Annotated in this window: 49 protein-coding genes and 1 pseudogene (2 of these 50 cut by a window edge); 33 read left to right on the top strand and 17 right to left on the bottom strand. The window is 72.2% G+C overall.

The genetic code is table 11. From position 1 onward, the window contains the following. Window positions 1–133, top strand: the 3' portion of a protein-coding gene (locus tag AB0N27_RS11020) for a Rieske 2Fe-2S domain-containing protein (protein ID WP_364366769.1). It extends 1,457 nt beyond the left edge of the window; only the last 133 of its 1,590 coding nucleotides appear in the window; its start codon lies beyond the left edge, outside the window; its stop codon occupies window positions 131–133. A 31-nt stretch (window positions 134–164) separates the two neighbouring features. Here AB0N27_RS11020 and AB0N27_RS11015 read toward each other — a convergent pair whose 3' ends face one another. Together AB0N27_RS11015 and AB0N27_RS11010 are read right to left on the bottom strand one after the other, a co-directional pair. Next, window positions 165–1,757: an NAD(P)/FAD-dependent oxidoreductase gene (locus tag AB0N27_RS11015; RefSeq protein ID WP_364366766.1), complete on the bottom strand. Its 1,593-nt coding sequence runs from the start codon at window positions 1,755–1,757 to the stop codon at window positions 165–167. An 89-nt stretch (window positions 1,758–1,846) separates the two neighbouring features. After that, window positions 1,847–2,686 (bottom strand): YhjD/YihY/BrkB family envelope integrity protein, encoded by an 840-nt coding sequence (locus AB0N27_RS11010; protein WP_364366763.1) that lies wholly within the window; start codon window positions 2,684–2,686, stop codon window positions 1,847–1,849. 51 nt (window positions 2,687–2,737) lie between these two features. Between AB0N27_RS11010 and AB0N27_RS11005 the strand changes: the two genes are divergently transcribed. From AB0N27_RS11005 to ispG, 6 genes are all read left to right on the top strand, one after another. Further along, window positions 2,738–3,289, top strand: coding sequence for a GNAT family N-acetyltransferase (locus tag AB0N27_RS11005; RefSeq protein WP_364366760.1), 552 nt, complete (start codon window positions 2,738–2,740; stop codon window positions 3,287–3,289). A gap of 340 nt (window positions 3,290–3,629) precedes the next feature. Continuing rightward, the gene (locus tag AB0N27_RS11000; RefSeq protein ID WP_364366757.1) at window positions 3,630–7,280 is read left to right on the top strand and encodes a CARDB domain-containing protein; all 3,651 of its coding nucleotides are present in this window, start codon (window positions 3,630–3,632) and stop codon (window positions 7,278–7,280) included. A 515-nt stretch (window positions 7,281–7,795) separates the two neighbouring features. Next, the gene (locus AB0N27_RS10995; RefSeq protein ID WP_364366754.1) at window positions 7,796–8,440 is read left to right on the top strand and encodes a Uma2 family endonuclease; all 645 of its coding nucleotides are present in this window, start codon (window positions 7,796–7,798) and stop codon (window positions 8,438–8,440) included. 43 nt (window positions 8,441–8,483) lie between these two features. Then, a complete protein-coding gene (gene dxr / locus AB0N27_RS10990) occupies window positions 8,484–9,695 on the top strand; it encodes a 1-deoxy-D-xylulose-5-phosphate reductoisomerase (protein WP_364366751.1) in 1,212 nt (403 codons plus the stop codon). Further along, complete coding sequence (locus AB0N27_RS10985; RefSeq protein WP_364366748.1) at window positions 9,695–10,945, top strand: site-2 protease family protein; 1,251 nt, start codon at window positions 9,695–9,697, stop codon at window positions 10,943–10,945. The genes dxr and AB0N27_RS10985 overlap by 1 nt, the downstream gene beginning before the upstream one ends. Window positions 10,946–10,953: 8 nt before the next feature. After that, window positions 10,954–12,126 (top strand): flavodoxin-dependent (E)-4-hydroxy-3-methylbut-2-enyl-diphosphate synthase, encoded by a 1,173-nt coding sequence (gene ispG, locus AB0N27_RS10980; RefSeq protein WP_130408231.1) that lies wholly within the window; start codon window positions 10,954–10,956, stop codon window positions 12,124–12,126. A 108-nt stretch (window positions 12,127–12,234) separates the two neighbouring features. On the opposite strand, the gene AB0N27_RS10975 is transcribed toward ispG, so the two are convergent. Further along, window positions 12,235–12,828 (bottom strand): PadR family transcriptional regulator, encoded by a 594-nt coding sequence (locus AB0N27_RS10975; protein ID WP_364366744.1) that lies wholly within the window; start codon window positions 12,826–12,828, stop codon window positions 12,235–12,237. Window positions 12,829–12,980: 152 nt separating this feature from the next. Between AB0N27_RS10975 and AB0N27_RS10970 the strand changes: the two genes are divergently transcribed. Then, complete coding sequence (locus AB0N27_RS10970) at window positions 12,981–13,820, top strand: GNAT family N-acetyltransferase (RefSeq protein ID WP_364366741.1); 840 nt, start codon at window positions 12,981–12,983, stop codon at window positions 13,818–13,820. 63 nt (window positions 13,821–13,883) lie between these two features. On the opposite strand, the gene AB0N27_RS10965 is transcribed toward AB0N27_RS10970, so the two are convergent. Continuing rightward, a complete protein-coding gene (locus tag AB0N27_RS10965) occupies window positions 13,884–14,441 on the bottom strand; it encodes a hypothetical protein (protein WP_364366738.1) in 558 nt (185 codons plus the stop codon). A 772-nt stretch (window positions 14,442–15,213) separates the two neighbouring features. Between AB0N27_RS10965 and AB0N27_RS10960 the strand changes: the two are divergent. Together AB0N27_RS10960 and AB0N27_RS10955 are read left to right on the top strand one after the other, a co-directional pair. Beyond that, window positions 15,214–15,555 (top strand): annotated as a pseudogene (locus tag AB0N27_RS10960) (TetR/AcrR family transcriptional regulator); the annotation flags it as partial. A gap of 96 nt (window positions 15,556–15,651) precedes the next feature. Continuing rightward, complete coding sequence (locus AB0N27_RS10955; protein ID WP_364366735.1) at window positions 15,652–19,164, top strand: ABC transporter ATP-binding protein; 3,513 nt, start codon at window positions 15,652–15,654, stop codon at window positions 19,162–19,164. 45 nt (window positions 19,165–19,209) lie between these two features. Here AB0N27_RS10955 and AB0N27_RS10950 read toward each other — a convergent pair whose 3' ends face one another. From AB0N27_RS10950 to AB0N27_RS10935, 4 genes are all read right to left on the bottom strand, one after another. Next, window positions 19,210–20,277, bottom strand: a complete 1,068-nt coding sequence (locus tag AB0N27_RS10950) for an NADH:flavin oxidoreductase/NADH oxidase (protein WP_364366732.1) — start codon at window positions 20,275–20,277, stop codon at window positions 19,210–19,212. A gap of 68 nt (window positions 20,278–20,345) precedes the next feature. Beyond that, window positions 20,346–21,650 carry a dicarboxylate/amino acid:cation symporter gene (locus AB0N27_RS10945; RefSeq protein WP_364370621.1) on the bottom strand — a complete coding sequence of 435 codons (1,305 nt, stop codon included), beginning with the start codon at window positions 21,648–21,650 and terminating at the stop codon, window positions 20,346–20,348. Window positions 21,651–21,818: 168 nt separating this feature from the next. After that, complete coding sequence (locus tag AB0N27_RS10940; RefSeq protein ID WP_364366729.1) at window positions 21,819–22,499, bottom strand: DUF998 domain-containing protein; 681 nt, start codon at window positions 22,497–22,499, stop codon at window positions 21,819–21,821. Beyond that, entirely contained in the window at window positions 22,492–23,457 is a 966-nt protein-coding gene (locus tag AB0N27_RS10935) for a glutathione S-transferase C-terminal domain-containing protein (protein ID WP_364366726.1), read from the bottom strand. Before AB0N27_RS10935 ends, AB0N27_RS10940 begins: the two co-directional genes overlap by 8 nt. Before the next feature lie 108 nt (window positions 23,458–23,565). On the opposite strand from AB0N27_RS10935, the gene pcaF reads away from it, so the two are divergent. The 11 genes from pcaF to AB0N27_RS10880 all read left to right on the top strand — a co-directional run bounded on the left by pcaF (window position 23,566) and on the right by AB0N27_RS10880 (window position 39,261). Beyond that, entirely contained in the window at window positions 23,566–24,771 is a 1,206-nt protein-coding gene (gene pcaF / locus AB0N27_RS10930; RefSeq protein WP_364366723.1) for a 3-oxoadipyl-CoA thiolase, read from the top strand. Between the two features lie 152 nt (window positions 24,772–24,923). Continuing rightward, complete coding sequence (locus AB0N27_RS10925) at window positions 24,924–25,736, top strand: SAM-dependent methyltransferase (RefSeq protein WP_357984872.1); 813 nt, start codon at window positions 24,924–24,926, stop codon at window positions 25,734–25,736. Window positions 25,737–25,740: 4 nt separating this feature from the next. Continuing rightward, a complete protein-coding gene (locus AB0N27_RS10920) occupies window positions 25,741–27,897 on the top strand; it encodes an EAL domain-containing protein (RefSeq protein WP_364366719.1) in 2,157 nt (718 codons plus the stop codon). Between the two features lie 46 nt (window positions 27,898–27,943). Further along, complete coding sequence (locus AB0N27_RS10915) at window positions 27,944–28,444, top strand: DUF456 domain-containing protein (protein ID WP_364366716.1); 501 nt, start codon at window positions 27,944–27,946, stop codon at window positions 28,442–28,444. A gap of 350 nt (window positions 28,445–28,794) precedes the next feature. Beyond that, on the top strand, window positions 28,795–30,381 hold the full coding sequence (locus AB0N27_RS10910) for an amino acid permease (protein ID WP_364366713.1): 1,587 nt from the start codon (window positions 28,795–28,797) through the stop codon (window positions 30,379–30,381). Window positions 30,382–30,497: 116 nt separating this feature from the next. Then, window positions 30,498–31,862, top strand: a complete 1,365-nt coding sequence (locus AB0N27_RS10905; RefSeq protein WP_364366710.1) for a glutamine synthetase family protein — start codon at window positions 30,498–30,500, stop codon at window positions 31,860–31,862. 108 nt (window positions 31,863–31,970) lie between these two features. Beyond that, the gene (locus AB0N27_RS10900; RefSeq protein WP_364366707.1) at window positions 31,971–33,326 is read left to right on the top strand and encodes an aldehyde dehydrogenase family protein; all 1,356 of its coding nucleotides are present in this window, start codon (window positions 31,971–31,973) and stop codon (window positions 33,324–33,326) included. Between the two features lie 5 nt (window positions 33,327–33,331). Further along, window positions 33,332–34,099, top strand: coding sequence for a 3-oxoacyl-ACP reductase (locus AB0N27_RS10895; RefSeq protein ID WP_364366704.1), 768 nt, complete (start codon window positions 33,332–33,334; stop codon window positions 34,097–34,099). Further along, window positions 34,096–34,812, top strand: coding sequence for a gamma-glutamyl-gamma-aminobutyrate hydrolase family protein (locus AB0N27_RS10890; RefSeq protein ID WP_364366701.1), 717 nt, complete (start codon window positions 34,096–34,098; stop codon window positions 34,810–34,812). The genes AB0N27_RS10895 and AB0N27_RS10890 overlap by 4 nt, the downstream gene beginning before the upstream one ends. Before the next feature lie 42 nt (window positions 34,813–34,854). Next, entirely contained in the window at window positions 34,855–35,406 is a 552-nt protein-coding gene (locus AB0N27_RS10885; protein ID WP_364366698.1) for a pyridoxamine 5'-phosphate oxidase family protein, read from the top strand. A gap of 195 nt (window positions 35,407–35,601) precedes the next feature. Continuing rightward, window positions 35,602–39,261 (top strand): SpoIIE family protein phosphatase, encoded by a 3,660-nt coding sequence (locus AB0N27_RS10880; RefSeq protein ID WP_364366695.1) that lies wholly within the window; start codon window positions 35,602–35,604, stop codon window positions 39,259–39,261. Between the two features lie 26 nt (window positions 39,262–39,287). Here AB0N27_RS10880 and AB0N27_RS10875 read toward each other — a convergent pair whose 3' ends face one another. After that, window positions 39,288–39,602 carry an STAS domain-containing protein gene (locus AB0N27_RS10875; RefSeq protein ID WP_364366691.1) on the bottom strand — a complete coding sequence of 105 codons (315 nt, stop codon included), beginning with the start codon at window positions 39,600–39,602 and terminating at the stop codon, window positions 39,288–39,290. Window positions 39,603–39,697: 95 nt separating this feature from the next. Between AB0N27_RS10875 and map the strand changes: the two genes are divergently transcribed. Next, window positions 39,698–40,555 carry a type I methionyl aminopeptidase gene (gene map, locus AB0N27_RS10870; protein ID WP_364366688.1) on the top strand — a complete coding sequence of 286 codons (858 nt, stop codon included), beginning with the start codon at window positions 39,698–39,700 and terminating at the stop codon, window positions 40,553–40,555. Between the two features lie 55 nt (window positions 40,556–40,610). Next, on the top strand, window positions 40,611–41,324 hold the full coding sequence (locus tag AB0N27_RS10865) for a VIT1/CCC1 transporter family protein (protein WP_364366685.1): 714 nt from the start codon (window positions 40,611–40,613) through the stop codon (window positions 41,322–41,324). A gap of 6 nt (window positions 41,325–41,330) precedes the next feature. Here AB0N27_RS10865 and AB0N27_RS10860 read toward each other — a convergent pair whose 3' ends face one another. The 7 genes from AB0N27_RS10860 to AB0N27_RS10830 all read right to left on the bottom strand — a co-directional run bounded on the left by AB0N27_RS10860 (window position 41,331) and on the right by AB0N27_RS10830 (window position 47,918). Continuing rightward, entirely contained in the window at window positions 41,331–42,068 is a 738-nt protein-coding gene (locus AB0N27_RS10860) for a nucleotidyltransferase domain-containing protein (RefSeq protein ID WP_364366682.1), read from the bottom strand. A 150-nt stretch (window positions 42,069–42,218) separates the two neighbouring features. Beyond that, on the bottom strand, window positions 42,219–42,719 hold the full coding sequence (locus AB0N27_RS10855; RefSeq protein ID WP_364366679.1) for a nitroreductase family deazaflavin-dependent oxidoreductase: 501 nt from the start codon (window positions 42,717–42,719) through the stop codon (window positions 42,219–42,221). Between the two features lie 74 nt (window positions 42,720–42,793). Next, window positions 42,794–45,580: an FtsX-like permease family protein gene (locus tag AB0N27_RS10850; protein WP_364366676.1), complete on the bottom strand. Its 2,787-nt coding sequence runs from the start codon at window positions 45,578–45,580 to the stop codon at window positions 42,794–42,796. Further along, a complete protein-coding gene (locus AB0N27_RS10845) occupies window positions 45,577–46,311 on the bottom strand; it encodes an ABC transporter ATP-binding protein (protein WP_364366673.1) in 735 nt (244 codons plus the stop codon). Before AB0N27_RS10845 ends, AB0N27_RS10850 begins: the two co-directional genes overlap by 4 nt. Then, window positions 46,308–46,904 carry a PadR family transcriptional regulator gene (locus tag AB0N27_RS10840; protein ID WP_364366670.1) on the bottom strand — a complete coding sequence of 199 codons (597 nt, stop codon included), beginning with the start codon at window positions 46,902–46,904 and terminating at the stop codon, window positions 46,308–46,310. The genes AB0N27_RS10845 and AB0N27_RS10840 overlap by 4 nt, the downstream gene beginning before the upstream one ends. A 52-nt stretch (window positions 46,905–46,956) precedes the next feature. Continuing rightward, window positions 46,957–47,394 (bottom strand): ferritin-like domain-containing protein, encoded by a 438-nt coding sequence (locus AB0N27_RS10835; RefSeq protein ID WP_364366667.1) that lies wholly within the window; start codon window positions 47,392–47,394, stop codon window positions 46,957–46,959. Continuing rightward, on the bottom strand, window positions 47,391–47,918 hold the full coding sequence (locus AB0N27_RS10830) for a hypothetical protein (RefSeq protein WP_364370618.1): 528 nt from the start codon (window positions 47,916–47,918) through the stop codon (window positions 47,391–47,393). Before AB0N27_RS10830 ends, AB0N27_RS10835 begins: the two co-directional genes overlap by 4 nt. Before the next feature lie 153 nt (window positions 47,919–48,071). Between AB0N27_RS10830 and rimP the strand changes: the two genes are divergently transcribed. The 9 genes from rimP to AB0N27_RS10785 all read left to right on the top strand — a co-directional run bounded on the left by rimP (window position 48,072) and on the right by AB0N27_RS10785 (window position 56,057). Next, a complete protein-coding gene (gene rimP, locus AB0N27_RS10825; protein ID WP_364366664.1) occupies window positions 48,072–48,782 on the top strand; it encodes a ribosome maturation factor RimP in 711 nt (236 codons plus the stop codon). Continuing rightward, window positions 48,779–49,822 (top strand): transcription termination factor NusA, encoded by a 1,044-nt coding sequence (gene nusA, locus AB0N27_RS10820; protein ID WP_357984930.1) that lies wholly within the window; start codon window positions 48,779–48,781, stop codon window positions 49,820–49,822. Before rimP ends, nusA begins: the two co-directional genes overlap by 4 nt. Before the next feature lie 16 nt (window positions 49,823–49,838). Then, window positions 49,839–50,171, top strand: coding sequence for a YlxR family protein (locus AB0N27_RS10815; RefSeq protein ID WP_357984933.1), 333 nt, complete (start codon window positions 49,839–49,841; stop codon window positions 50,169–50,171). A 93-nt stretch (window positions 50,172–50,264) separates the two neighbouring features. Next, window positions 50,265–53,285 carry a translation initiation factor IF-2 gene (gene infB / locus AB0N27_RS10810; RefSeq protein WP_364366659.1) on the top strand — a complete coding sequence of 1,007 codons (3,021 nt, stop codon included), beginning with the start codon at window positions 50,265–50,267 and terminating at the stop codon, window positions 53,283–53,285. A 90-nt stretch (window positions 53,286–53,375) separates the two neighbouring features. Beyond that, the gene (locus AB0N27_RS10805; protein WP_139586911.1) at window positions 53,376–53,672 is read left to right on the top strand and encodes a DUF503 domain-containing protein; all 297 of its coding nucleotides are present in this window, start codon (window positions 53,376–53,378) and stop codon (window positions 53,670–53,672) included. Between the two features lie 125 nt (window positions 53,673–53,797). After that, a complete protein-coding gene (gene rbfA / locus AB0N27_RS10800) occupies window positions 53,798–54,292 on the top strand; it encodes a 30S ribosome-binding factor RbfA (RefSeq protein ID WP_364366656.1) in 495 nt (164 codons plus the stop codon). After that, a complete protein-coding gene (locus tag AB0N27_RS10795; protein WP_364366653.1) occupies window positions 54,289–55,341 on the top strand; it encodes a bifunctional oligoribonuclease/PAP phosphatase NrnA in 1,053 nt (350 codons plus the stop codon). The genes rbfA and AB0N27_RS10795 overlap by 4 nt, the downstream gene beginning before the upstream one ends. Window positions 55,342–55,440: 99 nt before the next feature. Then, entirely contained in the window at window positions 55,441–55,848 is a 408-nt protein-coding gene (locus AB0N27_RS10790) for a hypothetical protein (RefSeq protein WP_139586908.1), read from the top strand. Then, window positions 55,848–56,057, top strand: coding sequence for a DUF6186 family protein (locus AB0N27_RS10785; protein WP_364370615.1), 210 nt, complete (start codon window positions 55,848–55,850; stop codon window positions 56,055–56,057). The genes AB0N27_RS10790 and AB0N27_RS10785 overlap by 1 nt, the downstream gene beginning before the upstream one ends. Before the next feature lie 559 nt (window positions 56,058–56,616). On the opposite strand, the gene AB0N27_RS10780 is transcribed toward AB0N27_RS10785, so the two are convergent. Then, window positions 56,617–57,456, bottom strand: coding sequence for a hypothetical protein (locus AB0N27_RS10780; RefSeq protein WP_364366650.1), 840 nt, complete (start codon window positions 57,454–57,456; stop codon window positions 56,617–56,619). Between the two features lie 194 nt (window positions 57,457–57,650). On the opposite strand from AB0N27_RS10780, the gene AB0N27_RS10775 reads away from it, so the two are divergent. Then, window positions 57,651–57,671, top strand: the start of a protein-coding gene (locus AB0N27_RS10775) for an MATE family efflux transporter (RefSeq protein WP_364366647.1). The gene runs 1,320 nt beyond the window's last position; only the first 21 of its 1,341 coding nucleotides appear in the window; it begins with the start codon at window positions 57,651–57,653; its stop codon lies beyond the right edge, outside the window.

Below are 57,671 nucleotides of genomic sequence, written 5' to 3'. Positions count from 1 at the left end.
GCTCACCTGCCAGCTGCACGGCTGGCGCTTCGACCTGCCGAGCGGCCGCTGCCTCACGAGCGTCGGCCACAAGGTGCGGGCCCACCGGGTGGACGCCGAGACCCCGGCCCCGGCAGGCGAAGCCCTGAGCTGACCCCGCCCGAGCCCGCCCGAGGTGGGGGCGGTCAGGTCAGGTCGGCGAGGATCTTGCGGGCGGCGTTGTGGCCGGCCGCGCCGATGACGCTGCCGGCGGGGTGGCAGCCGGCGCTGCCCGCGTACACGCCGTCGATGCCTGTGGCGTAGGGCATCCGGTCGGTGAACGACACGGTGTTGTCGACGTGGTGGATGTGCCCGCCGGTGATCCCGAAGTGCGCCTCGATGCCCGGTGGGGGGAGCGGCACCGCGTCGGCGATCAGGTCGGCGGTGCCGGGGGCGTACCGCTCGACGATCTCGATGAGCCGGTCGACGTAGCCGGGCAGCTCGGCGTCCCAGGTGGTGCCGGCCAGCTCGTAGGGGACGGACTGGACGAACAGCGCCGACGAGTGGTGCCCGGCGGCGTCGGAGAGCGACGGGTCGACTGTGGTGTGCAGGTACCACTCGATTGTCGGCTCCGCCGGCAGCCGCCCGGCCTGCACGTCCGCCCACATGCCGCGCAGCGCGGTCATCGGCGAGGTGGTGTCCCCGCCGACCAGCGACGCCGAACCGGGCAGCAGGTGGATGGTCGACCCGAACGGGCTCGGCGTGCCGGCCGGCAGGCAGGAGAACCGCGGCAGCCCGCTGAGCGCCAGGTTGAGCTTGAGGGTGGTGCCGGGGCGGCGGACCGCCGCCATCCGTTCGCCGAGTGCCGCCGGCAGCGCGCCGTCGGGCAACAGGTCCATCAGCCGGTACGGGTCACACGCGCCGAGCACCACCCGGGCGGCGACCTGCCGGCCGTCGGCCAGCACCACTCCGCTGGCCGCGCCGCCGTCGAGGGTCACGGCGCTCACCGGCGTACCGGTCAGGATTGTCGCCCCGGCGGCACGCGCGGCCTCGGCGAACGTGCGCGACACGGTGCCCATCCCGCCCTCGGCGATCATCCAGGTGCCGCCCGAGCCGGGCAGCCGGCACATGTTGTGCACGAGGAAGTTGTGCCCGGTGCCGGGGTCGTCCGGGCCGGCGTTGAGCCCGGACAGGCCGTCGGTGACCGCGTACATGCTGACCAGCAGTTCGGACTGGAACTCGAACCGGGCCAGGTAGTCGGCGACCGAACCCTGGACGAGGTCGACGAAGACCTGCCGCAGCGCCGGGCGGACGTACCGCTCGGCGGTCTCCTGGACGGTCGACGGCTCGGCCAGCCAGGCCGGGGCCAGGTCGTCGCGCAGCGCGGCCAGCTCGGCCTGCATGGCGTCGTCGGCGGCCACGTCGGCGGGGGAGAAGAACTCGGCGAGCTGCGCCCGGGTGGCGGCGGTGTCGCTGCCGAAGAGCAGGTACGGCGAGCCGAGCCCGCCCGGCGTGGGCAGGAAGTAGTGCGGGTCGCGGCGCAGCACCGGGATGCGGACGTCGAGGGTGTCGAGCAGTTCCGGGGGCATCAGCCCGAGCAGGTACGAGCCGGTGGAGTGGCGCAGTCCCGGCACCTTCGGGAACGGGTTCTCGGTGCGGGTCGCGCCGCCGAGGACGTCGGCCGCCTCCAGCACGAGGACGTCCAGGCCGGCGCGGGCCAGCAGGACTGCGGAGACCAGGCCGTTGTGCCCGGCACCGACGATCACGACGTCGGCGCGGGCCGGAATCTCACTGCTCATGCCGCGGCAGCCTAGTCCGCGCGGCCGCCCAGGTCAGCCCTTCGCCCGACCGATCCGCCGCTGACCGTTCCCCAGCGACCGCCTCCTGATCAGGGCGTGGCCGGGGCGCGCTGGGCGCGCCAGCGGGAGAGGGCGAGGGTGGCGGAGTAGCCGGCCAGGACGATCACGTGGAACAGGTAGAGCCACAGGAGCACGGCGACGCCCCCGCCGATCTCGTCGAAGCCGCCGAACGGCACCCCCAGGTCCAGGGGGAGGGAGGCGAAGAGCACGAAGCCGTGCAGGAAGCCGGAGAGGTTCGCCGCCGTGAACGACCCGACGGCGAGGGTGGAGAGCCAGTCCGGTGACGCCGGTCCGACCACCCGGAACACCCACACCAGCACCGGCGTGAGCACCAACCACACAGCCAGGAACGACAGCACCACGCCCAGCGCGCCTACCCAGCCGCCCTGACGGACCAGCCGGGTGGTAAGCGGCAGGGCCAGCAGGATCGACAGCAGCAGCGCGGGCGCCGGCGCGAGCAGCGGCAGCAGCAGAAGCCGGCCCCGCCACCCCACCAGGTGCTCGTCGGTGCGGGGCGCCGCCACCGACACGAACGCCCGGCGCAGGCCCTCGCCGTACAGCGACGCGGGCAGCAGCGAGGCAAGCGCCAGCAGCGGGGTCAACTCCACCCCGGCGTTGACGAGGGCGTCCACCGCCCGGGGCGCGCCGATCGCGGTGGGCAGCGCCTCCACGGCGTACGAGGTGAGTCGGCGTACCCGATCGGCTCCCGCGACCAGCGAGGTGAGCCAGATGGCAAGCAGCGCCACCGGCACGATCGCGATCGCCCCGTAGAAGGTGATCGCGGCGGCGTGCAGCGACAGGTCCCGTCCCCGCACCGGACGGAATGCGGCACTGGTGATCCGCTTCGCCCGTTGCCATCCGCTGCCCATCGTGATCTCTTTCCCCGTCGCCGCGCCCGTCACTCCTTAAGCTGGTCGGTCATGACTGTTCTCACCACCGAACGCCTGAGCCTGCGCGACTGGACCGACGACCCGGCCGATCTGGCGAGGATCTACGACATCTACCGCCGTTCAGAGATCACCCGCTGGCTGGGCGCGGTTCCCGGACTTCCGATGACCGACCCGGCGCAGGCCGTCGACCGGCTGCGGGTCTGGCGGGAGCGGCACGCCGCCGACCACGGCCGGTACGGCACCTGGGCGATCGAGGTACGCGACACAGGTCTGGTGGCGGGCACGGTGCTGCTCAAGCCTCTGCCAGGGCGGGACGAAGCGGTGCGGACCGTGGACATCGAGGTGGGCTGGCACCTGCACCCGGACTCGTGGGGGAAGGGCTACGCCACCGAGGCGGCCCGTGCGCTCCTGGCGCGGGAGTTCGCCGCCGGCACCCGGGAGATCTACGCGGTCGTGTCGCCGGGCAACGAGGCGTCGATGGCGGTCTGCCGACGCCTCGGCATGACGCACGTGGGCCGCCGCGACGACTGGTACGGAGGCGAACTGCTGGAGACCTTCGTCCTGGCGGCACCAGGCGCCTGACCGTTCCGGCGCGGTCCGGCGCCGGATCCGCGTCTCATCGTCGGGTGGCGGGGCAGGCGGGTCCATCAATAGTCACGGCTGTCGAAGTGTTGACGCTCCCGTAGCACGTTAGTAACCTTTGGCCAAAGTCACGCAAGATTTTGACAAAGACGTGCACGATTTCTCGCACGGGTTCGGAACTTTCAACGGGCCGTGCAGCCCCATCTCTCTCGACACCGGCCCGCGTCCGTCGGCCGGCGCACCGCCGCACCCCGCCCCGTGGTCAAGCCGCCGCGGCAACCGTCCCCCGACGACAAGGACAGTGATGAGACGAACGCATCTGTTCAGAACGGTGGCGGCCATGGCCGCCACCGCTCTGATCGCCACGGCCGGGGCGACCGCCGTCGCGAGCCCGGCCTCCGCCCGCCCCGCCGACCCGGCAGCCGCACCGGCCGCCGGGTTCGCCCCGGCAGCCACCAACCTCGCCCAGGGCCGTCCCACCCAGGAGAGCGGCCACGCCGACGTCTACGACTCGTCGAGGGTCGTCGACGGCAACGCGGGCAGCTACTGGGAGAGCGTCAACAACTCGTTCCCGCAGTGGGTGCAGGTCGATCTCGGCTCGTCGCAGTCCGTCAACCAGGTCGTGCTGAAGCTGCCGACCTCGGGGTGGGCCACCCGGACGCAGACGTTGAGCGTGCGCGGCAGCGCCGACGGTTCGTCGTTCACCGACCTGGTCGGGTCGCAGACGTACAGCTTCAACCCGGCGAGCGGCAACACCGCCACGATCACCTTCGACGCGACCTCCACCCGGTACGTCCGGATCACCATCACCGCCAACAGCGGCTGGCCGGCCGGGCAGCTCTCCGAGCTGGAGGTGTACGGCAGCGGCGGCACCACCCCCGACACCACCGCGCCGAGCGTGCCCGGCACGCTGTCCCAGAGCACGTCGGGCAGCACGATCACGCTCACCTGGGGTGCCTCCACCGACTCCGGTGGCAGTGGGCTGGCCGGCTACAACGTCTACCGGGGCGGCAACCTGATCGCCACGCTGGGCACCGTCCTCACGTACCAGGACAGCCAGCCGGTCACCGCGACCGTGTCCTACTACGTCCGCGCCCGCGACGGCGCGGGCAACCTGTCCGGCAACAGCAACACCGTCACCCGGACCGGCGGCAACCCGCCCGCCTGCACCAACGTGGCGCAGGGCAAGAGCATGACGGCGAGCGGCTCCACCTTCACCTTCACCCCGGACAAGGCGAACGACGGGCAGCTCGGCACCTACTGGGAGGGCGCGGCGAGCTACCCGCAGAACCTGACAGTGGCGCTGGGCGCGAACCACTCCATCTCCGGCGTCACGGTCAAGCTCAACCCGGACCCGGCCTGGGGCACCCGTACCCAGACCATCGGTGTCCTCGGCCGGGACCAGGCGTCGTCCACGTACACCAGCCTGGTGTCGCCGGCGTCCTACCAGTTCGTCCAGGGCGTCAACACGGTGACCATCGGAGTCAGCGCGACCACCGCTGACGTGCAGCTGCGGTTCACCGGCAACACCGGCGCCCCGTCCGGCCAGGTCGCCGAGCTTGAGGTGTGCGGCACGCCGGCACCCAACCCGGACCTGGTCGTCAGCTCGGTGACCTGGTCGCCCACGTCTCCCAGCGAGGTCTCCCCGGTCACGCTCTCGGCCGTCGTGCGGAACGTCGGCTCGGCCACCGCCGGCGCCACCACGGTCAACTTCAGCCTGGCCGGCACGGTCGTCGGCAGCGCCACGGTGGGCGCGCTCGCCGCGGGCGCGTCGACCACCGTGTCGTTAAACGCCGGTACACGGCCGATGGGCAGCTACGCCGTCTCGGCGGTGGTCGACCCGGCCAACACGATCGTCGAGCAGGACAACGGCAACAACAGCTTCACGGCGGCTTCGCCGCTGGTGGTGGCGCAGGCCCCGGGCCCGGATCTCCAGGTGCTCGGCATCGCCTCCAACCCGCCGAACCCGGCCGTCGGGGCCTCGGTCACCTTCACCGTGGCCGTCCGCAACCGGGGCACCACCGCGACCGGTGCGACCACCGTCACCCGGCTGGTGGTGGGCGGCACCACGCTCAACACGACCACCGCCTCGATCGCCGCCGGCGCGACGGTCACCGTGGCGGTCAGCGGCAGCTGGACCGCCACCAGCGGCGGCGCGACCATCACCGCCACCGCCGACGCCACGAACGTGGTCGCCGAGACCAACGAGACCAACAACGCGTTGAGTCAGTCAATCGTGGTCGGGCGCGGCGCGGCGGTCCCGTACGTCTCGTACGAGGCGGAGGCCGGCCGTTACCAGGGCACGCTGCTGGAGGCCGACCCGCTGCGCACCTTCGGGCACACCAACTTCGCGAGCGAGTCCTCGGGCCGCAAGTCGGTACGGCTCACCAGCACCGGCCAGTTCGTCGAGGTCACCTCGGCCAACCAGGCCAACGCCATAGTGGTCCGGAACTCCATCCCGGACGCGCCAGGTGGCGGCGGCATCGAGGCGACGATCAGCCTGTACGTCAACGACGTCTTCTCCCGGAAGCTGACCCTGTCGTCGAAGCACAGCTGGCTCTACGGCAACACCGACGGGCCGGAGGCGCTCACCAACACACCCCAGGCCGACGCCCGACGACTCTTCGACGAGTCGAACGCGCTGCTGGCGCAGTCGTACCCGGCCGGCACCCGGTTCAGGTTGCAGCGCGACGCCGGTGACACCGCCTCCTTCTACGTCATCGACATGATCGACCTGGAGCAGGTGGCGCCACCCGCCAGCCAGCCCGCGGGCTGCACCTCGATCACCCAGTACGGCGCGGTCCCCAACGACGGGATCGACGACACCGCCGCCATCCAGCGGGCGGTGACCGACGACCAGAACGGCGTCATCAGCTGCGTGTGGATCCCCGCCGGGCAGTGGCGGCAGGAGCAGAAGATCCTGACCGACGACCCACTGAACCGGGGTACGCACAACCAGGTAGGCATCAGCAACGTCACGATCCGGGGCGCCGGCATGTGGCACTCGCAGCTCTACACGCTCAGCGAGCCGCAGAACGTGGTGGGCGGCATCAACCACCCGCACGAGGGCAACTTCGGCTTCGACATCGACAAGAACACCCAGATCTCCGACATCGCCATCTTCGGCTCCGGCCGGATCCGCGGCGGTGACGGCAACGCCGAGGGTGGGGTCGGTCTGAACGGTCGCTTCGGCACCGGCACGAAGATCAGCAACGTCTGGATCGAGCACGCCAACGTGGGCGTCTGGGTGGGCCGCGACTACGACAACATCCCCGAGCTGTGGGGGCCGGCCGACGGGCTGGAGTTCACCGGGATGCGGATCCGCGACACGTACGCCGACGGCATCAACTTCAGCAACGGCACGCGCAACTCGCGGGTGTTCAACTCGTCCTTCCGGACCACCGGCGACGACGCGCTCGCGGTCTGGGCCAACCCGTACGTCAAGGACCGCAACGTCGACATCGCGCACGACAACCACTTCGTCAACAACACCATCCAGTTGCCCTGGCGGGCGAACGGCATCGCCATCTACGGCGGCTACGACAACTCGATCGAGAACAACCTGATCTACGACACCGCGAACTACCCGGGCATCATGCTGGCGACCGACCACGACCCGCTGCCGTTCTCCGGCACGACGCTGATCGCCAACAACGGGCTCTACCGCACCGGCGGCGCGTTCTGGAACGAGGACCAGGAGTTCGGTGCCATCACCCTCTTCCCCGCCACCAGGGACATCGTCGGCGTCACCATCCGGGACACCGACATCATCGACTCGACGTACGACGGCATCCAGTTCAAGAACGGCGGCGGCAACATGCCGAACGTCGCCATCACCAACGTACGGATCGACAGGTCGAACAACGGCGCCGGCATCCTCGCGATGAGCGGCGCACGCGGCAACGCCACCCTGACGAACGTCACCATCACCAACTCGGCAGACGGCAACGTCGTCATCCAGCCGGGATCGCAGTTCGTCATCACTCCCTGATCGACACAGCTTCAGTGGGGTCGGGGTGTCCGCACGTCGCGGACACCCCGACCTCCGTGGCGGGCAGCGCGCCCCGCGCCGTCGGTTCTGGCGTCACAGAAACAGGGCCCCTGGTCCTTCCGTCCGGGCGGCGACCTCTCGGTGAGCGCTATACCGCACAGGTATAGATATGACCCGGAGGTATATCGCTCACCCGAGCGGCCGCCCCGAGCTGTCGTCTGGTCATCCACGAAGGTCTCTTCGACGCTGGGCGAGGCGGTGCTGCGCCGGCCGCTGCGCGATCGGGCGGCGGGCGTTGCCCCGGAATCGGGCATTTGTCGGCGGCGACCATTCAGGTGGTGGGCCACGGTCGTAGGGAACTGAGTCCGGAGCTGCTGTCCGGTTTCGCGACCGTCCTCTCCTTTCGGGTCGAGGATCTGGGCGCGCTAACGCACTGGGTGTGCGATGACGCACATCTGGGGCTGCGGTGGCTAGGCTGAGTTGAGCAGGATTGTCCGCTGAGGGGGTGAGCCCGGATGGCCCAGGCAGCGTTCGCGCCGGAGCCGGCGCCGCAGCACACCGAACCGTCGTTCGACGTCCTGCGGTGGCACGACGAGCCGTGGACTGCGCAGCTCGCCCTCGACCTGTTGCCAGAGACCAACGGCCCCAAGGTTGAGGTCCTGAGCGGAAGCGTGATCGTGACACCACATGCCGGGTACGACCACCAGGACGCGGAGCTGGATCTCGCGTTCCACCTCAAGCAGGCAGCCCGTCGGGCCAAGTTGTGGCTCTACCTTGAGACGAACATCGTGGCAGGCCAGGACCTGTTCATCCCGGACATCGTCATCCTCGACGCTCCGGGCGGCGGTCGAACGACGATGGACATCGGGCACGCCGTGCTTCTCGGGGAGATCGTCTCTCCCCGGAACCGGCGCAAGGACATCATCGACCGCCCGCGTGAGTACGCCGCCGCCGGAGTGCCGTTCTTCCTCCGGGTCGACCTGCGCAATCGGGTCCCCACCATCGCGCTGTACGAGCTGACCGAGGGGGAGTACCGGCCGGTGGCAGCCGCTGCGGCCGGGACGCGCTTCGTCATGCGGGAGCCGTTCGAGTTCTCCATCGATCCGGCCGACCTGCTCGGCGAGGAGGCGGCACCCGACGAGCCGGGCGGGGAGGGCTGAGGCTCCCAGCGGGCGTGCAGCGACGGTGGGGAAGAATGGCCTGGTGACTTCCCCCCGCGACCTCGTCCTGCTCGGGTCCACCGGTTCGATAGGCACGCAGGCCATCGACATCGTCAGGCGCAACCCGGACCGGTTCCGGGTGGTCGCGGTGGGTGCGGGCGGCGGCAACGTCGAGCTGCTCGCCACCCAGGCCCTGGAGCTGGGCGTCGAGGCCGTCGGGGTGGCCAAGGCGTCCGCCGCGCAGGACCTGCAACTCGCCTTCTACGCCGAGGCGAGCCGGCGCGGCTGGGCCACCGGCGACTTCAAACTCCCCAAGATCGTGGCCGGCCCCGACGCGATGACCGAGTTGGCCCAGTGGCCGTGCGACATCGTGCTCAACGGTGTGGTCGGCTCGCTGGGCCTCGCTCCTACGCTTGCCGCGCTGCGCTGTGGTCGTACCCTCGCGCTTGCCAACAAGGAGTCCCTCGTGGCCGGCGGCCCGCTGGTCAAGGCCGCTGTGACGCGGCCGGGGCAGATCGTCCCGGTCGACTCGGAGCACTCGGCGCTGGCCCAGTGCCTGCGGTCCGGGTCGCGCGGTGAGGTCCGCCGGCTGGTCGTCACGGCCAGCGGCGGCCCGTTCCGGGGTCGGCGGCGCGACGAGTTGACGCAGGTCACGCCCGAGCAGGCCCTCGCGCACCCGACCTGGAACATGGGACCGGTCGTCACGATCAACTCGGCGACCATGGTCAACAAGGCGCTTGAGGTGATCGAGGCGCACGAACTGTTCGACGTGCCCTACGCCGACATCGCCGTGATGGTGCACCCGCAGTCGGTGATCCACTCGATGGTCGAGTTCGTCGATGGGTCGACGATCGCCCAGGCCAGCCCACCGGACATGCGGCTGCCCATCGCGCTGGGCATCGGCTGGCCGGACCGGGTGCCCGAGGCCGCCGCGGCCGTCGACTGGACGGCCGCGCACACCTGGGAGTTCGCGCCGCTCGACGACGAGGCGTTCCCGGCCGTCGCCCTCGCGAAGGCCGCAGGGGAGGCCGGACGCTGCCGCCCGGCGATCTACAACGCGGCGAACGAGGAGTGCGTGGCGGCGTTCGTGGCGGGCCGGCTGCCGTTCCTGGGGATCGTCGACACCCTCGAACGGGTCTTGGAGGACGCTCCGGACTTCGCCGAACCAGGTACCGTCGAGGACGTGCTCGCGGCCGAGTCGTGGGCACGCGCGCACGCGCAGGAGATCATCGCGGGTTCGGTGGAAGGAGCTTGATGGCTAACCTGCTCGGGGTGGCGCTCTTCGCCCTGGCAATTCTCGTCTCGGTGAGCCTGCACGAAGCCGGTCACATGGTGACCGCCAAGGCGTTCGGGATGAAGGTCACCAAGTACTTCGTCGGCTTCGGCCCGACCCTCTGGTCCTTCAAGCGGGGCGAGACGGAGTACGGCATCAAGGGCATTCCGCTCGGTGGCTTCTGCAAGATCGTCGGGATGACCGCGCAGGACGACGACGTCGACCCGGCCGACGAGCCGCGCGCGATGTGGCGCTATCCGGTCTGGAAGCGGACGATCGTCATGTCCGCTGGCTCGATCACCCACTTCGCGCTGGCGCTGATCGCCATCTGGATCGCCGCCGTGTCCCTGGGCCTGCCCAACCAGAACTTCCCCACCACCGACGCGGAGATCCGCCAGGAGCCGGCGGTGATCGCGCTGTCCGACTGCGTGGTCCCCGACAGCGCCCCGCGGGCCTGCGCCCCCGGCGACGCCGCCAGCCCCGCCGCACAGGCGCAACTGCGCGACGGCGACCGGATCACCTCGCTCAACGGTGCGCCGATCAACAACTACGGCGAGATGCTCGCCGCCCTGCGCGGCCTCAAGCCGGGCGAGACCGCGAAGATCGGGTACGTCCGCGACGGGCAGCCCGGCGAGACCAGCACGGTGCTCGCGCAGACCCAGCGGCCGCCGCTCGACGACCCGAAGGGCGCCGTCGCCCCCGTCGCCGCGCTCGGCGTGGCGCTCGTCCCCACCACCCCGACCCGGATCACCTACAGTCCGGGCGAGGCGTTCGGCGCCACCGCCGACTTCACCCGTGAACTGGCCGTCGGCACCGTCCAGGCGTTGCAGCGACTGCCGCAGAAGGTGCCCGCCCTGTGGACCGCCATCACCGGCGGCGAACGGGACGTCGACACCCCGATCAGCGTCGTCGGCGCCAGCCGCCTCGGCGGTGAGGCGTTCGCCAACAAGGCGTGGCTGCTGTTCGTGACGCTGTTCATCTCGCTGAACTTCTTCATCGGCGTGTTCAACCTGCTGCCGCTGCTCCCACTCGACGGCGGCCACATCGCCATCGCCTGGTTCGAACGGGCACGCTCCTGGCTGTACGCGAAGATCGGCCGCGCCGACCCCGGCCGCGTCGACTACCTCAAGCTGATGCCCTTCACGTACGTGGTGATCCTGATCGGTGGCGTGTTCACGCTGCTGACCATCACCGCTGACGTCGTCAACCCGATCACGCTCTTCCCAAGGTGAGTGCTGAAGTGACCGCAATCAGTCTCGGTATGCCGGCCGTACCGCCCCCGCCGCTCGCGCCCCGCCGGGCCAGCCGCCAGATCATGGTCGGTTCGGTGCCGGTCGGCGGTGGTGCGCCGGTGTCCGTGCAGTCGATGACCACCACCCTCACCTCCGACGTCAACGCCACGCTCCAGCAGATCGCCGAGCTGACCGCGTCCGGCTGCCAGATCGTCCGGGTGGCGGTGCCGTCCCAGGACGACGTCGAAGCCCTGCCCGCGATCGCCAAGAAGTCGCAGATCCCGGTCATCGCCGACATCCACTTCCAGCCCAAGTACGTCTTCGCCGCCATCGACGCCGGCTGCGCGGCCGTCCGGGTCAACCCGGGCAACATCCGCCAGTTCGACGACAAGGTCAAGGAGATCGCCAGGGCCGCCGGCGACGCGGGCGTGCCGATCCGGATCGGCGTCAACGCCGGTTCGCTGGACAAGCGGCTGCTGTCCAAGTACGGCAAGGCCACCGCCGAGGCGCTCGTCGAGTCGGCGCTGTGGGAGTGCTCGCTGTTCGAGGAGCACGGCTTCCGCGACATCAAGATCTCGGTCAAGCACAACGACCCGGTCGTGATGATCCGGGCGTACCGGCAGCTCGCCGAGCAGTGCGACTACCCGCTGCACCTGGGTGTCACCGAGGCCGGCCCGGCCTTCCAGGGCACCATCAAGTCGGCTGTCGCCTTCGGAGCCCTGCTCGCCGAGGGCATCGGCGACACCATCCGGGTGTCGCTGTCCGCCCCGCCGGTCGAGGAGATCAAGGTCGGCAACCAGATCCTGGAGTCCCTGGGTCTGCGCGAGCGCGGCCTGGAGATCGTCTCCTGCCCGTCCTGCGGCCGCGCCCAGGTGGACGTCTACAAGCTCGCCGAGGAGGTCACCGCCGGTCTGGAAGGCCTGCCGGTGCCGCTTCGGGTGGCCGTCATGGGCTGCGTCGTCAACGGCCCGGGCGAGGCCCGCGAGGCCGACCTCGGTGTCGCCTCCGGCAACGGCAAGGGCCAGATCTTCGTCAAGGGGCAGGTCGTCAAGACGGTCCCCGAGGCGCAGATCGTGGAGACGCTGATCGAGGAGGCGCTGCGGATCGCCGACGAGATGGGCGCCGAGCTTCCCGAGGAGCTGCGCGGCCTGGTCACCGGCCCGACCGTCACCGTGCACTGACCTTCACACGGAGAAAGCGGCCGGCTCCCATCGGGGAGACGGCCGCTTTCGTGGTTTTCGGCGTGGTGCTGCCGCTGTCGCGGGTGCCCGGCGTGGTGCTGCCGGCCGTCACTCGGATTCGGCGAGGATCGCGTACAGCTTGCGCCGGGTCTCGTCGAGCACCTGGGCGGCCCGCTCACGCTGGTCGTCGGTGCCGTTCATCATGACCTGACGCAGGGCGTTCATCGCCTGCGCGCCGGAGTCGCGGATGTCGTGCCAGCTGCTCACCGAACCTTGGGCGACGTCCGCCCACGCGGGGGTCTGCGCGGCCTCGGTGGCCTCCGCCTGCCCGGCCTCGGTGACAGTGAACCGCTTGCGCCCGCCGCTGGACTCCTCAGTGCTGGCGGCGATCACACCCTCGTCCTCCAGCAGTTGGAGGGTGGGGTAGATCGACCCCGGGCTCGGCCGCCACGCACCGCCGGTGCGGGAGTCGATCTCCTGGATCATCTCGTAGCCGTGCATCGGCCGCTCGGTGAGCAGAGCCAGCACGGCTGCCCGGACGTTGGGGCGTCGACCCCGACCCCGTCCACGGCCCCGGCCGCCCCAGGGGCCGCCGTGTCCGCGCTCGTGGCCGTGGCCGTGCGGGCCGGGCGGGACCGGCGGGAAGCCGAAGCCGCGCATCCGTCCCTCGTGCATCGGGTGGTGCTGTCGGTGGAACCGCATCGGGTTCTCCCTCTCGTCGTACTGTCGCTGATGCATCAAAGATATATCGGCAATGCATCGCCGACAAGTCTTCGCGTCGACTTGCCCGCCGGCTGCGTCGAGCTCGCCACTCAGCCGGCGAGGGGCGGGGTCGATCTGGCAGGCTGGTAGTCGTGCTGACGGTGCCGGTACGCCAACTGGGAGAATCGGAGCGCCGCGCGGTCGAGCGACTGCTCGACCTGGACCCGTTCGCGGGCGCGCAGGTCGCCGAGCGGATCGCCGCGCGCGGACTGTCCTGGTGGCGGGCCGAGGGCAGGATCCTGGGGTACGGAGCCCGACGCAACCTCGAATCGCTCTGCTGGCTCGGCGGCAACCTCACCCCGATCCTCGCCACCGACGCCGCGGTGGCCGCCTTCGCCGACCTGCTCGCCGGCGAGGAACGGCTCTGCTCCTCCATCGTCGGTCGCGCCGACGCCGTCCTCGGACTGTGGGACCGACTCTCCGACACGTGGGGGCCAGCGCGGGACATCCGCCCCAACCAGCCGCTGCTGGCCACCGACACGCTGCCACCCGCACCGGCCGACCCGGAGGTACGCCAGGTCCGCGCCGGTGAGGTCGACAGGCTCTTCCCGGCCGCCGTGGCGATGTACACCGAGGAAGTGGGAGTCTCGCCCCTGGTCGAAGACGCCGGGCGCAGCTACCGCCGCCGGGTCAACGACCTGGTCCGGGCCGGTCGGGCGTACGCCCGGTTCGTCGACGGCAAGGTCGTGTTCAAGGCCGAGCTGGCCGTGGTGACCAAGCGGACCGCGCAGGTGCAGGGCGTCTGGGTGGCCCCGGAGTGGCGGGGCCGAGGCATCGCCACCGCGGCCATGGCCGCCGTCGTCCGCGACGCGCTGCTGCGGGTCGCCCCGACCGTCAGCCTGTACGTCAACGACTTCAACCTTCCGGCCCGCCGGGTCTACGAACGCTGCGGCTTCCAGCCGGTAGGCACCCTGGCCACGGTCCTCTTCTGACCGCAAGCCGAATGGCCGGCACCCCGTTGTCCGGGGTGCCGGCCATTCGGTTGTTTCACGGGGTCAGCTGTTCCAGTGCTGGGCGACGAGGTCGGTGGCCTGCTGCTCCCACTGGGCGTAGGCGTCCGGGTAGGCCGAGACCTGCACGGTCTGCGCGGCGTCGGTCAGCGCCATGTCCTGCCAGCCGTCGACCTGCTTGAGACCCTTGAGGAAGGCGGTGGTGGAGTAGTCGGGGTCGGTGATCTGCTCCGGCGTACCCCAACCACTGGACGGGCGCTGCTGGAACAGGCCCAACGAGTCGTGGTCATTGCGGTCGCCGAGGTGGCCCAGGTTCTCCAACTTCGACTCCTGCAGACTCGTGGCGATCGAGATGACCGCGGCGCGTTCGGGTAGGCCTGCCTTCTTCGTCGCGGCGATGATCGCCTTGACGTTCGCGGTCTGCTCGTCGTTCAGGGTGATGTGCGACTGGTCGCCCTGCGGCTTCGGCGCGGCCACCTGCACCGCGGCGGGCTTGGCGTCGACCGGGGTCGCGGCGTGGGCGGCGACCGGGCCGGCGAAGACGCCACCGGCGAAGGCCAGACCAGCAACGGACAGCACACTCTTGCGCATGATCGTGTTCATGGGGGTAGCTCCTTCGGGGGTAGGAAACACCCGCGTGACAAGCCGGGTGTGAGCACCTCGTCCGGCGCTGCACAAAGTCTTGAGGAAGGTCGGCGGCCTGCGAGCGGGGGCTCGCGGCGCCGGGTCTGTGTGTAACCAACCGGGGGCCGGGGTCATTCCGGGGTGGCCCATCCGGCGGCACCCACATTTCGGCGGTGCCTGGGGGTCTGTGTAACGACCGGCGGACCGGGGTCATTCCGGGGCCGGCGGCACCGCATCGAGGCGGTGCCGGGGGTCTGCAACGACCGGCCAACCGGGGTCATTCCTGGCGGCGGCCCATCCGGTGGCACCCACATCTTGCGGTGCCTGGGGGGTCTGCAACGAGCGGGCAGGCCGGGCAGTGGGGCCGGGCGATGAGCCGTGGTCCTGCGATCGTCAGGGTGTGTAACGACCCCCGGCCGGCCACCATTCCGGCGCACCGGTGCGACCGGTCACAACCCAGACCGGACAAAGTTCCCATCCGGCGACACCGGCACCGCGCGGTCTGGGGCGGTCAAGGTTGATCGACTTCATATCGGCGATCTGGGGCTGTCGGGGCGACCTGGATGCCGCCACATCGCCGATATGAAGTCGACCGCCAGCCCGCAGGCCCTGGAGGCCTCCTTGACCTGGCTGGGGCGCCACGGGGGCCGGGGACGTAGACCGGGGAGCGTCTGGTCAGGTGGGTTGATCAGGATCAAGTGATCCGAGTGTCCCGTCCGGGCGGGGAGCGACCTATGCCGCCCCGCCCCGCGCCGCGCTGGCGGCCCTCGTCCGCGCCGAGTTGGAGTACATCCGCCGGTACCGGGCGTTCGCCCAGCTGCTGTTGTCGGAAATGTGGCGGACGAAAAGGGAGTGGCAGCAGACGTTGCGGCTGCCGCGCGGCGAGGCGATCGAGGTGATCGCCGAGACGGTACGGGCCGGAGTGGACAGCGGCGACCTACCGGCCGATCTGGACGTGCCGACCGCCTCCTCCGCGCTGTTCGGCGTGGGCCTGGTGGTGGCCGTGGACTGGCTGGTGTTCCAGCCCGACAGGCCCATCTCCGACGTGCAGGAAGCGCTGCTCGGCATCGTCCGCCGGGTCGCCCAGACGTGATCGGAAGTCCTGCTCAGAGCGGGTAATTCGGTTGAGCGGACAGGGCTGCTGCCGGCAGGCTGGGTGCTCAGCCACCCACGTCCGGAGGGACTCTCCATGCGCCTGCTCCGAGATATGTGGGGCACCTCGCCGCGCCGGATGACGGTAGTGGCCGTCCTCATCGTGCTCGGTGCCGCCGGTCAGGCAGGCGCGTCGGCGCTGGCCGGCGCGGTGCTGGTGCACCGCTCGGCCGGCTTCTTCGCCGTGCTGGCCGCGGCGCTTGTCGCCGTGGTGCTCAGCGACTTCGTGGTGAGCCTGCTGATGGCCGGTCTGACCGCCGACTGGTCGGCCGACGTACGCCGTCGACTCTGCCGGGTGGCCCTCGGGCAGGACCTGCCCGCGCTGGAGACCACCCCGGTGGGCGAGATGCTCGACCGCATCGACGGTGACGTCTACCAGGTGGCGGCGGCGATCCGTAACCAGGGCACCCGGCTCGCGCAGGGGCTCTGCGTCGGGCTGCTGTCGATGGTCGTCGCGTTGGCCGTGTGGTGGCCGGCCGGGATCGCGATGCTGCTGCTCACAGTGGTGCTCGCGGTCGGGTTGCGGCGGCCCACGGCACGGATCGGCCCGGCCCGGATGGCCGAGGAGGAGGCGTGGTCGGACCTGGCCGCGGTGATGGAGGAGGCGGTGCACGGCCAGGACGACGTACGGACCAGCCTGGCCCGGCCGTACGTCCTGCGGCTGTACGCCCGCCGCGCCGCCGCCGTGCTGTCCCGGGGCAACCGGGTCTGGGTGATGTCGGCCCGGGTGGCCACGATCGCCACCGCGACGATCCGGGGTGGCATCGGCGCGGTGGTGCTCGGCGGGGCCTGGGCCCTTGCCACCGGCCGGATCGACGCCGCCCGGCTCACCGGCATCTGGCTGCTCGCCCTGGCCTTCGGGGCCACCGCGGAGCACGTCAGCCGGATGGTGCCGGAGATCCAGGAGGCCCTCGGGGCGTGGGCCCGGGTGCGGTTGCTCCAGCAGGCCCGGCAGGAACCCGTCGGCGGAGCCAGCCCCACCTCGGGTGACCTGCGCATCCGCGACCTGACGTTCGAGTACGAGGTCAGCGGCCCGGAGAGTGGACGGGGTGCCGCCCTGCGCGGGCTCAGCCTGACCTTCGCGCGGGGCCGCTCGTACGCGCTGATCGGGCGGACCGGTTCGGGCAAGTCGACACTGGCGAAGGTGCTCACCCGGGCGGTCGACGTGCCACCGGGAACTGTCTTCCTCGGCGGCACCGACCTGTGTGATCTCGACGTCGAGCAGTTGCGCCGCTGGGTGGCGCTCGTGCCGCAGCGCACCGAGATCCTGGCCGGCACGCTCGCCGAGAACGTGGCGCTCTTCGACCCGGACCTGCTCGACGCCGCCGCCCGCGCACTTGACGAGCTGGGCCTGGCCGGCTGGATCGCCGAGCTGCCGCAGGGACTGGCGACCCGGTTGGGGGAGGGCGGTCACGTTCTCTCCGCAGGGCAGGAGCAGTTGGTGGCGTTCGCCCGGATCCTGGTGCGGGACCCGCACGTGGTGATCCTCGACGAGGCCACTGCCCGGTTGGATCCGGTGACCGAGGCGCGGGTGCAGCGCGCCACCGAACGACTGCTGCGCGACCGGATCGGCATCGTCATCGCGCACCGGCTCTCCTCGGTGCGCCGCTGCGACGAGGTGGTGGTGCTGGCCGACGGTGCGGTGGTCGAGGCCGGCCCGCTGGAGACGTCCACGCGCTTCGCCGAACTGCTGGCGACCAGCCACGCCGCCGCGTACGCCGCGTCGGCGCCGACCGGTCGCGCCGGCGCTGGTACCGACCTGCTGGTCGGTCCCGACCCGGTCGACGCCTGGCCGGGCGAGCCGGCGACCACGCCTGCCGAGTCGCCCGAACCGGTCGGGCCGACCCGCGCCGACCCGCCGCCGCTGCCGCCCGTGCCGCAGGCCCGGACGATGCGGGAGATCTTCCGGCTCTGCCTCAACGATCCCCGGTACGGGATGTCCGCGATCGGGCTGTTCCTCGGGCTCAGCCTGCTCGGGCTGGACGGCCCGGTGCTGCCCTGGCTCTGGGCCGACGTGGTGGACGGGGGTAGTCCCTATCTGCCGGCGATGGGGATCGTGGTCGGACTGCTGGTCACCCTTCCGCTGCCGTTCTACACCCACGTCTGGTTCCCGCACTGGTGGGTGCGGCAGATGCTGCGGATCGGCCTGCGCCTGGTGCACGGCCAGACCGGGCCGCGCCGGGTCAGCTCCCACACCCCGGCCGAGGTGGTGGCACAGGGCGGGGACACCGAGCGGGTCGTCCAGCTCGCCGACAACGTGCTGGACCAGGTCGTCGCGCTGGTGTTCCTGGTCGCCATGACGGCGGTCACCGGCAGCGTCGTACCGGGGCTGTTCTTCCTCGGCACGATCGTCGTCTCCGGGCTGGCCGCGACCCTCTTCGGGCCGAAGTTGGAGCGTGCAGCCCGGGCGACGGTGACGGCGCGGGCCGCGTTCGCCACCGCGCTGGTCTCGGCGCTCTCCGCGGCGCGGACGGTGAAACTCGCCGGCGCGACGGGGGCAGTGCTGCGCCACCTGGCGGACCTGGACGCGGTGCGCAGCGACAGGCAACGGCGGGAGATCTCGGTGCAGGTGTGGTCGCGTTCCACACCGTCGATGGCGAGCGGGTTGTTGCCGATCGGCGCGTGGGCGCTCTACCTGGGCGGCGGGCTCTCCGCCGGGGCGGTGCTGGTGGCGGTGTCCACCCTGGGCGCGGCCCGCTGGTTCGCCTGGACGACGGCGTCGTTGATCTCCCAGCTGCCGTCCGCGCGGGTCTGGACCCGTCGTACGGTGGCGATGACCGGCGTGGGCGCGTACTCCGCGGCGGTGCCGGCGGTCGACCTGGCCGGCGGGACGGCCCCCGCGCCGACGCCACCGCCCCGCCACCCGCTGCGCCGGCTGGAGCTGCGCGGCTTCGGCGTGGTGCACTCCGACGGCACGGTCGCCGTCCGGGACGTGGACCTGACCGTCGAACGGGGACAGTTGGTGCTGGTCGTCGGGCCGGTGGGGTCGGGCAAGTCGTCGCTGCTGCGGGCGCTGGCCGGCATCGTGCACCACACCGGTGAGCTGTCCTGGAACGGCGACCCGGTCACCGAGCCGGAGCTGTTCCTGCGCCCCAACCAGGTCGGCTACGTCGCCCAGCTGCCCCGGGTGCTTTCCGGCACGGTCGCCGACAACATCGCCCTCGGGCACCAGGTGGACGCGGCCGGGGCGGTGAGCACCGCCCAGCTCGACCACGATCTGACCGCCGCCGGTGGCGGGCTGGGTCTGCTCATCGGGCACAAGGGCACGCGGCTCTCCGGCGGGCAGTTGCAGCGGTTGGCGTTGGCGCGGGCGCTGGCGCCGCGTACCGAGCTGCTCGTCGCCGACGACGTGTCCTCGGCGCTCGACGTCACCACCGAGCTGGCGTTGTGGCAGGCGTTGCGGGCACACGGGGTGACAGTGGTCGGGTCGACCGCGAAGCGGGCCGCGCTGGTCCGCGCCGACCACGTGGTGGTGCTGCTGGGCGGAGCCGTCGCGGCTCAGGGCGCGTGGCAGGACCTGGAGGGCGACTGGTCGCACCTGGCGGGCTGACGGTCGGGCGGCCGCCGGACACGGCAGCCGCCCGACCGGCGGGGATCAGGCGGCGCGGGCGTACTGCGCCGGACCGGTGTACGCGACTCCGAGCTTCGCGGCGGCCCGGCGCGGCCAGTACGGGTCGCGCAGCAGCTCACGCCCGAGCAGCACCAGGTCGGCGTCGCCGCTGGCGATGATCTGCTCGGCGTGCTCCGGCTCCACGATCAGGCCGACTGCGCCGCTCGGCACGCCTGCCTCGCGGCGGATCCGGGCGGCCAGCGGCACCTGGTAGCCGGGGCCGAGCGGGATGCGCTGTTCCGTGCTCACACCGCCGGAGGACGCGTCGACCAGGTCCACGCCGACACCTGCCAGTTCGCCGGCGAGCACCACGCTGTCCTCGATCGTCCAGCCGCCCTCGACCCAGTCGGTGGCGGAGATCCGGGTGAGCACCGGGACGTTCTCGCCGACGGCGGCGCGTACCGCGCGGGCGACCTCGAGGGTGAGCCGCATCCGGCCGGCCCGGTCGCCGCCGTAGCCGTCGGTGCGGTGGTTGGTAAGCGGGGAGAGGAACTCGTTGAGCAGGTAGCCGTGCGCGGCGTGGATCTCCACGGCGGCGAACCCGGCGGCCAGTGCCCGCTCGGCGGCGGCGGCGAACGCGTCGACCACACCGGCGACACCCGCCGCGTCGAGCGCGGTCGGCGTCCGGTAGCCGGCGGTGAACGGGTCCGACCCGGGGGCGACAGGGGTCCAGCCGCCCTCGTCGTCCGGAACACCGCCGCGCTCCGGTGCCCACGGCCGGTACGTCGAGGCCTTGAACCCTGCGTGCGCGAGCTGCACGGCCGGCACCGCGCCGTGTGCGGCGACGAACTCGGTCACCGGTCGCCACGCGTCCACGTGGGCGCCGGACCACAGCCCGGTGTCCTGCGGGCTGATCCGCCCCTCGGGCACCACGGCGGTGGCCTCGCTCAGCACCAGGCCGGCTCCGCCGACGGCGCGGGTGCCGAGGTGGATCAGGTGCCAGTCGGTGGGCAGCCCGTCGGGGCCTGCCGAGTACTGGCACATGGGTGCCATGGCGATCCGGTTGGGCAGGGTGACCGCGCGCAGGGCCAGCGGTGTGAACAGGGAACTCATGTCGTCATCCTCTCGAAGACGTCGACGGACCCCTCGGGGAGGGGTCCGTCGACGTCGGTGTGCCGGGATCAGGCGGGGACGGGGCTCAGTTCGTCCTGCCGGTCGGGCCGGGCCACCGGGGCCGGCTCCGGCTCGGTCAGGTCGCGCTTGCCTGCGGACTCGTACGCGGCCCGGTCGAGGGTGCCCTCGCGGGCGGCGACCACTGTCGGCACCAGAGCCTGCCCGGCCACGTTGGTGGCGGTGCGGATCATGTCGAGGATCGGGTCGATGGCGAGCAGCAGGCCGGCGCCGGCCAGCGGCAGACCCAGCGTGCTCAGGGTGAGGGTGAGCATCACGATCGCGCCGGTCAGGCCGGCGGTGGCGGCCGAGCCGACCACCGAGACGAACGCGATGAGCAGGTAGTCGGTGACGCCGAGCTGGACGCCGAACACCTGGGCCACGAAGATCGCGGCGAGTGCCGGGTAGATCGCGGCGCAGCCGTCCATCTTCGTGGTGGCGCCGAACGGCACCGCGAACGAGGCGTACTCGCGGGGGACACCGAGGCGCTCGACGGAGCGCTGGGTCACCGGCATGGTGCCCACCGAGGAGCGGGACACGAACGCCAGCTCGATGGCCGGCCAGGCGCCGGCGAAGAAGCGCAGCGGGTTGAGCCGGCCGGCGAGGATCAGCACCAGCGGGTAGACCACGAACAGCACGATGGCGCAGCCGACGTAGACGGCCGTGGTGAACTTCGCGAGCGGGGCCAGCAGGTCCCAGCCGTACGAGGCGACGGCGTTGCCGATCAGGCCGAGGGTGCCGATCGGGGCGAGCCGGATGACCCACCAGAGCGCCTTCTGGACGATCTCCAGCAGCGAGCGGTTCAGCGCCACGAACGGCTCGGCGGGCTCGCCGACGAGCAGGGCGGCGGCACCGACGACCAGGGCGAGGAAGACGATCTGCAGGACGTTGCCCTCGACGAACGCGCCGACCGGGTTGGTGGGCACGATGCCGGTGAGGAAGTCGGTCCACGAGCCGGTGTTCTTCGGCGGCGCGGCGCCACCCACGTCGAGGGTCACACCCTTGCCGGGGTTGGTGAGCAGGCCGAGGCCGATGCCGATGCTCACCGCGATGAGCGCGGTGATGCCGAACCACATGAGGGTCTTGAGCGCGAGCCGGGCGGCGTTGGCGACGCCACGCAGGCTGACCACGCTCACCACGATGGCGGTGAAGACCAGCGGCGGCACGGCCAGCTTCAGGAGTTGGATGAAGAGGCTGCCGACGGTGTGCAGGGTGCTGGTCAGCCAGCTCAGGTCGTTGCTGCGGGCAACGAAACCGAGTGCGACACCGAGGACGAGACCGAGCAGGATCTGCACGGAGAAGGGGATTCTACGCAGGCCGAATGGCATGGGACGTTTTCCAAATGTCTGGTCCGGGCGGGAAGGGCGAGTGACGCGCGCTACGCCGGACAGACGCCGCTGGCCTGCAGTCGGAGATCGACGTACAGGCGGACGGTGAGGCCCCAGACATTGGTCATCGTTGACAGACGATACCCCCGTCGCCGGTCATCGCAAGGAGCGATCCGGGTGAGGCTCCTTACAGAGCGCCAGCGTGGTGGCCGTCGCCACGCCCCACAGCGCCGCGAGCGCGAGGACCACCCGCTCCAGCACACCCACCACCGCGCCCCGGCCCACGACGAGCATGGCCAGCCCCACCGCGGCGCAGAGCGGCAGGGCCAGCCCGGCAGCCCCGGCGGCCAGGCGTCGTACCGTCCGGTCGGCCGCACCCGAGACGGCAAGCGCGGCCATCGCCAGGACGACCGCCGCGGTCGCCGCGATACTCGCGCCGCCGTGCACCAGGTCGGCCACTGTTGCCTTCTCGAACGGCGGCAACGGGCAGCCCGCCGAGCAGGTCACCGCCCCGGACACGGCCGTGCACACGGCGCCGACGGCGAGCAGCGCCGACGCCAGGCGTACCCCCGGGGGCAGCGCCGCGGCGATCAGCAGCAACGCGCCGGCCAGGGCCAGCACCCCGATCCGGTACGTCGCGGCGTAGCCGCTGCCGGCGATACCTGCCTCACTGACGTACCCGGTGAGACCCGGACCGGGACCGGCGAGCACGGCGACTGTCACCGCTACCGCGCCGGCGAGCGTGCAGCCGGCGGCGACCGACGCGGCGACCCGGCGGGCGACGTCCGCGCCGACGTCCGGCGCGCTCGTGGTGCCGGCCCGCCCCCGCTCAGCCACGCCCGTGCGGCGTCGTCCAACCGGACTCGTCGGGGCCGAGCGGCACGATCCCGGTCGGGTTGATCTCCCGGTGGGTGCCGTAGTAGTGCCGCTTGATGTGGTCGAAGTCGACAGTTTCGCCGAAGCCCGGGGTCTGGAACAGGTCCCGGGCGTACGCCCAGAGCACAGGCATCTCGGTCAGCTTGTTGCGGTTGCACTTGAAGTGCCCGTGGTACGCCGCGTCGAAGCGGACCAGTGTGGTGAACAGCCGCACGTCGGCCTCGGTGATCGCGTCGCCCATCAGGTAGCGCTGCCCGGCCAGCCGCTCGGAGAGCATGTCGAGCCGGACGAAGAGCGCCCGGAACGCCTCGTCGTACGCCTCCTGGGAGGTGGCGAACCCGCACCTGTAGACGCCGTTGTTGACGTCGGCGTGGATGTCGGCCATCAGCGCGTCCATCTCCGGGCGCAGCGCCTCCGGGTAGAGGTCCGGCGCCCCCGCGCGGTGCAGCGACCGCCACTCGGTGGAGAGGTCGAGGGTGAGCTGCGGGTAGTCGTTGGTGACCACCCGACCGGTCAGGGTGTCGACGAGCGCCGGCACCGTCACCCGGCCGGTGTAGTCCGGGTCGGTCGCCAGGTACGCCTCGGAGAGGAACCCGACGCCGAGGACCGGGTCGAAGCCGTCCGGGTCCAGGGCGAACGCCCAGCCCCGCTCGTCGCGGATCGGGTCGACGGTGCCCAGCGAGATCGCGTCGTCCAACCCGAGCAGACCACGCACGATCCTCGCCCGGTGCGCCCACGGGCAGGCGCGGCACCAGATCAGCCGGTAGCGGCCGGCCTCCAGCGGCCAGCGGTCCTGCTCGTCCGGGCCGCCACCGGGCGGGGAGGTCGAGTCGGCGGTGACCCGACCGGTGAACCGGTTGGGCTGGCGGACGAACGCGCCGCCGCCGCTTGTCTCTGCGCTGAACTGGGCCCGGGCCATGCCGTCAACCTATCCGCTGCGAGCGCGGATATCCTGGCGGCCGGCAGCCCGCCGCGACCCGGTGGGTGTGCCCCACCCCCCGCCGTCTGCACCCCCGAAGGACTCGCGATGACCGTGGCATACCTGGTGGCCGGTGTCCGCACCCCGATCGGCCGGTACGCCGGCGCGCTGGCCGGAGTCCGCCCCGACGACCTGGCCGCGCACGTGATCCGTGAGCTGGTCGCCCGCCACCCGTCGGTGGACTGGGCGCGGGTGGACGACGTGGTGCTCGGCTGCGCCAACCAGGCCGGCGAGGACAACCGGAACGTGGCCCGGATGGCGGCGCTGCTCGCCGGCCTGCCCGAGGAGGTGCCGGGCAGCACCGTCAACCGGCTCTGCGGCTCCGGCCTGGACGCGCTGGCCACCGCCGCGCGGTCGATCGTCGCCGGGGACGCCGAGCTGGTGGTCGCGGGCGGCGTGGAGAGCATGAGCCGGGCGCCGTTCGTCATGCCCAAGGCGACGTCGGCGTACTCCCGCTCGGCCGAGGTGCACGACACCACGCTGGGCTGGCGGCTGGTCAACCCGCTCATGCGCGACGGCTGGGGGGTCGACTCGATGCCGGAGACGGCGGAGAACGTGGCAGCCGAGTACGGCGTGAGCCGGGCCGAGCAGGACGCGTTCGCGTACCGCTCGCAGCAGCGGGCGGCCAGGGCGCAGGCCGACGGCCGGTTCGCCGAGGAGATCGTGCCGGTGTCCGTGCCGGCCGGCCGCCGGGAGACCCGCCTCGTCGAGGTGGACGAGCACCCCCGGGAGACGTCGCTGGAGAAGCTCGCCGCCCTGCCCACCCCGTTCCGCGACGGCGGCACGGTGACCGCGGGCAACTCGTCGGGCGTCAACGACGGCGCTGTCGCTCTGCTGGTGGCCAGCGAGGCGGCGGTGGCCCGGTACGGCCTCACCCCGCTGGCCCGCATCGGCGGAGCGGCGGCGGCCGGGGTGCCGCCCCGGATCATGGGGATCGGGCCGGTGCCGGCCACCCGCAAGCTCCTCGACCGGGTCGGCGTCGAGCTGGGCGCGGTGGACGTGGTGGAGCTGAACGAGGCGTTCGCCGCGCAGTCCGTGGCGGTGCTGCGCGAGCTGGGGTTGCCCGTCGACGCCGAGCACGTCAACCCGAACGGCGGTGCCATCGCGTTGGGGCATCCGCTCGGTGCCAGCGGCGCCCGGCTCGCCCTGACCGCCGCCCTGGAGTTGCGCAGGCGCGGAGGCCGTCGTGCCCTGGCCACCATGTGCATCGGCGTCGGGCAGGGCATCTCGCTGCTGCTGGAGTCCGCCGACTGAGCGTGGAAACAGCGTGAAGGGATCTCCCGAACGCTCGCGTCGGCGGCCTAGAGTGGTCCACACCACACGACCCGCGGGTCCGCCGGTGGTCGCGCACGCCCGTCGACGCCGGTGCCGCCCTGCGGCGCAGCGACGAACTGGGGAGCACGCTGATGCCGGACGGACTGCCGACCGAGATCGATCTGACCAGGCCGAGCGCGGCCCGGGTGTACGACTATTTCCTGGGTGGGGCGCACAACTTCGAGATCGACAGGCAGTTGGCCGAGCAGATCGCCAGCATGACCCCGAACCTCGCCGCCACCATGCGGTCCGGTCGGGAGTTCCTGCGCCGCGCCGTCCGCGCGCTGCTCGACGCCGGCATCGACCAGTTCCTCGACATCGGCTCCGGAATTCCCACCGTGGGCAACGTGCACGAGGTGGCCCAGGCGGCGAACCCCAAGGCCCGGGTGGTGTACGTCGACATCGACCCGGTGGCCGTCGCGCACAGCCGTGAACTGCTCGCCGGCAACGACCTGACCGGTGTGATCCACGCCGACCTGCGCGAGCCGGAGCGGATCCTCACCGAGACCCACCAGCTCAACCTGATCGACTTCAGCCGGCCGATGGGCATCCTGCTGGCCGGGGTGGTGCACTTCGTCCCGGACGCCGACCGTCCCGAGGAGATCCTGTCCACCCTGCGGGCCGCCGCCGCGCCGGGCAGCTTCCTGGTCATCTCGCACTCCACATTCGAGGACCAGCCGCAGGAGATGCTTGACGCCCAGCGCCTCTCCGCGCGTACCGACACGGAGATCACCCTGCGCTCCCGCGCCCAGATCACCGGTTTCTTCGGCGACTGGACGGTCCTCGAACCGGGCGTCGTGCACATGCCGCTCTGGCGTCCCGACTCGCCGTCCGACGTGGACGAGCACCCGGAGCGGTTCGGCGCCTTCGGAGGCGTCGCCCGGTACGACCAGTCCGCCGGCTGATCCCGTGGCCGCCGTCCCGGAGCCCATCGGGGCCGACGTCGGCCGGGGCGGTGCCCAGGGCTACGCCGCCGACTGGGCCCGCGCGGTACGCCGGCTCGGTTTCGTGCCGCTCAGCGCGGCCGAGACCGAGCGGCTGCTGCTGGTGCACACCGTCCGGTTGGCGCAGGCGGTGCGCGCGGAGCCGTTCACGGTCCGGCCGGCGGAGGAGGTCGGCCGGGCCCTGGTGGAGGCACACCTCACCGAGCCTCGGGCACTGGAGTGGGCGTTGCGCGCCCTCGGCGCGGACTTCCCCCACCGGGTGCTGGCCGCCGAGGGCTGGCCGGCGGACCTGAGCGAGCGGATCGCTGCCGTGCAGGGCGGGCTGGCGGCCGGGTACGCCCGCGCGCTGCGCGACCGCACGTTCGCCCAGCAGGAACGGATCGCCCGGTCGGCCTGGCAGGCGCGCGACGAGGTCGAGCAGGCGCTGCGCGACAGCGAGGCGCGGTTCCGGGCGGTGTTCACCGGCGCGGCGATCGGGATCGGCATCGCCGGGGTGGACGGCCAGATCATCGACGTCAACCAGGCGTTCGCCGACATGCTCGGCTACTCGATCGAGGAGCTGTGCCAGACCAACGTGGCGGAGTTGTTCCACGCCGACGACGCCGCCGGCATGTGGGACCTGTACCAGGAGATGATCGAGGGCAAGCAGGACTCGGCCCGGCTGGAGAAGCGCTACTACCGCAAGGACGGCACAGTCGTCTGGACGGACCTGGCCGTGTCGCTGATCAGGTACGACGACGGCAGGCCCCGGTTCACCGTCGCGATGATCGAGGACATCACCGAGCGGTACGAACTCCAGCAGCGGCTGCGCTTCCAGGCCCTGCACGACCCGCTGACCGGGCTGCCCAACCGGACGCTGTTCTTCGAGACACTGGGCCGGGTCTTCGACTCCGCCGCGCCGCAACGCCGCGTCGGGGTGTGCTTTCTCGACCTGGACGGCTTCAAGGCGATCAACGACAGTCTCGGTCACGACCTCGGCGACCGGCTGCTGGTGGTGATCGGCCGTCGGCTGGCCGAGTGCGTGGCCGAGCACGGTCACCTGGTGGCCCGGATGGGCGGCGACGAGTTCGTGATCCTTGTCGACGGCGGCCAGGACGCGGTGGCGGTGGCGCAGACGGCGCTTGCCGCCGTGGCGGCCCCGGTGAACGTCGGCGACCAGCAGTTGGCGGTGTCGGCAAGTGTCGGTGTCGTGGAGTGCCCGGCCGAGGAGACCACCGCCTCGGAGCTGATGAAGGCCGCCGACACGACGCTCTACTGGGCCAAGGCGGCGGGCCGGGGCCGGTACGCGGTCTACGACCCGGAGCGCAGCGCCCGGGACCTGGCCCGCGCGGCGCTCGTCGCCGGGCTGCCGGCGGCGCTGGAGCGTGGCGAGTTCGTGCTGCACTACCAGCCGATCGTGTCGCTGCTGGAGGGCCGGATGCTCGCCGTGGAGGCGTTGGTCCGCTGGCAGCACCCCGAGTTGGGCCTCATCGGGCCGGACCGGTTCATCGGCCTCGCCGAGGAGACCGGTCTGATCGTCGGACTCGGCGAATGGGTGCTGCGCACCGCGTGCCGGGACGCCGAGCTTTGGTGGCGGGAGTTCCCCGGCGCGCGGCTGGTGGTCAGCGTCAACCTCGCCGCCCGGCAGGCCGACGACCCCGCGATCGTGGACACCGTCGCCGACGCGCTGGACACCACCGGGCTGCCGGCGGAACTGCTGCAACTGGAGCTGACCGAGAGCGCCGTGATGGGCAGCGCCGGTGAGCCGCTGCGCAGCCTGCACCGGCTCGCCGCGTTGGGTATCCGGCTGGCCGTGGACGACTTCGGCACCGGCTACTCGAATTTGGCGTACCTGCGCCGGCTGCCGATCCACTGTCTGAAGCTTGCCGGCCCGTTCGTCGAGGGCATCCGCGCCGACGGTACGGACGTCGCGGCCGACCACCGTGACGAGCGGATCGTCGACGCGTTGGTCCGGCTGGCGCACGCGTTGGAGCTGTGGGTGACCGCCGAGGCGGTGGAGACCGGGGTGCAGGCCGAACGGCTGCGCGCCCTACGCTGCGACACCGGGCAGGGGCGGTACTTCGGCCCCCCGGCCCCGGCCGAGGTGATCACCGCCCGGCTACGCGACGGGACGGCCGGGTGAGCGGGGGATCGGTACGGCCCCGATGGTGGCGACGGAGGGTGGCGGCGTGAGCCTGAACGACTCGCAGACGGTGGTGACGGTGGTGGCAGCGCTGGCCATCGTCGCCGGGCTGGCGGGCGTGGTGGTGCCCGGCCTGCCGGCGCTGCCGCTGTGCTGGGGCGGGGTGCTCGTCTGGGCGATCTTCGGTGGCGCCGGCCCGGGTGGCTGGGCGGTGTTCGCCGCCGCGACGCTTGTCGCCACCGGCGGCACGGTGATCAAGTACGCCTGGCCCGGCCGGAACCTGAAGCGCACGGGCGTGCCCACGTCCACGCTGCTCGCCGGCGCGGTGCTCGGCATCATCGGGTTCTTCGTGGTGCCTGTCGTCGGGTTGGTGCTCGGCTTCGTCGCCGGGGTGTGGGGAGCGGAACGACTGCGGTTGGGCAGCAACCGCCTGGCCTGGCCGTCCACCGTGCAGGCGCTCAAGGCCGCCGGCCTGTCCATGCTGGTGGAGTTCACCGCAGGCCTGCTCGTCGCCGCGCTCTGGCTCGCCGGCCTCCTCCTGACCTGACCGGGGCCGACCCTTTCCACGGTGATCACGAGGTTTTCGTCAGGAAAGCGCGCGAGATCCGACGCGAACCTCTTGATCACCGGGAGGAGAAGGGGGCGCGGGGCACCGTACCGGTTCGTGAGAGAGAGGTGTGCCCCGCGCCGCCGCGGTCCGGGCGGTCCGAGCGCCCGGGGGATCGGCCGGAGAGCCGGCCCTGGTCACGAGGTCAAGGATGCGGCCGGGGTGGCCGCGGCGGCAACGCAATTAGCCCGACGGCGGTGAGATTCCCACCCGTACCGTATTGACCGCCCTTGATCGGCGGGACGACACTTTGCGCACTCGTACGCGGAATCACCTCAGGGAGGTGTGCAGTGGCCACGACGCCCGTGCCGACCGCCGAGCAACCAATGGACGACGATGCCCGACGGCTCGCCGAACTCGGCTACAAACAGGAACTGCGCCGCAAGTGGAGCGGCTTCTCCAACTTCGCCATCTCGTTCTCGATCATTTCGATCCTGGCCGGCTGTTTCACCACCTTCGGGCAGGCGTGGAACAACGGCGGGCCGGTCGCCATCTCCTGGGGCTGGCCGCTGATCTCACTGTTCATCCTGATCATCGGCTTCTGCATGGCCGAGTTGGTGTCCGCGTACCCGACGGCGGGTGGGATCTACTGGTGGGCGGCCACCATGGGCCGCCCGGTGCACGGCTGGTTCACGGGCTGGCTGAACCTGATCGGCCTGGTCGCGGTCACCGCGTCGGTCGACTACGGCTGCGCGACGTTTCTCAACCTCACCCTGTCGGCGCTCTTCGACGGCTGGGCGGGGACGCTGCGGCAGGCGTTCGTCCTGTTCGTGGTCATCCTGGTGCTGCACGGCCTGATCAACATCTTCGGGCACCGGATCATCGACGTACTCCAGAACGTCTCGGTCTGGTGGCACGTGGCCGGCGCGGCAGTCGTGGTGGCCATCCTGGTCTTCGTCCCGGACAACCACCAGAGCTTCCAGTTCGTGTTCACCGAGCGGTTCAACAACTCCGGGTTCGGTGACGGTGACACCGGCGGGCTGACGTTCTGGTTCTACGTGCTGCCGCTGGGCTTCCTGCTCACCCAGTACACGATCACCGGCTTCGACGCCTGCGCCCACGTCTCGGAGGAGACCCGGGGCGCCTCGCAGGCCGCCGCACGCGGGCTCTGGCAGTCGATCTTCTACTCGGCGGTGGGCGGCTGGATCCTGCTGCTGGCGTTCCTCTTCGCGGCCACCGACGTCGAGGCGGTCAACGCCGCAGGCGGCTTCTCCGGCGCGATCTTCGAGTCCGCCCTGACCCCGGTCTTCTTCAAGATCGTCATCATCATCTCCACCATCGGGCAGTTCTTCTGCGGGATGAGCTGCGTGACCTCGATGAGCCGGATGGCGTACGCGTTCAGCCGCGACCGGGCGGTGCCGGGTTGGCGGCTCTGGTCGACCGTCGACCGCAACGGCACCCCGGTCAACGCGATCATCGGGGCCACAGTGGCCGGCCTGGTGCTGACCCTGCCGGCGCTCTACGAGAGCTCGGCCGGCATCCCGGTCGCCTTCTACGCGGTGGTCTCGGTGGCGGTGCTCGGCCTCTACCTGTCGTTCCTCATCCCGATCGCGCTGCGGCTGCGGATGGGAGACAGGTTCACCCCCGGGCCGTGGACGCTCGGGCGGAAGTACAAGCTGCTCGGCTGGATCGCGGTCATCGAGATCGCGGTCATCGCCGTGTACTTCGTGCTGCCGATCGTGCCCGCCGGGGTGCCCGGCAACGACGACTTCACCTGGTCGGCTGTGAACTACGCGCCGCTGGCCGTGGGCGGGGTGCTGCTTGTGGTCGCCGTCTGGTGGTACGCCTCGGCCCGGAAGTGGTTCACCGGCCCCGTCCGTACCGTCGAACAACCCCCGGCGACGGCCGACCGGGCACCTGTCGACGGCCCGGCCTGATCCGCACCCGGCGGGGCGGGCAGACGCTGCCGCCCCGCCGGGTTTGCCGCCCTCGGCGCCCGGGGCATTGACGGTGATCCGGTTTGCCAGTAGACCTTGGTGATGGAGGCCCGCGAATGAGGAAAGCACCGCTCACGCTTGAACAACTGCGGGTCGCCGTCGCCGAGGGTGAGATCGACACCGTGGTGCTGGCCCTCGTCGACATGCAGGGCCGCCTTCAGGGCAAGAGGTTCCACGCGCCCTACTTCCTCGACCAGGTGGTGGCCAACGGCAGCGAGGGCTGCAACTACCTGCTCGCCGTGGACGTCGACATGAACACCGTCGACGGGTACGCGATGTCGAGCTGGGAACGCGGTTACGGAGACTTCGCGATGGTGCCCGACTTCGCCACCCTGCGCCGGGTGCCCTGGCAGCCCGGCTCGGCGCTGCTGATCGCCGACCTGACCTGGCTGGACGGCTCCGGTGACGTGGTCGCCTCACCCCGGCAGATCCTGCGCCGGCAACTGGACCGGCTGGCCGAGCACGGGCTCACCGCGTACGCCGGCACCGAACTGGAGTTCGTGCTGTTCCGCGACTCGTACGAGGACGCGTGGCGGCGCGGCTACCGCGACCTCACCCCGGCAAACCAGTACAACGTGGACTACTCGCTGCTCGGCACCGCCCGGGTCGAGCCGCTGCTGCGCCGGATCCGCACCGAGATGGCAGGCGCCGGGCTCACCCCGGAGAGCGCCAAGGGCGAGTGCAACCTCGGCCAGCACGAGATCGCCTTCCGGTACGACGAGGCGGTGGCCTGCGCCGACCACCACGTCATCTACAAGAACGGGGCCAAGGAGATCGCCGCCCAGGAGGGCATGGCGATCACCTTCATGGCCAAGCCGAACGAGCGGGAGGGCAACTCCTGCCACATCCACTTCTCGCTGCGGGACCGGTCCGGCGCGTCGGCGATGCTCGGCGACGGGCCGGCGCACCTGTCGCAGACCGGGCAGCGGGTGCTCGCCGGGCTGCTCGCCACCATGCGGGAGTTCAGCCTGCTCTTCGCCCCGAACATCAACTCCTACAAGCGCTACCAGCCGGGGTCGTTCGCCCCGACGGCCCTGCGCTGGGGTGTGGACAACCGCACCTGTGCGCTGCGCGTGGTCGGGCACGGGCAGGGCATGCGTGTGGAGAACCGGGTGCCCGGCGCCGACGTCAACCCGTACCTGGCGATCGCCGGTCTGGTCGCCGGCGCGTTGCACGGCATCGAGCGGGGGCTGGAGCTGGGCGAGGAGTGCACCGGCAACGCGTACGACGACCCGCAGGCCGAGCGGGTCCCCAGCACCCTGCGCGACGCGCTGGCTCTCTGGGAATCCTCGACGGTGGCCCGGGAAGCCTTCGGCGACGAGGTGGTCGCCCACTACGCCAACCAGGCCAAAGTGGAGCTGGCGGCCTTCGACGCGGCGGTAACGGACTGGGAGCTGACCCGTGGCTTCGAACGCCTCTGACCCCTCCCTCCCCCGCGATCTTGCAGTTAGTGTCGTGGGTACGTGGTGAATCGTGGCTTCTGTCGGGGCAGAAAGTGCAAGATCGCGCGGAGGGTCGGGGGTTAGGGCGTGACCAGGGTTGTCGACCCGACTTCGGGGCAGGGGTTTCGGGAGGTCGCCGCGGCCTCGGTGGCGGAGGTCGACGCGGCTGTCGCGCGGGCGGCCACGGCCTTCGAGACCTGGCGTCGGGTGGGGCCGGGGGACCGGGGGCGGTTGCTGCGGCGCTTCGCCGCCGTCGTCGACGCGCACCTGGACGAACTGGCCGCCCTGGAGGTCCGCAACTCCGGGCACACGATCGGCAACGCCCGCTGGGAGGCAGGCAACGTCCGCGACGTGCTCGACTACTACGCCGGGGCACCCGAGCGGCTGACCGGGCGGCAGATCCCGGCACCCGGCGGGTGGGACGTCACCTTCCACGAGCCACTCGGCGTGGTCGGGGTGATCGTGCCGTGGAACTTCCCGATGCCGATCGCCGCCTGGGGCTTCGCCCCCGCCCTCGCGGCCGGCAACACGGTGGTGCTCAAACCCGCCGAGTTGACCCCGCTCACCGCGCTGCGCCTGGCCGAGCTTGCCCGCGAGGCGGGCCTGCCCGACGACGTGTTCACGGTCATCCCCGGCGAGGGCGCTGTCGTGGGGGAGCGGTTCGTCACCCACCCGGCGGTCCGCAAGATCTGCTTCACCGGCTCCACCGAGGTCGGCACCCGCATCATGGCCGGCTGCGCCGCCCAGGTGAAGCGGCTCACCCTGGAGTTGGGCGGCAAGAGCGCCAACATCGTGTTCGCCGACGCCGACCTGGAGCGCGCCGCCGCGACCGCGCCCGGCGCGGTCTTCGACAACGCGGGCCAGGACTGCTGCGCACGGTCGCGGATCCTGGTCCAACGCCAGGTGTACGACAGCTTCCTGGAACTGCTCGAACCGGCGGTGCGCGCGGTGCGCGTGGAGGACCCGTCCCGGGACACCGCCGAGATGGGCCCGCTGATCTCGGCGGCCCAGCGGGACCGGGTCGCCGACTACGTGACAGGCGCGACAGTGGCGTTCACCGGCTCGTGCCCCGACGGCCCCGGCTTCTGGCACGCGCCCACTGTGCTGCTGACCGACTCGCCGGCCGACAGGCACTGGCGGGAGGAGATCTTCGGCCCGGTGGTGTCGGTGCTCCCGTTCGACGACGAAGCCGACGCGGTCCGGCTCGCCAACGACACCGAGTACGGCCTCTCCGGCTCGATCTGGACCCGGGACGTGGGCCGCGCCCTGCGGCTCGCCCGCGCCGTCGAGGCCGGCAACCTCAGCGTCAACTCGCACTCCTCGGTGCGCTACTGGACCCCGTTCGGTGGGATGAAGCGCTCCGGGCTCGGCCGTGAGCTGGGCCCGGACGCGTTGCACTCCTTCACCGACGTCAAGAACGTGTTCATCGCGACGGAGGAGTGACGCCAGTGCAGGGTCGGTTGCAGGACCGGGTGGCAGTGGTCACCGGAGCGGGCAGCGGGATCGGGTTGGCCACCGTGCGGCGGTTCACCGCCGAGGGGGCGCGGGTGGTCTGCGTCGACATCGACGCGGAGGCCGGCGAGAAGGCCGCCCAGGAGTGCGGCGGCGAGTTCGTCCGCACCGACGTCGCCGACGAGGCGGCGGTACGCGACCTGTTCGACGGGGTGGTCGAGCGGTACGGGCGTGTCGACATCGCGTTCAACAACGCAGGCATCTCGCCGCCGGACGACGACTCCATCCTGGACACCGGCCTGGACGCCTGGGAACGGGTGCTGCGGGTCAACACCACGAGCGTCTACCTGTGCTGCAAGTACGCGATTCCGCACATGCGCCGGCAGGGCAAGGGCTCGATCATCAACACGGCCTCCTTCGTGGCGTTGATGGGGGCGGCGACGTCGCAGATCGCGTACACCGCCAGCAAGGGGGGCGTGCTGGCGATGACCCGGGAGCTGGGCGTGCAGTTCGCCCGCGAGGGCATCCGGGTCAACGCTCTCTGCCCCGGTCCGGTGGCCACCCCGCTGCTGCTGGAGCTGTTCGCCGCCGACCCGGAACGCGCCGCCCGCCGCCTGGTGCACGTGCCGATGGGCCGGTTCGGGCAGCCGGAGGAGATCGCCGCCGCCGTGGCGTTCCTGGCCAGCGACGACGCCTCGTTCATGACCGCTGCGCAGTTCGTGGTCGACGGCGGCATCACCGGCGCGTACGTCACACCGCTGTGACCGCGAGGACCCGGCCGCTGATCGGGATCAGCGCGTACGTCGAACCCGCCGACTGGGCGGTGTGGCGTGGCGTACCGGCAGTGCTGGTGCCCGAGGCGTACGTGCGGGCGGTGACCGCCGCCGGTGGCCGGGCGGTGGTCCTGCCTCCGGACGACGAGGACGCCGACGTGCTGGCCGTCCTCGACGGGCTGCTGCTGGCCGGGGGCGCCGACGTGGGTCCGGGGCGGTACGGCCAGCCGCCGCACCCGCGCACCGAGGACCGGCCGGACCGGGACGCCGGTGAGCTGGCCCTCCTGGCGGCCGCGCTCGCCGTCGGGTTGCCGGTGCTCGGTGTCTGCCGGGGAATGCAGCTGCTCGCCGTCGCCTACGGCGGCAGCCTGCACCAGCACCTGCCGGACGTGGTGGGGCACGAGGAGCACCGCCCGGCGCCCGGGGTCTACGGCGCCCACCCGGTGCGGTTCGCGGAGGGCAGCCTCGCCGCGACGGTGTTGGCGGGGGTGCGGCGGGTCAACTCGTACCACCATCAGGCGGTCGCCGACCCCGGTCGGCTGACGGTCACCGGGTGGGCGGCGGACGGCGTGATCGAGGCCGTGGAGGACCCGGGCCTGCCGTTCGTGCTGGGCGTGCAGTGGCATCCGGAGAACGAGCCGGATCCGCGTCCGATCACCGCCCTGGTCCGGGCGGCCGAACGGTCCCGGTCGGGTGTGACGTAGGTCGCCCCTGCCGGGTGCGGCGGCCGGTGGGAGGATCAGCGTATGGGCAAGGTCTATCCGGAGATCGACGGTCGGCTGCGTGACTTCATCGCGGCCCAGCCGGTCTTCTTCGTGGCCACCGCGCCGTCCGGTGCCGAGGGGCACGTCAACGTCTCGCCCAAGGGCATGCGGGGCACCTTCGTGATCCTCGGCCCGCACCGGGTGGCGTACCTGGACTATCACGGCAGCGGCGCCGAGACCATTGCCCACCTGCGGGACAACGGCCGGATCACGCTGATGTTCTGCGCCTTCGACGGGCCACCGAAGATCGTCCGGTTGCACGGGCGGGGCAGCAGCGTCGCGGTGACCGACGACACCTTCGCCGAGCGGATCGCCGAGTTCCCCGAGCCCCCGGACGTGCACGGGGTGCGGGCCGTGATCAGCGTCGAGGTCGAGCGGGTGAGCGACTCCTGCGGCTACGCCGTTCCCCTGATGGACTTCCGCGCCGAACGCGATCTGTTGCTCAACTCACACTCCCGTCGCAGCGCCGACGATCTGGTGACCTACCGGGCCACCAAGAACGCGGCAAGCATCGATGGGCTTCCCGTCTTCTGACCTGCCCGGGTGTCCTGACGCCACCGGCTCCACCGCCACCACCACATCCCGACTGTCGGGTGACCGACGGATGAGGTGGAGGTAACCAGCGTCTACGGAGCGGCATGCGTTACGTTGCTGGTCCGCCGGGGTACAAGTCGGAGCACAGCGGGTGGAGATCAACGGCTGAGGGGCACGGCCGGAGCGGGAGGCTGCATGAGCTCGGCCCAGGGGGGCGCGGACACCGGGCATCCCTTCGCGGACGGTGGGGAGATCCCCCCGATGCTGGCGGCTGCGTTCGCGGCCGGCGGCGAGTTGGGCCAGCGGCTACGCGACTTCGACTGGTCCACGACCCCGCTGGGTGCGCCCGGGCAGTGGCCGGCGGCGCTCTCCAACGCGGTGGGCATGATGCTCGCCTCTAGCGCGCAGATCGTCATGTTCTGGGGTGACGACCAGCGCGCCTTCTACAACGACGCCTACCGTCCGACCATCGGCGCCAAGCACCCGGACGTGCTCGTCCAGCCGGCCCGCCTGCACTGGGCGGAGACCTGGGACGTGCTCGGTCCGCTGCTGGACGGCGTCCGGCGCGCCGGCCTCTCCTACCGGGGTGAGGACCACCCCTTCCTGCTGGACCGGTACGGCTTCGTCGAGGAAACCTACTTCGACGTCTCGTACGACCCGATCCGCGGCGACGACGGCACGGTCAGCGGCGTCTACTGCATCGTCAACGAGACCACCGGGCGGGTGCTCGGCGAACGGCGGCTGCGGGCCCTCGCCGAGCTGGGCGCCGACCTGGCCGACGTGGGCAGTGCCGGCGAACTCGGCCGGGCCGCCGCCGAGGTGCTCGAGCGGCACCGGGCCGACGTGCCCTTCGCGTTGATCTACCTGGGTGACGACAGTGGTCGCCTCGCCCTGGCCGGGGCCAGTGGCACGGGTACGGCGACCATCTCGATGCCTGCCGACCTGCTCGCCCAGGTCGCCACCCACGGCGAACCGGCCACCGTCGACCTGGCGGACGTGCTCGATCCGCCACCGACCGACGCGGCCCCCCAGGCTCTCGTGCTGCCCGTCACGGCCGCCAACGAGGCGGTCGGCGCGCTTGTCGTCGGGGTGGCCCGCCGGCTGCCGCTGGGCGACGACTACCGCGACTTCCTCGACCTGGTGGCCGCGCAGATCTCCCGGGCGGTCGGCAAGCAGCGGGCGTACGAGCAGGAGCGGGCCCGGGCGGCCGAGCTGGCCGCGCTCGACCAGGCGAAGACCAACTTCTTCGCCAACGTCAGCCACGAGTTCCGCACGCCACTGACCCTGGTGCTCGGCCCGCTGGAGGACATGCTTGCCAACCCGGCGCTGCCCGCCGCGGACACCGAGCGCCTCACGATGATGCACCGCAACGCGTTGCGGCTGCTCAAGCTGGTCAACACCGTGCTGGACTTCTCCCGACTGGAGTCGGGGCGGCTGGCCGCCCGCTTTCAGCCCACCGACCTGTCCGGCTACACCGCCCGGCTGGCCAGCACCTTCCGCTCGGCCACCGACCGCGCCGGGCTGCGACTGCTTGTGGACTGCCCACCGCTGCCCGCGCCCGTCTTCGTCGACCGGGACATGTGGGAGAAGATCGTCCTCAACCTGGTGTCGAACGCGGTCAAGTTCACCTTCGACGGCGAGATCCGCGTCCGGGTGCGGGTCGTCGGCGACGCCGCCCGGCTGGAGGTGACCGACACCGGCGTGGGGATCCTCCCGGCCGAGGTGCCGCACGTCTTCGAACGGTTCCACCGGGTGCCCGGGGTTCGCGCCCGCACCCACGAGGGCACCGGGATCGGCCTGGCGCTGGTGCGGGAACTGGTCGAGATGCACGGTGGCCAGGTGGGGCTGACCAGTCGGGTCGACGAGGGCAGCACCTTCACGGTGACCATCCCGTTCGGGTCGGCGCACCTGCCCGCCGACCGGGTGGCGGCGTTCGGCCCGCTGCCCGCCAGCGAGCCCGAGCAGGCCCGGCTGTACGTGGCCGAGACCGCGCTGTGGACCGGGTCGGCGGCCGGGCCGGAGTTCGGCAGCGTGCCGACGGCTGTCGACCCGGCCGGTCGGATCCTCGTGGTCGACGACAACGTGGACCTGCGCGAGCACGTCACCCGCCTGCTCTCGCCCACCTGGGAGGTGGTCACCGCCAGCGACGGGCTGATGGCCCTGCCGCTGGCCCGGGAGGGCGGGTTCGACCTTGTGCTCACCGACGTGATGATGCCCCGCCTGGACGGGTTCGGACTGGTGACCGCCCTCCGCGCCGACCCGCGTACCCGGCATGTGCCGATCGTGCTGCTCTCCGCCCGCGCCGGCTCGGCGGAGGCCGTCGCCGGTCTCTCCATCGGTGCCGACGACTACCTCACCAAGCCGTTCTCCGGGCAGGAGCTGATCGCCCGGGTGCGGGCCAACGTCGAGCTTGGGCAACTGCGCGGGCAGATAATCCGCCGGCTCCGTGCGCTGGCCGACGCGGCGGTGGCGGTGAACACCGCCCGGTCGACCTCGGACGTGCTCCAGGTCGCGGCCCGGCACGCGCTGAGCCTCGCCGAAGCGGCACGGGTGGTGGTCAGCGCGGCCGACACGCGTTCCGAGGCGGACGCCGGTGGCACCACCGCCGCCGACCCGTCCTTCGCGGCCGACCTGACCGGCACCACCGGCGAGCAGCTCGGCGAGCTGCGGGTCTGGCGTGCCGCCGGCGACGACGCCCAGACCGACGACGCCGCGCTGACCCAGTTGGCCCGGCTCGTCGGGGTGCGGTTGGAGAACGCCCAGCTCTACGAGGCCGAACACCGCATCGCCACCACCCTTCAGCACAGCCTGCTGCCCCAGTCGCTGCCGCAACTGCCGGGCGCGGTGGTGGCCAGCCGTTACCTGCCCGGCAGCGCCGACGTCGAGGTCGGCGGCGACTGGTACGACGTGATCGCGTTGGACGGCGACGAGCTGGTGCTCGTCATCGGCGACGTCGTCGGCAAGGGCGTCCGGGCCGCCGCGGCGATGGGGCAACTGCGCAACGCGCTGCGGGCGTACGTGCTGGAGGGCTTCGACCCGGGTGCGTCACTGACCCGGCTCAACCGGCTGGTCGGCTCCACCGAGGGTCGTTCCTTCGCGACAGTGGTCTGCCTGCAGTTCAACCCGCGCACCGGCCAGCTGCGGTACGCCAGCGCCGGCCACCCCTCCCCACTGCTGATCCGAGGAGGCGACGTGGCGTTCCTGCACGACCGCGCGCTGGGGCCGCCGATCGGCGCCATCCCCGACACGACCTACCGGGCGGCCGACGGGGAGCTGCGCGCCGGCGAACGGCTGCTCCTCTACACCGACGGCCTCATCGAGGACCGCAGACTCGGCATCGACGCCGGGCTCACCCAGCTCCGCATCGACGCCGCGACCCCGGGCGAGCACGTGGCGGACCTCATCGACGCCGTGGTCGAGCGGGTCGTCGGGCAGCAACGTCGGGACGACGTGGCGGTGCTCGGCCTGGAGGCCGCCGAACTGAACCGATTCGCGTTGCGGCTGCCGGCGGACCCGACCCGGCTGAGCGTGCTCCGCAAGCGCCTGGAGGACTTCCTCGTCGCGCACTCGGTCGGCGAGACCGACCTGTTCGACCTGACCGTCGCCGTTTCCGAGGCCGCCGCCAACGCCATCGAACACCCGGTGCACCCCGCCGAGCCGACGATCAGCGTGGAGGTGGCCATCGAGGACCGCACGGTGACCGCCACGGTGCGCGACAGCGGGCGGTGGCGGGAGTCGACCGACTCGGGGTTCCGGGGGCGCGGCCTGTCCCTGATCAAGGCCCTGGGGGACCTGTCGGTGCGGCGTACCGATGAGGGCACCGAGGTGACGCTGCGCCGGCGCCTTCAGAGCTGAGCGCGCGCCCGGCGTGCGCCGGTGGCTCAGGCCTGGCGCAGCCAGGTCTGCTCGCCCAGACCGGAGATCTCCAGCACCCGACGGACCTGCCGCGACGGCAGCACCGTGAGCGTGCCGGGGAACTGCTGGGCGAGCCGGACCAGCGCGTGGATGGCTGCCGAGTCGAAGAAGGTGACAGCGCTCAGGTCCAGCGTGATCTGCTCGGCGGGCTCGCGCAGCGCCGTCTGGAGCATGGTGTCGGCGGTCGCCATGTCGACCTCGCCGGCCACCACCACGTGGAGGTGATCACCGTCGATCTCCGCGCTGGCGGAGAAGACGGGTGGTGCTCCCCCTTGATCCACGCAGACACCATGGCACAGCCGACCTGGCGGGGCAACAACCGGTCCGCCGTGGCCGTGGCGCGGGTCACCAGCGGCCCCGGCGATAGGCTTGCGCCATGACCGTCCGTCCGCCGCTGACACCCGGCGCGCTCTCCCCGATGCGACAGGTGCCGTCCCACATCGCCAGGCCGGAGTACGTGGGCAAGAAGCGCCCGCAGGAGTGGCGCGGCTCCCACGTGCAGACGCCGGAGACCATCGAGAAGATGCGGATCGCCAGCCGGCTGGCCGCCCAGGCGACCCAGCTCGCCGGTGAGCACTGCAAGCCCGGCGTCACCACCGACGAGATCGACAAGGTGGTGCACGAGTTCCTCTGCGACCACGGCGCCTACCCGTCGACGCTCGGCTACAAGGGCTTCCCCAAGTCCTGCTGCACCAGCCTCAACGAGGTCATCTGCCACGGCATCCCGGACTCGACTGTCATCCAGGACGGCGACATCATCAACGTTGACGTCACCGCGTACATCGGTGGGGTGCACGGCGACACCGACGCCACCTTCTGCGTCGGCGAGGTCAGCGAGGAGGCCCGGCTGCTGGTCGAGCGGACCCACGAGGCCATGATGCGCGGCATCCGCGCCGTCGCCCCGGGCCGCCAGATCAACGTCGTGGGCCGGGTCATCGAGTCGTACGCCAAGCGGTTCGGCTACGGCGTGGTCCGCGACTTCACCGGCCACGGCATCGGGGAGTCCTTCCACAGCGGGCTGTACGTGCCGCACTACGACAGCCCCCGCCCCACCGACATCATGGAACCGGGGATGACCTTCACCATCGAGCCGATGATCACCCTCGGCACCTACCAGTACGACATGTGGGACGACGGGTGGACAGTCGTCACCAAGGACCGGAAGTGGACGGCCCAGTTCGAACACACGATCGTGGTGACCGACGACGGCCACGAGATCCTGACCCTTCCGTGAGCGCGAGGAACGCAGCGAAGCGGAGTCCCGCAGTCGCGATCGAAGGGGAAGCGCCGTGACCGACACACCCGCCGCGCTGCGCGAGGCGCACCACGCCGACGTCTCCGGCGGCTGGCTGCGCCCGGCCGTCTTCGGCGCGATGGACGGCCTCGTCACCAACATCGCCCTGATCGCCGGCGTCGGCGGCGGCGGGGTGTCGCCGCGCAGCATCGTCCTGACCGGCACCGCAGGCCTGGTGGCCGGGGCGATCTCGATGGGTCTCGGCGAGTACACGAGCGTCCGCTCCGCCAACGAGCAGGTCGCCGCCGAGGTCGCCAAGGAACGGCGCGAGCTGGAACGGCACCCCGAGGCGGAGGCCCGCGAACTGGCCGACGCGTGGGTGGCCCGTGGCCTTCCCCGCGACCTGGCCACCCAGGTCGCCGAGGCGGTGCGCCGCGACCCGGAGGAAGCCCTGCGGGTGCACGTACGCGAGGAACTGGGCGTCGACCCCGACGACCAGCCCAGCCCCTGGGCCGCGGCGATCTCGTCGTTCGTGTTCTTCTCGGTCGGGGCGCTGGTGCCGCTGCTGACGTACCTGTTCGGTGCCACCGACCTGTGGCTGGCGCTCGCCGTCGGCGGGCTCGGCCTGTTCGCCGCCGGGGCTGTCGTCGCCCGCTTCACCCGCCGGCCCTGGTGGACAAGCGGCCTGCGTCAGCTGCTGCTCGGCGCCGCCGCGGCCGCAGCCACCTACCTGATCGGCTCGCTGATCGGCGTCCAGGGCGGACTGTGACACCTGTCAGCCGCTGAGCAGTTCGTCGACAGAGCCGTCCACCGGCCGGCCACGGGCCGTCAACTCGTCGGCCTGCCGGGCCAGCACCGCACCCACCTCGGTCATGTCCGCGCCGGCCAGCCCGGTACGGCGTACCGCGTCACCGGGGTCACGGAAGTAGGTGCGGGTCAGCAGGCCCGTCACCGTCGCCGCGGCCAACCGTGCCTCGCCGAGCATCAGCAACGCCTGATCGGTCTCGTACCACTCGGCCAGCCGGGCGGCCCGGGCGTGCGCCGCTGAGCCCCGGTACCAGGCCTGCCGCGCCGCCGTGCTGAACTCCGCCGGCCGCGCCCGGGCCAGCCGCCCGAGATGCTCGTCGCGCAACGTCCGCAGCCAGCCCGTCGGGTCGTGCAACGCCTGCGTGGTGACGTACCGATCCGCGGTCAGCGGCCACAGCGGGGACAGCACCCGGGCCTGCGCCAGATAATCCTCGGCGGCGGCCACTGTCAGGTCGACGAGCACACCGTCCACCCGACGGGTCGCCACCGGCGGACCGGTGCCCGGCCGGTAGGTGACCACAAGCATCCCCACCTCGCGGTCCCCACCGCCGTCGTCGTCGCCGTGCGCCAGCGGACCGTGCACCGCGACCGCGAGCACCTCGGCGGAGAAACGCCTCCCGATGGCCTCGGCGACCCGCCCGGCCACCGTCCACCGTCGATCGTCGAGCCCTCGGTCGACACCGGCCTGCTCGCTGCTCGCGCTCACGGGGCTGCCCTTGTTCGCGGCTGCGGGGCTCGCAACCCCGGCTCACTCCTCGCGCTCACGGGGCCGCCTTTGTTCGCGGCTGCGGGGCTCGCAACCCCGGCTCACTCCTCGCGCTCACGGCTCGCCTCCGCCTCGCTACCGACTGTCAGCCTAGCCAGCCGGCGGTGGGTCGGACAGCTCGCCGCGCCCGGTGGGCACCAGCCGGAAGATGCGGATCTCCCGGCCGCCGGCCCGCTGCACGTACGTGCGGTACGCCGGCCACTCGGTGACCAGCAGTTGCCACAGCCGGTCCCGTTCGGCGCCGGTGGCCAGCTCGGCCCGCACCGGGATCCGCCGGCCCTTCACCGCCACCTCGGCCGACGGCTCGGCGAGCAGGTTCAACGCCCAGCCGGGCTGGTGGGTCTGCCCCCAGTTCGAGCCGATCACCACGTACGCGTCGCCGTCGGGCACGTAGAGCAGGGGATTGCTGCGCGGTTCGCCGGAGCGACGCCCCACAGTGGTGATCAGCAGGGACGGCAACAGGCCGAGCGCGACGACCCGGCCCCGGGTCAGCCGGCCGACCACCCGGTCGGCGGGGACGAGCAGGCGGGCGGCGGCGCCGAACCAGCGGTAGTGACCGACGCGGCGGGTGAGGTTTCCCAGCACTGACACGCCGACCAGTCTGCCGGCTGTCGCTCCCCGGCGGCACCCCCGCGCCGTCCCGGATGGTCCGCCGCGCGGTCGGCTCAGTCCAGTCGCCGCTCGATCGGCAGCCGGGCGCGGGTGAACAGGCCCGCGCCGAGCATCGCCACCAGGGGCACCAGCACCAGGACACCGAGCACCGGCCACGGCACCAGGTACGGGTACGGCACGGGCGCCGGCCAGGCCGTGGCGTACTGGCGGTTCACCGAGAACAGCACTATCGCGGCGGTGCCCAGGCCGGCCACGATGCCGAGCACCGAGCCGAGGCCGGAGATGACCCCGGCCTGGCAGATCGCCAGCACACGGCGGACCGCAGGTGCCGCGCCGACCGCCGCCAGGGTGGTCAACTCGGCGCGGCCCTCGGCGGCGGCGAGCGCGGTGGCGATCCCGGCCGCCCCCACCGTGATCAGCCCGGCCGCCGCCGCGAGCAGCAGGAGCAGCGGCGAGATGTCCCCCGGGGCGCCACCGCTCTCCACTATGAGCGATACCGCCCCGAAGGGACGCAGGGCGGCGGCGAACCGCTCCTGCCGCTCCCCGCTCGGCGGTGACGAGGTGCCGACCACCCAACCGGCCGGTGCCGGCTTCAGGTCGAGCTCGCGCAGCGCGACGGCGGAGAGCAGCAGGCGGGACTGGCCGACCGCCGCGGGCAGCGCGTACCCGGGCAGGTCGGCGGCTGCCGTCGTCGGCTGCTCCGATCCGGCGTTCCCTCGCCTGACCTGCACTGTCACCAGGCCGTTGTGCAGGTAACGTCCGTCGGTCACCACCACGCCGCCGGCGCGCAGCACCGCCGTCGCCGCGGCGGTCGCCGCCGGATCGGCGTTGGTGAGCTGTGGCAGCGCCGTCCCGTCATCGACAATCGGTTCGACGTAGGCGCCGTAGTAGTCCACCGCGCGCCGCTGGCAGCGTGGGTCGGTCCGGGCCTGGCGACGCTGCGTGGCGGAGAGGTCGTCCCCGGGCCGCCACGGGCAGGCCCGTTCGGCCGGGAGCGCCGGCGCGACGTCGCAGTAGCCGCCGTCGGGCGGCACGCAGACCGCGGCGGACAGCCCGACTACCGCGTCGGTGCCCAACTGCTCCCGCGCCGCGTCGGTGACCTGGGCCAGCGTGGGTCGCCGGGCCGAGTCGTTCGGGCTGACCAGCACGTGCCCGGGCGGCAGCATCGGCTGGTAGGCGTGCCGGTCGCGGACGCCGTCGCTGGCCAGGTAGCCGCCGAGCGCGACGCTGCTCGCCACGGCCGCCATCACGGCGCAGATGGCCGGGGCGGCGGCGGCGCGGTTGCGGCTGGCGTCGCGCAACGCGATGCGGGGCGCCAGCGGCAGCACCCGGCCGAGCCGCGCGAGCACGCCGATCAGGGTGGGCGTGCAGCACACCAGGCCCAGCTCACCGAGGATGAGGCCGGTGAGGATCACCGCAGGCGAGGTCCGGGCGGCACCGAACGCCGCGAGCGCCGCCCCGCCGGCCACAAGCGACAACCCGAGCGCCAGCCATCGGCTCCGGGAGGCCGGCGGCGTACGGCGCCCGGCCAGACCCGCGCTGACGTCCTGCCGGGCGACGGTCCACGCAGGCGCCAGCGCGGCGAGCACGCCGGTCAGCACCGCGACCCCGCCGAGCACCACCAGGGCAGCCGGCCAGCAGCGGTACCCGCCGAAGCGGGCGCCGAAGACGTACTGCTCCACAAGCGGACGGCAGGCGAACGCCGCGGCGACGCCGAGGACCAGGCCGACGGCGGCGCCCAGCACACCCAGCACCACGCCGTCGGCGAGTACGACCCGGCGCAGTTGGGCGGCGTCCCCGCCGGCCACCGCGACCAGCGCCAGGTCCCGGCGTCGGCGGCGGACGCCCACCGCGAACGCCGGACCCACCAGCAGGACGACCTCCAGCAGGCCGAGGCCGGCGATCAGTACGCCGGTGCTCAGGTCGCTGGTGTCGGTCGAGCCGATCGACAGGGCCCAGCCGCGGCCCGGCTCGGGCGTGGAGCCCGTCCGATGGCGTGGCGTGACGAGCACGCCCCGCTCGTTGAGCCGGGCGACGAGCGCGGCGTCGACGCCGCCGGGCACGATCGCCAGCCATCTGCTGTCCAGCTCCGGAACGGTCCGTGGCACGGCTCCCGGGTGCAGCGCCACCACCGGCCCGAGGTCGTCGGGGAACTCCACCACCCCCACGACCGTGTACGTCCCGTTTCCGTCGGCCATCGTCAGCGAACGGCCGAGGCGCAGGTCCAGGCGGCGCAGCGCGGCGGGACTCACCGCCACCTCGCCTGGCTGCTGCGGCGCGCGGCCGGCCTGGAACCGGGCCGTCCCCCGGGCCAGCGGGTCGGTGAGGTCCAGCACCCGCCCGGTCACGTTCTCGTCGCGGTCCGGCCCGCGCACGCTCATCGGGACGCGGGCGCGTACCTCGGCGACCCGGCTGCCCGGCGGCAGCAGCGCGGCGACCTGACCGGCGGTGACCGGGCCGGCGGGTAGGTGCTCGCCCTCCCGCGTGTACCAGCTGCCGCCCCACTCGTCCTGCTCGACGGGGGTCTGGGAGATCCAGCGCAGCTCCGCGTCGGCAACGCCGAGTCCCCTGTCGACCCGCTCCTGCGGGGTCAGCTGGGCCATGTCGTAACTCGCCGCCAGGAAGGCCAGCACCAGCACCGGCAGGGCGATCATCGCGAGCACCAGTGCGGTACGACGGCGGGAGCGGCGCGCCTCCCGTCTGGCGATCCGTAGCGCGGCCCGCCAGGAGCCGGTCAGCTCGGCGAACCTCCGCCGGCCGGCCCGGACCGGCCGGGTGGTCGGCCGGGACGCCGGTACGTCGCCGCGGCCCGCGGCCCCTGGCGTACGGCCGATGGTCACCGCTCGCTGCCGGACAGCAACTGCTCGACGCTGCCCAGCGGTGCGGTGGTGTCGACGAGCACCCCGTCGCGCAGGAACACCACCCGGTCGGCCCATCCGGCGTGCCGCGCCTCGTGGGTGACGAGCACCCCTGCGGCGCCCGCGTCGATGCGGCGGCGCAGCAGGTGCAGCACGGCCTCGCCGGTCTGCGAGTCCAACGCGCCGGTCGGCTCGTCGGCGAGCACCAGTCGCCGTTCGCCGACGAGCGCGCGGGCGATGGCCACCCGCTGCTGCTGGCCGCCGGAGAGCTGGTCGGGGAAGCGGTCGCCGAGCGCCGGCAGGCCCACCTCGGTGAGCGCGGCCATGGCCAGCGAGCGGGCCCGCCGACCGCTGGTGCCGTCGAGTTCCAGTGGGAGGGCCACGTTCTCCACGGCGCTCAGGCTGCCCAGCAGGTTGAGCTGCTGGAAGATGTAGCCGATCCGGCGGCGGCGCAGCTGGGCCAGCCCGCGCCGGTCCAGTGTCCCCAGCGGCTGTCCCTCGATGAACACCTCGCCGTCGGTCGGGCGGTCCAGGCCGCCGGCGAGGGCCAGCAGTGTGGACTTGCCGGAGCCGGACGGGCCCATCACGGCGACCAGCTCACCGGGTCGGACGACGAGGCTGACGCCACGCAGGGCGTGCACGGCGGCCGGACCGGCCCCGTGGGTGCGTTGGACGGCGCGCAGCTCGAGCACCGCGTCGTCCGGTCCGCTCACCGTCGCGCCTCCTCGTCGGCCCACCGCGCCGCGTCGGGTGTGTCACCCGGTCCCGGTGCGGACGGCGGGGGAACGGCGGGTCGGTGGCGTACCAGGCTCGTCTCGCAGTGGTCCAGCCAGCGGACCTCGGCCTCGGCCTGGAACACCATCGAGTCCAGGACCAACCGCCACGGCAGGTCCTCCGGTCGGTCGCTGCCGTACTTCAACCTGGTCAACTCCTGCAACGCCCGCATCGTCGCGCTGCGCTGCGCCTGCACCACCGAACGGACGTCCACCCCGGGGGTGGTGAGCGCGAGCGCCAGCTTGATGGCCAGCTCGTCGCGGGGGCGGTCGGTACGGCTGATCGGGGTGGCGAACCACAGCGCGAGGTCGGCCCGGCCGGCGTCGGTGATCTCGTACGGGCGTTGCCCGGCCTCGCTCTCCGGCAGCGGGCGCACCAGACCGTCCCGTTCCAGCCGGGACAGCGTGGTGTAGACCTGCCCGATGTTCAGCGGCCAGGTCGAGCCGGTCGACTCCTCGAACGCGGCGCGCAGCTGGTAGCCGTACATCTGGCCGCGTTCGAGAAGGGCGAGCAGCCCGTGACGGATGGACATGGCAACGGAGTATGCATACCTGGTATGCGCGCCGCAACCGGAGCCGACCCGTTCAGGTCGGGCGGCCGGGAAATGCGACAGTCGGCGGGATCACCCCGGCGGTCTTCCGCCACCGGGTGGCCCGTACGGCGTACTCGACCAGGGCGGCCAGCGCCTGGTCCCGGTCGGCGCCCGTGGTGGACGCGAGCGCGGCCCGCCAGTGTGCCGCCGTGCGTTCCTCCACCTCGACGGCGAGCCGCAGCGCGCTCGCCCGGTCGGTGACCGGGAACGGCAGCGCGTACCCGGCCCGGTCCGGTGGGACGGTGCCGCCGCTGGTGCTGAGCTGCACGACCAGGGCGTCGCGTCGGCGCCGGTGCGCGGACTCCGCCTGGCGCGCGGCGTCCCGGGCCGCGCCGGTGAGGCGTACCCCGATCCGGCCGTAGGCGTAGATGGCCGCGTACTCGGCGGACAGGGCGCCGGCGAGGGCCTCCGCGGCGGACGGCTGCTTCACTTCAGTGCCTCCTGGTGGGTGGCCCGGGCGGCGGCGATGGAACCGAGCAGCGCCGCCCGCTCGGCGGGCGCTGCGGCGCAGGCGTCGGTGGCGGTCCGTTGGCCGGCCTTCTCCAGGTCGCGCAGGGCGGCCAGCGCACCGGCCGGGTCGGCCGCCGGGGTGGTGCTCGGCGCGGCGGCGGGTGCCGAGGGCAGCGCGACGCCGACGACCTTTGCCAGTTCGGTGGCGTGCGCGGTGTGCGCCTCGGCGATCGGGCCGAGCCGGTCGGCCAGCTCCGGGTGCGCGGTCGCGCTCGCCCGGTACGCCGCGGCGAGGCCGAGGGACTCGTCCACCATGGGCCGCAGCGGATCCGGCGGCGGCGCCGGCTGGTCGTCACGGTCGAAAAGATCACAGCCGGTCAGCGGCGTCACCGCGCCGCCGAGCGCGAGCAGCGCCCCGGCACGCAGGAGCTTTCGCCGGGAATGTCCGGATGATTGGTTGCGCGGTGTCGTTCTGCCGATCCCCACCGGGCAAGTCAACACCATCCGGGCCGTCGCGGGGGCCACCGGCGTCGGTGCGCCGCCCGGCCCGCCGGCCCGCCGGCGCGTTACGCTCTGCGCAGCCACCGGCGCGTCCGCTCCGGTGGTGTGCCGGCATGCCGGGACGACGTCCCGGTCGACCAGGGAAAGGGTGCGGAGATGACGCAGCGTGGCCGTGCCACCAGGTCGACGGGTCGACCCCGCGACGGCGCGGGTCCCCGGGGGCCGCGCGAGGGTGGTCCCCGCGGCGGTGATCTCGCGGCACGTCGTGCCCGACTGCGGACCGTGATCGAGCCGGTCGTCAACGGCGTCGGCTACGACCTGGAGGACCTGACGGTCTCCCGGGCCGGCCGCCGGCACGTGGTGCGGGTGATCGTGGACCGCGACGGCGGGATCGACCTGGACGCCGTCGCCGACGTCTCCCGCGCGGTCTCGACCGCGCTCGACGCGGCCGAGGAGGCCGACGGCGACATCGTCGCCGGCGAGTACCAGCTGGAGGTCAGCTCGCCCGGCGTGGATCGGCCGCTCACCCTGCCCCGGCACTGGCGGCGCAACGTCGGCCGGCTGGTCAAGGTCACCGCCCGGGCGGCGGCGTCGTTGCCCCCGCAGCGCGGCGAGCAGCCCGCCGGCGACCGGCAGCTGACCGGCCGGGTGGTCGGCGCCGACGACGAGGGCGTGCAGCTGGAGACCGACGACGGCCGAACCTCCTGGGCGTACGCCCAGCTGGGTCCGGGCCGGGTCCAGGTCGAGTTCACCCGCCTCGCCGAACTGGGCGAGCCGGACGAGCTCGACGACGCGGACGACACCGACGAGTTCGACGATTCAGACGACATCGACGACGAAGATGATGTGGAGGACGAGGAGAGGTGAACATCGACCTCGCGGCGCTGCGCGCACTCGAGCGCGAGCGGGAGATCCCGTTCGACACGATTCTCGCGGCGATCGAGACCGCACTGCTGACCGCCTACCGGCACACCGACGGCGCCGAGCCGCACGCCCGGGTGGAGATCGACCGCAAGTCGGGCGCCGCCCTGGTGTACGCGCAGGAGATGGACGCCGACGGCAGCCTGGTGCGTGAGTGGGACGACACCCCCCACGACTTCGGCCGGATCGCCGCCATGACCGCCAAGCAGGTGATCCTCCAGCGACTGCGGGAGGCCACCGACGAGGTGCACTTCGGCGAGTACGTCGGCCGTGAGGGCGACCTGGTCACAGGTGTGGTGCAGGCGCACGAGACACGGACCGAGAAGGGCATCGTCAGCGTCGACCTGGGCAAGCTGGAGGGCGTGCTGCCGCAGTCCGAGCAGGTGCCCGGCGAGCGGTACGCCCACGGCGAGCGGGTCCGCTGTGTCGTGGTGCACGTGGCCAAGGGCATGCGCGGTCCGCAGATCACCCTGTCCCGGTCGCACCCGGCGCTGGTCAAGAAGTTGTTCGCGCTGGAGGTGCCGGAGATCGCCGACGGCACTGTGGAGATCGGTGCGATCGCCCGTGAGGCAGGTCACCGTACGAAGATCGCCGTCCGTTCCACCACGCCCGGTGTGAACGCCAAGGGCGCCTGCATCGGCCCGATGGGCCAGCGGGTGCGGGCCGTGATGAGCGAGCTGCACGGCGAGAAGATCGACATCATCGACTGGTCGGACGACCCGGCCACCTTCGTCGGCAACGCGTTGTCGCCGGCCAAGGCGCTGCGGGTCGAGGTGGTGGACCTGGCCGGTCGGGCCGCCCGGGTGACGGTTCCGGACTTCCAGCTCTCCCTCGCCATCGGGCGGGAGGGGCAGAACGCCCGACTCGCCGCCCGGTTGACCGGTTGGCGGATCGATATCCGGTCCGACGCGGAGCAGACCGCACCCGCCGCGCGCGGGGCGGCTGATCACGTGCCGGAGCCGGGCGGCGCGATCTCGGGCAGCTAGGGGTAGACTTCCTCCAGTGGTACGACGCGCGCAGCCGGAGCGCACCTGTGTGGGCTGCCGGAAGCGTGCGCCGGCCAGCGAATTGCTGCGGATCGTCGCGATCGGGGACGAGGCTGGTTACAGCCTCCGGCCTGATCCGCGCCGCAGGCTGCCGGGTCGGGGGGCGAACATGCACCCGGATCCGGCCTGCTTCGCGCTGGCTGTGCGGCGCCGCGCCTTCGGGCGTGCGTTGCGCATCACCGAGGTCCTCGACCACGGTGTGCTGGCGGAGCACGTCGATGCGCCAACCACTACGTCCGGTCAGCCCGACCGGGCGAGGGTCGCTAGCAGGGTAGGACGACCGACATGAGCACACGATGAAGTCCCTGAAATGACCAGGCTTCAAGTGCACGAGTGAGGTCGCTGCGGGTGCTGCCCGCACGACCTCGGAGTGAGGAGTGCAGTGGCAGGCAAGGCCCGCGTACACGAGCTTGCAAAAGAGCTCGGGGTCGAGAGTAAGACCGTTCTCGCCAAGTTGAAGGAAATGGGCGAGTTCGTGAAGTCCGCGTCCAGCACCGTCGAGGCGCCCGTCGCCCGTCGGCTGCGTAACGCATTCGTCGCGTCCGCCGGTGGTCCGGCGCCCGCGGCCCCGTCGGCGCCCGCTTCGGCGCCGGCCACGAGCCCGAGTCCGACCCCGACGCCGTCCCCGACCCCGGGCGCGCCACGGGTCTCGGCCAAGCCGATGCCGCCTCGGCGGCCGGCCGCGCCGGCTCCCGGCCCGAAGCCGAAGGGTCCGGTGCCCGGTGCGCCGCAGCCCGCGGCGCCGGTCGCCAAGCCGGCGAGTGCCCACGACATCGAGGTGGCGGCCGCGGAGGCGCGTGCCGCCGCGCTGAAGGCTGAGCAGGAGGCCGCGGTCAAGGCCGCGCAGGCCGCCCGCCAGCAGCAGCGGGACAACCCCGTTCGCCGGGAGCCCCCGACGGACGGCAACCGCCCCGGCCCCCGACCGGGTCCGGCCGCGATGCCTCCCCGTCCCGGTTCGCCGGCAGCTCGTCCGAGCACACCGGCTCCCGGTCCGGGTGCCCGGCCGGGCGGTCGTCCGCCGGCGCGCGGCGCCGGTAACAACCCGTTCGGTATCCAGGGTGGCCAGCAGCAGCGGCCCCCGGCCGCCGGCGCGGGTGGCCCTCGGCCGAACAGCCCGGCGGGTATGCCGCCGCGGCCCAGCCCGAACTCCATGCCGCCGCGGCCCAGCCCGGCGTCCATGCCGAGTCAGCGTCCGGCCGCCGGTCGCCCCGGCCCCGGTGGCGCTGGTCGTCCCGGTGGCGGCGCTGGTCGTCCCGGTGGCGGTGGCGGCGGCTTCCGTGGCGGTCCCGGCGGTGGCGCCGGTGGCGGCGGCGGTTACCGCGGCGGCCCCGGTGGCGGCGGTGGTGCCGGCGGTGGCGGTGGCTACCGTGGCGGTCCCGGCGGCGGTGGCGGTGCTCCCGGCGGCGGTTTCCGTCCGGGTGCCCCGTCCGGCGGTGGCGGTCGTCCGGGTGCCGGTGGTCGTGGCCGTGGCGGCGGCGCCGCGGGTGCCTTCGGGCGTCCGGGTGGCCGGCCGACGCGCGGTCGCAAGTCCAAGAAGCAGCGCAGACAGGAGTTCGACAACCTGTCGGCTCCGACCATGAGCTCGGGTGCTCCCCGGGGTCAGGGTCAGGTCGTCCGGCTGTCCCGTGGCGCCTCCCTGTCGGACTTCGCCGACAAGATCAACGCCAACCCGGGTTCGCTGGTCCAGGAGATGTTCAACCTGGGCGAGATGGTCACCGCGACCCAGTCCTGTTCTGACGACACCCTGCAGCTGCTGGGTGAGCACCTGGGCTTCGACATCCAGATCGTCAGCCCGGAGGACGAGGACCGCGAGCTGCTCGCGCAGTTCAACATCGACCTCGACGCGGAGGTGGCCGAGGAGCGTCTGGTCAGCCGTGCGCCCGTCGTGACCGTCATGGGTCACGTCGACCACGGTAAGACCAAGCTGCTCGACGCGATCCGTAAGGCGAACGTCGTGGCCGGTGAGGCGGGTGGCATCACCCAGCACATCGGTGCGTACCAGGTGCACGTTCCGCACGAGGGTGTGGACCGCGCGGTGACCTTCATCGACACCCCGGGTCACGAGGCGTTCACCGCCATGCGTGCCCGTGGTGCCCAGGTGACGGACATCGTGATCCTGGTGGTCGCGGCCGACGACGGCGTGATGCCGCAGACCATCGAGGCGTTGAACCACGCCAAGGCGGCCGACGTGCCGATCGTGGTCGCGGTCAACAAGGTCGACAAGCCGGAGGCCAACCCGGACAAGGTCCGCCAGCAGCTGACCGAGTACGGCCTGGTCGCCGAGGAGTACGGCGGCGAGACCATGTTCGTCAACGTGGCCGCGAAGCCGGGCATCGGCATCGAGGAGCTCCTCGAGGCTGTCCTGCTGACCGCCGACGCGTCGCTGGAGCTGACCGCTCCGATCGACGGGCCGGCGCAGGGTGTGGCCATCGAGGCGCACCTGGACAAGGGCCGCGGTGCGGTGGCGACGGTGCTGGTGCAGAAGGGCACCCTGCGGGCGGGCGACTCGATCGTCGCCGGTGGGGCGCACGGCCGGGTCCGGGCGATGCTCGACGAGAACGGCAACCAGGTCTCCGAGGCCGGGCCGGCGCGTCCGGTCATGGTCCTGGGTCTGACCGCGCCTCCCGGCGCGGGCGACACGTTCCTCGCCGCGGCGGACGACCGGACGGTGCGGCAGATCGCCGAGCAGCGCCAGGCGCGGCGGCGGGCGGCGGCATTCGCCAACTCCCGTGGTCGGGCCACCCTCGAGACGCTCATGGAGCAGCTCAAGGAGGGCGAGAAGACGTCGCTCAACCTCATCCTCAAGGGCGATGTCTCCGGTTCGGTGGAGGCCCTGGAGGACGCGCTGTTCAACCTCGACATTCCCGAGGAGGTCCAGCTCAAGGTCCTCGACCGGGGCGTCGGCGCGATCACCGAGAGCAACGTCATGCTCGCGAGCGCCTCGTCCGAGCCGGTCACGATCATCGGCTTCAACGTGCGGGCCTCGAACAAGGTCCGTGAGATGGCCGACCGCGAGGGCGTGGAGATCCGGTACTACACCGTCATCTACCAGGCCATCGAGGAGATCGAGGCGGCGCTCAAGGGCCTGCTCAAGCCGGAGTACGAGGAGGTCGAGCTGGGCACCGCGGAGATCCGCGACGTCTTCCGCTCGTCCAAGATCGGCAACATCTCCGGTTGTATCGTCCGGTCGGGCATCATCCGACGCAACGCGAAGGCACGCCTGCTTCGGGACGGGACGGTCGTGGCGGACAACCTCACGATCACCTCGCTCAAGCGGTTCAAGGACGACGCCACCGAGGTCCGCGAGGGCTTCGAGTGTGGTCTGACCCTGGGTGGTTACAACAACGTCCAGGTTGGCGACGTCATCGAGACCTTCGAGATGCGGGAGAAGGCTCGCGCCTGATCCGGCAGTGACACGCTGATCAAGGGGTTTACGCCGGACGGCGTAAACCCCTTGATCATGCGGGGTCGGGTGGCGGTATCGTCCGGGGCGATGTTCACCGGAAACGCGGTCTTCGACCTGCTGCTGCCGGGCGACTCCCGGTCGCTCAAAGCCAAGAGATCATATGTACGGCCGATAGTGGCGGCGTTGCGCCGTTTCGAGGTGTCGGCCGCCGAGGTGGGTGCGCTCGACCTGCATGGTCGAGCGGAGATAGCGGTGGCCGTGGTGGCCGCCGAGGCGGCGCACGTCCGCGAGGTGCTCGACTCGTGTGAGCGCCTGGTGGCGGCTCGCCCGGAGGTCGAGTTGCTGTCGGTGCGACGCCGGTTGTACGGCGCGGACGACGACTGACCAGGGTGCGGCCGGGCCGGGCGACCGGCTCCGGCCGCGAAGGTAGTGTTCGAGTTGTTGGCCGGTCGGCCGGCGTCCTGCGGGTCGCCGGGCGGCCGGGAGCAGGACGCCGTGGAGGTGGCGAGATGTCTGATCCGGCCAAGGTACGCCGGCACGCGGAACGGGTGCGTGAGCTGGTCGCGTCGGTGGTGCGGAGCCAGATCAAGGATCCGCGGCTCGGCATGATCACCATCACCGACGCCCGGATCACCGCGGATCTGCGTGACGCGACCGTCTTCTACACGGTGCTGGGTGACGCGGTGGCGCAGGCGGACACGGCGGCGGCCCTGGAGAGCGCCAAGGGGCTGCTGCGCAGCACCGTCGGCAAGGCTCTCGGGCTGCGGCACTCGCCGACCCTCACGTTCGTCCTGGACGACGTGCAGGACCAGGTGAAGCACATCGACGATCTGCTGGCTGCGGCCCGCAACGCCGACGCCGAGGTGCAGCGGCTCGCCGCCCAGGCGAAGTACGCGGGCGAGGCGCAGCCGTACCGGGTCGACGACGAGGACGATGACGAGACGGACGAGGCCGACGAGGCCGGCGACGTCACGGAGAGCCCTCGGGGTGGGGAAGCGCGGTGACCGGCACCGCCGGCGCGCAGCTCGCCCCGACGGTCGGTGCCGGCCCCGCCGAGGCGGACTGGGCGGCGGCCGAGGCGCTGATCCGTGCTCTCCCACCGACCGGGCGGGTGCTGCTGATCTGCCACGTGAATCCGGACGGGGACGCGCTGGGCAGCATGCTCGGCTTCGGTCTGGGGCTGCTGCGCCTCGGTGTGGGCAGGTTGCAGGCGACCTTCCCCGGGCCGCCGGAGGTGCCCGAGCCGTTCCGTGAGCTGCCCGGCTTGGAGCTGCTGGTTCCGGCGAGTGACGTGGACCCGGCACCGGACCTGGTGATCTGCTTCGATGCGGCGAGCGAGTCGCGTCTGGGCGAGTTGGCCGGGCGGTTGACCAGCGCCGGCGCGGCGTTGGTGCTCGACCATCACGCCTCCAACGACGGCTTCGGCACTGTCAACCTGGTCGACCCGACCGCCGCCGCGACGTCGGTGGTGGCCGAGCAGTTGCTGACCCGGCTCGGCGTACCGCTGGACCGGGCCATCGCCGAGTGCCTGTACGTGGCGCTGACCACGGACACCGGTTCGTTCCGGTTCGAGGCGACCACCCCTGCCGTGCACCACCTGGCCGCCCGGTTGCTCGCCACCGGCATCTCGCCGGGGGACGTCTCCCGACGGGTCTTCGACACCCGTCCCTTCGGCGCGGTGCGTCTCTTCGGTGAGGTGCTCGGCAGGGCCCGGCTGGAGCCGGCCGCCGCCGACGGCCGTGGGCTGGTGTGGACCTTCGCCACGCTTGAGGACCTGAGCCGGCACGACCAGCGCCCGTACGTGCTGGAGGCGCTCATCGACTCGGTGCGGTGCACCGCCGAGGCGGACGTGAGCTGCGTGTTGAAGCAGGTCCGGCCGGACGAGTGGGCGGTGTCCATGCGCAGCAAGGGCGGGGTCGACGTCAGTCGGGTGGCGGTCGCGCTGGGCGGTGGTGGCCACCGGTTCGCGGCGGGCTTCACCGGCCGGGGGAGCGCCGAGCAGGTGATCGGGTCGATCCGCGATCGGTTGGACGCGGCGCTGATTCGCACCTGACGGGTGTGCGCCGGCCGTGCGGCCGGGCGGGGAAGATCAGGGTCAGCTCCGGGGAGTGTTGGTCTTCCGGCGCTCCGTGATAGCGGGAAGAATTGCGGGATGGAGCAGCCGCACGACCTCACCGTGGAGGCCCCCCGCGCCTGGGATCGGCCCGCCGTCTCCGTCCCCGTCCTGGTCTGCCTGTCGCTCGTCGGTGGGCGGTTCGCGTCGTTCTCCACCGAGGCGAATCTGTACACCCTCGGCACCGGTGGCGTGCTGATCTGGCTCGGTCTGAGCAACCGGGTGCCACGCCGGCCGGCGCCGCGCCGGTTGGGTGCGGGCGCGGCCTGGTGGGCGCTGCCGGTGGTGGTGTTCGGGGTCTTCGAGGGCGTCACCTTCGTCATGGCGGTCGGTGACGACTTTCCCACCTTCTCCCGGCTGGCCGATCCGCTGCTGGAGGACCATCTGACCCGGTCGGCGGCGTGGTTCGCCTGGTTGGCCGCGTTCTGGGGGCTGGTGCGGCGATGATGCGGGCGCTCGCGATCGGCGGTTTCCTCACCTCGCTGGCCCTGTTCGTGGCGGTCGAGTGGCTGGCCCGGCGGGAGGGCTCCCGCATCCCGACCCTGGGCGAGGTCTGCGCGTACGTGATGCGGTACGAGGTCGGCCCGGTGCCGGTGGGCCGGATCGGTCTGTTCGGGTTCTGGTGGTGGCTGGGCTGGCACTTCCTGGCCCGCTGAGTCGGCTGCCGACCGTCCAAATGGCGGGAACCAGGAGCAGCATGTGGACCTGAACGATAACTTGGGAGACGGCCGGCGCCGCGCTGCGGTGCAGGTCGTGGGCTGTGGTGCCACACCTCGCGCCGCCTCCCTCCAGGGTCGCACCGACCCGGGCTCACGCTGCCCAGTCGGCTGCTCCGGCAACCCCGGACCGCCGTGGGGCGCTCAGCACGACCGCCCGTGAGGGCCGCCGCGCGTCGGTGGCTCGCACCCTGGAAGGAGCGCCACCATGGCGAACAAGCCCAAGCCCGAGACCACTGACGACGCCCGCGAGCAGGCCCGCCGCGCGCTGCAGACGTCGATGGACACCCGCCAGTAGATCGTTCCAGGCTGCGGGACGCCGCCGAGGCGTCCCGCGGCAGCGCGATCACGCGCCCGGCTCGACGTCCTGCCCCGGCTGCCGCTCGCGATCCTCGGCGTCCGCGCCGTCCCGTGCCTGTCCCGCTCGACCCGGAAACGCGCCCGGGCGGCCGGGGCGGGCCGGGTGTCCCCGTCCTGCCCCGGCCGCCCGGGGAGCCGCTCAGGACAGGAACTTGTCCAGGGCGGTCTCGATGGTGCCGGAGTCCGGCGACGCGTACGCCTTCCTGGTGGTGCTGTTGTACGAGATGACGCTCGGGCACCTGTTCGCCGGGGCGGCCACGGTGCCACCGTCACCGATCTTCTCGCCGGTCTTGGCGGCGTAGAAGGTCAGGGTGTAGCGCGACGAGATGTAGTCGACGCTGACCTGCTTGCCGTCCTTGTCCTTGTACAGGCACTTCGTCGGCTCACCCTGGCTGCCCTCCACGAACTCCAGGCAGCCGACCACCGAGACCGTCTGGTATTCGGTGGTCTTGGCCGAGTAGGGCTTGCTCGACGCGATGTACTTCGACGACCAGAACGTCGGCCGGTCCGGGCTGTTCGAGAACGTGTACGCCTTGGCGCCGGCCGGGCCGCTGTAGGGTGCCGCGTTCAGGATCCGGCTGCCCTCGCAGACGTTCGACATGTCGCTGGAGAAGCGGGCCGTTATCGAGTTGTTGTCGCTCGGAGGGTCCGACTGCCCGGGCGTGGGGGAGGCCGTCGTGCCGGGGGTGGGCTCGGAGGACGTGACGGTCGTGGGCTCGTCGTCGTCGTTTCCGAGGGCGACCAGGAGGCCGATGCCGCCGCCGCACATGGCGAGCAGGAGGACGACCGCGCCGACAGCAAGTCCGATGATCAGGCCCTTGTTCGACTTCTTGGCCGGCGGAACGGGGGCGCCGTACTGCGGCGTCGGGGGCGGCTGCCCGTAGGGCGGGTACCCGCCCTGCTGCGGCGCGGGAGGCCCGCTCCAAGGCGTGACGTTCGGGTCAGGCTGCTGCCCGTACGGAGGGTGTTGGTCACTCATCGTAAGCCCTTATCGCTGTCGGAACGTTGCCAAGATCGTGGGAACGTCGTCAGGGTAGTAAGCCATGCAAGCGGAGCGGCCGGCACTCGTCCCGGCCACGGTCGCCCCGCCGGCCAGCGCCGGACGGGGGACGGCACGCGTAAGTCACTAGATGCCTTGCACTCCTTACTCTGGCCGTGCCAGGATCGGCGGCGATGAGCCAGCCAGCCCACACC

It is taken from the genome of Micromonospora sp. NPDC093244 (assembly GCF_040683695.1).
In the GTDB taxonomy this organism is placed as follows: Bacteria; Actinomycetota; Actinomycetes; order Mycobacteriales; family Micromonosporaceae; genus Micromonospora.
The sequence above is the reverse complement of the archived record's forward strand: the minus strand, read 5'-3'. Positions and strand labels throughout refer to the sequence as shown.

What these genes read in the sequence shown, in the direction of transcription:
- AB0N27_RS11015 (WP_364366766.1), bottom strand. Translation starts at nt 1,757, where the DNA reads ATGAGCAGTGAGATTCCGGCCCGCGCCGACGTCGTGATCGTCGGTGCC.
- AB0N27_RS11010 (WP_364366763.1), bottom strand. Translation starts at nt 2,686, where the DNA reads ATGGGCAGCGGATGGCAACGGGCGAAGCGGATCACCAGTGCCGCATTC.
- AB0N27_RS11005 (WP_364366760.1), top strand. Translation starts at nt 2,738, where the DNA reads ATGACTGTTCTCACCACCGAACGCCTGAGCCTGCGCGACTGGACCGAC.
- AB0N27_RS11000 (WP_364366757.1), top strand. Translation starts at nt 3,630, where the DNA reads ATGGCCGCCACCGCTCTGATCGCCACGGCCGGGGCGACCGCCGTCGCG.
- AB0N27_RS10995 (WP_364366754.1), top strand. Translation starts at nt 7,796, where the DNA reads ATGGCCCAGGCAGCGTTCGCGCCGGAGCCGGCGCCGCAGCACACCGAA.
- AB0N27_RS10985 (WP_364366748.1), top strand. Translation starts at nt 9,695, where the DNA reads ATGGCTAACCTGCTCGGGGTGGCGCTCTTCGCCCTGGCAATTCTCGTC.
- AB0N27_RS10975 (WP_364366744.1), bottom strand. Translation starts at nt 12,828, where the DNA reads ATGCGGTTCCACCGACAGCACCACCCGATGCACGAGGGACGGATGCGC.
- AB0N27_RS10965 (WP_364366738.1), bottom strand. Translation starts at nt 14,441, where the DNA reads ATGAACACGATCATGCGCAAGAGTGTGCTGTCCGTTGCTGGTCTGGCC.
- AB0N27_RS10955 (WP_364366735.1), top strand. Translation starts at nt 15,652, where the DNA reads ATGCGCCTGCTCCGAGATATGTGGGGCACCTCGCCGCGCCGGATGACG.
- AB0N27_RS10950 (WP_364366732.1), bottom strand. Translation starts at nt 20,277, where the DNA reads ATGAGTTCCCTGTTCACACCGCTGGCCCTGCGCGCGGTCACCCTGCCC.
- AB0N27_RS10935 (WP_364366726.1), bottom strand. Translation starts at nt 23,457, where the DNA reads ATGGCCCGGGCCCAGTTCAGCGCAGAGACAAGCGGCGGCGGCGCGTTC.
- pcaF (WP_364366723.1), top strand. Translation starts at nt 23,566, where the DNA reads ATGACCGTGGCATACCTGGTGGCCGGTGTCCGCACCCCGATCGGCCGG.
- AB0N27_RS10925 (WP_357984872.1), top strand. Translation starts at nt 24,924, where the DNA reads ATGCCGGACGGACTGCCGACCGAGATCGATCTGACCAGGCCGAGCGCG.
- AB0N27_RS10905 (WP_364366710.1), top strand. Translation starts at nt 30,498, where the DNA reads ATGAGGAAAGCACCGCTCACGCTTGAACAACTGCGGGTCGCCGTCGCC.
- AB0N27_RS10885 (WP_364366698.1), top strand. Translation starts at nt 34,855, where the DNA reads ATGGGCAAGGTCTATCCGGAGATCGACGGTCGGCTGCGTGACTTCATC.
- AB0N27_RS10880 (WP_364366695.1), top strand. Translation starts at nt 35,602, where the DNA reads ATGAGCTCGGCCCAGGGGGGCGCGGACACCGGGCATCCCTTCGCGGAC.
- map (WP_364366688.1), top strand. Translation starts at nt 39,698, where the DNA reads ATGACCGTCCGTCCGCCGCTGACACCCGGCGCGCTCTCCCCGATGCGA.
- AB0N27_RS10840 (WP_364366670.1), bottom strand. Translation starts at nt 46,904, where the DNA reads ATGTCCATCCGTCACGGGCTGCTCGCCCTTCTCGAACGCGGCCAGATG.
- AB0N27_RS10830 (WP_364370618.1), bottom strand. Translation starts at nt 47,918, where the DNA reads ATGGTGTTGACTTGCCCGGTGGGGATCGGCAGAACGACACCGCGCAAC.
- rimP (WP_364366664.1), top strand. Translation starts at nt 48,072, where the DNA reads ATGACGCAGCGTGGCCGTGCCACCAGGTCGACGGGTCGACCCCGCGAC.
- AB0N27_RS10805 (WP_139586911.1), top strand. Translation starts at nt 53,376, where the DNA reads ATGTTCACCGGAAACGCGGTCTTCGACCTGCTGCTGCCGGGCGACTCC.
- rbfA (WP_364366656.1), top strand. Translation starts at nt 53,798, where the DNA reads ATGTCTGATCCGGCCAAGGTACGCCGGCACGCGGAACGGGTGCGTGAG.
- AB0N27_RS10790 (WP_139586908.1), top strand. Translation starts at nt 55,441, where the DNA reads ATGGAGCAGCCGCACGACCTCACCGTGGAGGCCCCCCGCGCCTGGGAT.
- AB0N27_RS10785 (WP_364370615.1), top strand. Translation starts at nt 55,848, where the DNA reads ATGCGGGCGCTCGCGATCGGCGGTTTCCTCACCTCGCTGGCCCTGTTC.
- AB0N27_RS10780 (WP_364366650.1), bottom strand. Translation starts at nt 57,456, where the DNA reads ATGAGTGACCAACACCCTCCGTACGGGCAGCAGCCTGACCCGAACGTC.